The organism is Paenibacillus shenyangensis (assembly GCF_000346635.1).
Lineage (GTDB): Bacteria > Bacillota > Bacilli > Paenibacillales > Paenibacillaceae > Saccharibacillus > Saccharibacillus dauci.
In genome coordinates this window covers 1-56,173 of record NZ_AOIG01000034.1, presented here as the reverse complement: position 1 = coordinate 56,173, position 56,173 = coordinate 1, and the positions used below count along the sequence as shown (strand labels likewise).

Genomic DNA, 56,173 nt, shown 5'->3' with positions numbered 1-56,173 from the left:
CACTGGATAGCGTCTTTTTTGTTTGCTTTTGTAAGCTTATATAGACTTTTTGAAGTGTTAGCTATGTATAGAACGGATTTATATATACTAAAATTCTAATTTTATGCAGTATACATTTTACGTTTGAATTACGAGTTAATTGATATCGATCTTCAATCAGATTTTGGCAGCTTTATCGCAATGCTATAAGTTCTACTATTATAGATTTTGTTAGGATAGAAGGTTTAATAATAGAATATTTTATAGCCTCTTCTATAATAAATGACTTTATGACAAGGTATTATTTATTCTGAGATTTTAAAATAACGAAAAACCACGTACGGATTCTCTCTACATAAGAGATAAGAAGTACGTGGTTTTTATATAAGTAAAGGAAATGTCAGTATATTCGAACACATATAGCAACTACTTTTACCGTCGTTTTTTGTTTGTTAACTGATATAGTAGGAAACATCTTCTTTACTAAGTTTGAGCATACCATCTTTGCGCTGTCGTGTGAGTCTTAATAAGATCATCAGACGTGGAATGCACAGCCATAGATGCCATACAATCAGCGAGGCTGAGAAGGATACCGGCAACCACATAAACAACACGGCAGTAAAACAAAGACCGATCCATGTGGTATGTAGCAGTACACGCCGGAATATCATATATCCCATGTATTGATCAGGCAGATAGCCTATCCATGGATACTGGAATTGGAACCGCCATCTTTTACGCAAATGATTTACTGTCATAATAAGTACAGATCGAGATATAACAAATTGTACCCATAGTACGAGAGGGAAAGATAGTATCCAAAAGCCGATACTTTCCCAGGAAAAATAGAACAGTTCTATAATCAATGCGATGATAGGCAGAGATAGATAGCTCCAGAACCATAGCTTGGAGATTGTCCATTTTTTGATAAGTTTATATTGATAGAATGTTGCGTTTTGCTGAGGCTCTGCTGCCATAGGGGAGCAATCCACCTTTCTGCATGTGTTTGGATAGTATTCCATATGTATATCGGTTATCTGCCATTATTTCAATACAGAACTTTAGGCTCAATTCTTGCACAGTGAGTCCCACATGATTGGGATGGAAAATAGAGAAACCAACACAGTCTTAATTGATCAGTATCCAGTGGTAAATGATCAATTAGTATCGTATTCAGCATCACAGGACAATGCCTATTGTTATGATTATAATAAGAATACGCGGTAGCGTACAATAAATTTATGGGAATGACACGATGAATCATAAAAAAAATAAGCCATACCAAATAAAGAGCAAGAATAATACTGCTTTTAATGTAAATAACAGTACTGCGCCTTTGTATGAAAGACTGGTACAATATGCCTCTTCTGGGCAGCGCAGTTTTCATGTACCGGGTCACAAAAATGGCTCAATATATCAAACAGGTGGTATGTCTGAAGCATTAAAGCAAGATATCTGGGAAGCGATACTGAGGATAGATGTTACAGAAATTGAAGGAACCGATGATCTTCATCATCCGGAGGAAGTGATCCTCAAAGGACAGCAGCTGGCTTCAGCATGTTTTGGAGCAGATGAATCACACTGGCTGGTCGGTGGAAGTACATCGGGTAATCTGGCTTTATTACTCACTGTATGTACTCATCCTGGTGATATTGTGATTGTACAGAGAAATGTACACAAGTCTATTATTCATGGACTCATGATGGCAGGCGCAAAAGCTGTCTTTCTAACACCCGATGTAGAGCCACATAGTCAACTGGCCGTTATTCCTGACCTGCAAAGTGTAAAACAAGCACTTAATCAATATCCAGAAGCCAAGGCAGTTATGCTGACCTCCCCCAATTATTATGGAATAGGGATAGATCTGACCGCAATTGCAGCAGAATGCCATATGTATAGTATTCCTTTATTAATAGATGAAGCGCATGGAGCACATTACGGTCATCATTCTAGATTTCCCTCCAATGCGCTGAAGGCAGGAGCCGACGGTGTTGTACAGTCCACGCATAAAATGCTCGCAGCTATGACAATGGGTGCTATGCTGCATATACAAGGACCCTTAATTAATCGTACGCTTTTGAAGCAGCGTCTCACCATGCTGCAAAGCTCCAGCCCTTCTTATCCGATTATGGCTTCGCTTGATCTGAGTCGGTATCTGATTGATCAGTATGGAGAAGAGCTGTTTGCCAAGGGACTGGAAGCAAGAGATCACTTTGTACAAGGAGTAAAGAAGAGCACTCGTTTTGGAGTACTGGAGGTAAGTTACTCTAATACCGAACACATGAAAAGTGTAGAGTCGGCTGAACCCCTTAGTATGAATGGAGATAAACTGGAAGGAAGTAAGGATGAAGTGATCTCCTACTGGACACAGGACCCTTTTAAAGTCGTTATCTACGATCGTATGGATCGTCTTCCGGGAACTCAGCTGCAGAAGATGCTGGAGCAGTATGGATGCTTTCCTGAAATGAGTGATGACCGATACGTGGTACTGGTGTTCAGTCTCGGCTCACAGATGGAAGATACCTTGCAGGCATTACAGGCACTGGAACAAATCGAAGAGCAGCTTGTTAGAAAAGAGGCTCAAGAGCAAATACAGGAGAACCATCGGGATGAAGGCATAGCAGGAAAAGCACTTCTGTATTCACATGGGTATCATGAATCTGATAAGGAAAATCAGTATGAATTGTGCGAAGTGAATCCCCAGAATACCCGCATACCACTACTGTCTGAACCTGTTGAGTTTACGATGACCCCTGTATCCGAGGAACAGATTGAGACTATTCCTTTGGAGGAAGCGAATGGTAGACAAAGTGCGGAAATGATTATTCCATATCCTCCAGGTATCCCTGTACTATATCCAGGTGAATATATTGGTGAACTGGTGCATAGACAGTTAATGCTTGTGCGTAGCCACCCTATAAAAGTACAGGGAGCTGCGGACTCTTCATTACAAACTATTCGGGTCTATATCGCATCGTACGATCAATCAAAAGACTGAAAAACGCATATGATATAATACAAGTATATAAAACATGCATCAGCCTATATGCTGCTGTCATGTTATCAAAAGATGAGGCCAGTAATTGTGATCTGGACCGGTGAACATGGAAAGCAGGAATACAATGAAGCAAAATGGATTGTTTATTGCAATTGAGGGCATGGATGGTAGCGGCAAAACAAGCCAGCTAGAACGGATCAAACAGTATCTGACTGAACAAGATGTTTCTTTTTTATCTACAAGGGAGCCTGGCGGCATCCCGGTATCCGAGCAGATTCGCAATGTGATTCTGAATGTGGACAATCATATGAGCGGTCTCACAGAGTGCCTGCTGTACGCCAGCGCGCGTAGAGAGCATCTGATTCAGAAAGTGATTCCGGCTGTACAGTCAGGTCAGCTGGTCATCTGTGACCGGTATGTTATGTCGTCGCTCGCTTATCAAGGATACGGTCGCGAACTGGGTAAGGCTGTTCTGGATATTAACCGTCTGGCAATTCAGGTCGATCAGCGTGAATACTGGGCAGATGTGAATATTTACATTAATGTCCGTCCGGAAGTAGGACTGAAGCGGATCATGGCCAAGACAAGTGACCGAGAGATCAACCGACTGGATCTGGAAGCGATTGATTTCCACCATCGTGTATATCAGGGCTATACGGAACTGTCAAAACAATATGCCGACCAGTTCATTATGGTTAATGGTGAACAGACTGAAGAAGAGGTGTTTGAAGAGATTAGACAGGTGATCGATCGGCTGATTGCTTCTCAGGCTGGACAAGCAAGTGAGTTAGAATAGAAGAAAGTGGTTACAATATTGGAACCAGGGTTGAAAAAAAGGATTTTGTATAGGTTGTGTCAAATGAGTAATAGAGGAATAAGATGCTAGATTCTGATCGAGGAGGCCATGATAATGAAACTGATTATAGCGATCGTACAAGATAAAGACAGTAACCGTTTATCTGGAGAGCTGGTAAAGGCGAACTTCCGTGCAACCAAGCTGGCAAGTACTGGGGGATTTCTGCGAGCAGGAAATACGACTTTTCTGATCGGGGTAGATGACAGTCAGATTGAAGCAGTTATGGACGTTATCCGTAACAGCTGTAAGATTCGTGAACAACTGGTTACTCCGGTCACACCGATGAGCGGCACAACCGATTCGTATCTGCCACTTCCGGTAGAAGTCCAAGTGGGCGGAGCAACGGTATTTGTACTGCCAGTTGAGCGTTTCGAGCACTTCTAAACTCTTTTATTTCATATTATTCAGTAAAAGTGTAAATTTACGTAATTCCTATGTAACATAGCATGCAATAAATAGTATAATAAATAGAAGGTAAGGATCGGGGACAGTTACTGGCACCGGTCCATCTTCTTTATATGGACGTAAATAAACAGCAGGGATATAAGGTAGTGCTGTAGGATAAACCTGTATAGATGAAATATAAATTTCTTTTTTCCGTTTTGCTATTCTTAAATGGCTGCATTTGAACGATACTGATATATATATCAGTATTTGGCAGACCATTCACACAGGCAATGATTTAGCTTAGGCTAATTACGATAAAAGGATGGTTACGAGCCAGTGTATTCCTATTACAGGTGCAATGGAAAGGAAGAGATTTATGAAAATTAATCCCGGTTACCCGATGATGAAGAGTAACCCTATTATAGCGGATACACCCAACAAGGTTGTTCAACCAAAGAATTTCTCGGATGTGCTGCAGAATCATGGCACGCAGGCTACACATGATGAAGTACAGCGCCAATTCAGAGAGATTCAGATGCAGGGTGAACGTCTGGCCAAATCCATGACACTGCGTGAATTGAAATCCTATCAGATGCTGGTCAAGCGCTTTCTGGAAGATACGGTTCGCCGTGGTATCAAGTTAAAAGAAACGCACAGCTTTGATCGTCGTGGACGCAGCAAGAAATACAAGCTGCTTGATGAAGTAGATGCTGCCTTGATCAGTATGGCAGAAGAACTGCTGAACAGCGAGCAGGGGCGAATCGAGTTGCTGCAGCGAATGGGCGAAATTCGCGGCATGCTGGTTAATTTTCTATACTGATCCATTTCAATATTCGCTGATAAACATGCGTTCATTCTCTATGAAGAAGTGGATGATAGAAGCAAAGCTACCAGGATCAAATGTAATGGACCGCTCATTTGATCACAAAGATGAGCGTGATTCTGGATCTGACCGCATAGATGTAATATCAAGGCAGGACAGGAAGCCTGCAGTTATACGACATGTTAGCCGATACAGGCCATGTTGATGACTGCAGGCTTCGGGTACGGTAAGGAGGAAGTATGTCTTTTCAGGAGATTATTGGACAGGAAATGGCAAAGCGTGTGTTGCAGAACGGATTGCGAAGCCAGAAAATCTCACATGCCTATTTGTTTAACGGACCTGCAGGCAGTGGCCAGTTGAAAATGGCCCGCAGCTTTGCCCAGGCACTGGTATGCATACACCAGGGGGATGAAGGATGCGGAGAATGTATCGAATGCCGCAAAATGGAGCATGGCAATCATCCAGATTTTCATGTGGTGGTACCGGATGGCAACTCGATCAAAATTGAACAGATTCGCGAATTACAGCGAATTTTTTCTTATCGTTCCGAGGTGGGCAACCGCAAAATATATATTATCAAAGATGCCGATAAAATGACGGTACAGGCTTCCAACAGCCTGCTCAAATTTCTGGAAGAGCCGCCTGCGCCAGCGGTTGCGATTCTGCTGACCGAAAATGTACAGTCTATTCTGCCAACTATTCGTTCACGTACACAACCGGTTATGTTTACCGCGCTCGACCCGCAGCAAATGACGCAAATTCTGGCTGATGAGAACTTTCCGATGCCACTTATACGCTGTGCGGTACAGATCGCTTCCGACCCGGATGAATGTCGTGAACTTCTAAGTGAGAATTGGTTTGCAGAAATTAGAAACGTAGTGTTACAATTAGGGAAGGAATCCGCAGGTAGAGGGAGCATAAGCCTTATTACCGCACAGCAGAAGCTGTTCAAGGGCGGACTGGGAGATCATCTGGATCGAATATTTGATCTTTTCCATCTATGGTTCAAAGATATGATCCATATCCAGATCGGCAGAAATGAAAGTATCGTTTTTATAGATCAGTTAGAGTCTCTCTCCAAGGTGGCTCACACCCGCAGCATGCAGCATTGGGTATCCTGTATGGCGCTTGCTGCCGAAAGTAAGAAAATGCTCCGCTCCCATGTGAATGGGCAGCTGTGTATGGAGCAGTTTCTCATAGGGGTAAGTGGCTAAGGTATAGAAGAAACTTCTGTAACTGGACAGGCAGTGTACACATCATGCGCAACACATTACTGGAAGAGCAGCGACTTTTTCAAAACACGCCATGTCCGTGAGAACTAGAAGGGATCTTCTTATCGTTTTTGCAGCAAGTAGTAGGAACGGTATTGGCAAATGAGGAGGCTTATCTTTTGTATAACGTAGTAGGCGTCCGCTTCAAAAAGGCGGGTAAAATATATTACTTTGATCCGCTTGAATTTGCAGTGGATAGCGAACAGCATGTTATTGTCGAGACAGCAAGAGGGATCGAATATGGCAAGGTTGTGATTGGGCGCAAGCAGGTCAATGAGGATGATGTGGTTCTTCCTTTGAAGAAGGTCATTCGGATTGCCGGTAATGAAGATGCTCAGATCGTTGAAGAAAATCGGGTGGCGGCGAAGAATGCATTTGCGACCTGTCTGAAGAAAATCAAAGAACACCAGCTCAAAATGAAGCTGGTCGACGTTGAATATACATTCGACCGTAACAAGATCATCTTTTACTTTACTGCGGAAGGCCGAGTAGATTTTCGGGAATTGGTCAAAGATCTGGCTAGCATTTTCCGTACACGGATCGAGCTCCGGCAAATCGGGGTTCGGGATGAAGCGAAAATGCTGGGAGGGATTGGTCCCTGCGGACGAATCCTGTGTTGTTCTTCCTGGCTGGGTGATTTTGAACCCGTGTCGATCAAAATGGCCAAAGATCAGAGCTTGTCTCTGAACCCGACCAAAATCTCGGGATTGTGCGGCCGTCTGATGTGTTGTCTGAAGTTTGAACATGACAATTATGAAAGTATCAAAGAAGAACTTCCTGCTGTGGGAAAATTTGTCGTCACCTCTTTGGGGGATGGCAAAGTTGTGGGCATCAATGCGAATTCCAGAACTGTGCATGTCCAGATCTTCGATATCAGCAAGGTCAAGGAACTGCCGTTTGATGAGGTGGTTGTGAAGTAAACCGGTCAAAGGCTGCTTTTGAGGTGGAAACTTGGAAAAGAAAAATCTTTTTGAGCATATTCATGAACTGGAGACACAAATGAACCATATGCACGGAGATATGGGAAGATTAAAGCTCGCCGTCAAAGAATTACTGGAGGAAAACCAGCGTCTCACCATTGAGAACGAACAGCTGCGCCGTGTACTCAAAAAAGAAGTACCGCTTGAAGTGAAAGTGGCAGAACCTCAAATCGCCGAGATTTTCAAAGACACGCACAGTCATCCTTATCCGGAAGTAGTTGGAGAAGGATATGATAATCTGGCTCGTCTGTACCATGAAGGATTCCATATCTGTAATGTCTATTATGGACATCTGCGTACAGAAGGCGACTGTCTGTTCTGTCTATCGTTTTTGAATAAATCCGAATAAATTGATCCTATAAGCCGCGGAGTGCATCCGCGGTTTTTATGTAGCTGGAATAAGGAAAGGAATAACCATGAACCAGGAATTTACCGAACCCGGAGAACGGATCGATGATCTGTTAACCAATAATCTCAAAATTATTCAAAGCCGCGAAGTCTTCAGCTTCTCGATGGATGCTGTACTGCTCGCACGCTTCGCCAGCATACCGCCACAGGGACGAATCATGGATCTCTGTACCGGAAATGGGGTTATCCCCCTTTTGCTAAGTACACGAACCCGTGCAGCTATTGAAGGTGTGGAGATTCAGGAGCGTCTGGCCAGTATGGCACGCCGCAGTGTAGCGCTGAATCAGATGGAGGAACGGATTACGATCCGCGAACAGGACCTAAAGGAAATGCCTTTGGCAGGAGAGCATGGCAGTTATGATGCGGTTACCGTGAATCCTCCGTATGCCCAGATGACAGGCAGTGATATCAAGCTGAATATGCATCAGGCAATGGCGCGTCACGAGATTGGATGTACACTTGAAGATGTGGTTCGTACAGCATCCCAGCTGCTACGTACAGGCGGCAAGCTGGCTATGGTACACCGTCCGCATCGTCTGGTGGATATTCTGTCACTGATGCGTACGTATGGAGTAGAGCCAAAACGTGTACGTTATGTGCATCCTCGCGCTCATATGGAAGCCAACATGGTACTGGTCGAGGGACTGCGCGCCGGCAAACCAGAGCTGCGTATCCTACCGCCGCTGATTGTATATAACGAGAATAACGAATATGTACCTGAGATTATGGATATTTATTATGGACAAAAGGAGTCATTATGAGCATACAGATTCAGAAAAGCTTTGTCGCTGGGGATACAGAAAATAAAAATACAATAGAACCCGGTATTCTGTATCTGGTGGCGACGCCGATTGGTAATCTCGAAGATATGACATACCGGGCAGTACGAACCCTGCAGGAGTGCGATATCCTGGCTGCAGAGGATACCCGCCAGACACGCAAACTGCTAAACCACTTTGAGATTACACCGCGCAAGCTGGTCAGCTACCACGAGCATAATAAAAAGGCGAGCGGACCGGAACTGATTCGTCTAATCTGTGAAGGACAGAGCCTAGCTCTGGTTAGTGATGCTGGTCTGCCGGCTATATCGGATCCTGGTCAGGATCTTGTACAGCTGGCGCTGGAGCAGGGAGTACGTGTCGTGCCGATTCCAGGAGCCAATGCTGCACTGTCGGCATTGATTGCGTCCGGATTATCGACAGAACGATTTACGTTTATTGGCTTCCTGCCACGGGATGCCAAAGGACAAGAAGCTATTTTGCAAGGAGCACGTGCTGCGGAGGGAACGCTTTTATTTTATGAATCGCCTCACCGTGTGATCAAGACGCTTAGAGCCATGTTGGAGCATCTTGGCAATCGACCGGTTGTACTGGCCCGGGAATTGACCAAGCGTCATGAGGAATGGCTACGAGGGACGATCGAGGAAGCTCTGCTCTGGCTGGAGGAACATCCGCCGCTAGGAGAATACTGTATTGTACTGCAGGGACAGTCTGCCAGTGAAGCAGAGGCAGAAGCGAATGAGTGGTGGCAACAGATGACGATCGAAGAGCATGTAGAGCATTATGAACAGCGAGAGCAGCTTCCACGCAAGGATGCAATGAAAAAGGCAGCCAAAGATCGCGGCCTCTCCAAAAGAGACGTGTATCAGGCACTACTATAAACGGTATTTTTTATAGTAAAATGGGTAAAAACATTATAATAGTAGAAACTCGAAAAAAAGGGATATTGACGACGTCAAGGTCCCTTTTTCCTATGTAAGTTGGAAGTGGTCACAAAAAGAAAGTATAATGTAATTTAGGATATTCATAGGAGCGTATAAACAAAAAAATACCTTTACCCAGACAGTAACTGCCGGGTAAAGGCCCAAGGAGATATATAAAGGTTAGAATTAATAAGTGTATGGATCTATTATAACCTATTTTATTTATTTTGTCACAGGAACAGGAATTTCTGAAATACATTCGTTACAAACGATTTTACCTTTGAAGTAAGTTACATTTTCAGCATTGCCACAGAAGATACAAGCTGGCTCGTATTTTTTCAACATGATGCGCTCGCCATCTACGTAGATTTCCAGAGCGTCTTTTTCACCAATACCCAGTGTGCGGCGCAATTCGATAGGAATAACAACGCGTCCCAATTCGTCTACTTTTCTTACAATACCAGTTGATTTCATCATACTGATCAATCCTCTCAATTTTGGTTTTATTAGTTTAAGTTGTTTTATTAAGTGTCAGTGTTCGACAAATTTCTATCTTTTATGATATTCATAATACCAACGTTTCCCAAATCAGTCAACCTAAAAATTATATAAAAACGCCTTTTTTAGAGGAAAAACGCAATTTTTTTTTATATAAAGCAGGTTTTGGGCTATATTATTATTATAAAAAGCGTTTGTCGATTTGGAAAATGATTTATTGTATATAACGACACTGTTCGACAATAAAGGCATGATTCTATTTTAACGCATAGAAAATACTGGAATCAAGTTTCGGTGAAGGAGGGCTAAAATTGAAACCTATACAACCTTTGGAAGAAGAAAAAGTATTTAAAGATCCCGTTCATAATTATATTCATGTACAGGACCGTCTGATTTGGACATTGATCAACACGCCCGAATTTCAACGATTGCGGCGGATTCGTCAGCTGGGTACTTCCTATCTGACATTTCATGGTGCCGAGCACAGTCGATTCTCCCACTCTCTCGGTGTGTACGAGATTACAAGACGAATTATCTCTCAGTTCGAACGTGGAGGTTATGAAGACTGGCCAAGTGAAGAGCGGATGGTCGCGCTGTGTGCCGCGCTGCTGCATGATCTGGGACATGGCCCCTTCTCTCATTCCATCGAAGAAGCTTTTGATATGAATCACGAGGAATGGACCTGTCGAATTCTGCTTGGTAACACTGAGATCAACCGGATTCTGGAAGAAGTAGAACCAGGATTCGCCGAGAAGGTTGCAGCAGTCATTCGCAAAGACTACGAAAAAGCGATTGTGGTCAATCTGGTATCCAGTCCCCTGGATGCAGATCGCATGGATTACTTGCTCCGGGATGCCTATTTTACCGGCGTCAATTATGGAACGATTGATATGGATCGGATTATCCGAGTGCTGCGCCCGCATGATGGACGAATTGTCGTCAAGGAATCAGGTATGCATGCAATTGAAGATTATCTGATGTCGAGATACCAGATGTACTGGCAGGTATACTTCCACCCGGTTACCCGGAGCTCGGATATTGTACTGCGGCATATTTTCCAGCGGGCCAAAGAACTTTTTGATCAGGGATATGCTTTCAAATTCCTGCCGCATCCGCTGCCTTCCTTATTTGAAGGAACATTGAATGTAAATGAGTATCTTCTATTGGATGAAGCACTGGTACAAACTACATTTATGCAGTGGACACTGGAGCAGGACGAGATCCTCGCGGATGTATGTTCACGCTTTATGGAACGCAGACTTTATAAATATGTAGAAACAGAATTAATCGACCTTGATATGATCGATGAAATCCGTTCCGAATTTGAGCGAGCCGGGCTTCATCCCCACTACGATCTGGAGATCGATTTCCCGACTGATCTGCCTTATGATGTATTTCGTCCGGGAGATCCCAAAAAAGAGAAACAAATTCTGCTATTGAATCGTCAAAACAAGGTGCAGGAAATCTCGGAAGTGTCTGACGTGGTACGATCCATTAGCGGCATCCATCGTGGTCGTTATCATCTGTACTTTCCACAGGAAAAGCTGGAAAGGGTAAAAAATCAGCTGTCTAAGCAGGTAGCAGATATCTTTGAAGACAAACTTGGTCCTGCACAGATGGAATTCGAAATTTAAGTCTACGGATTAAAAATAGAGTATTAGGGAGTAAAGGAGAGTTAAACATATGTTATTTGATACACATACGCATCTGGATTCCAAAGATTTTGATGAAGATCGCAAAGAAGTCATCGAGCGTGCTTATGCAGAGGGTGTAACGCGGATGGTAAATGTAGGATTTGATCGTGAGACGATTCCGACTACCATGGAACTTGTCGAAGCCTATGATTTCATCTATGCAGCTGTCGGATGGCATCCAGTCGAAGCGATTACGATGCAGCCGGGAGATCTGGAATGGATTGAATCTTTATGCAAACATGAAAAAGTGGTCGCTATCGGCGAAATCGGACTGGATTATCACTGGGATAAATCGCCAAAAGATGTTCAACATCGTGTACTGCGCGAGCAAATTGGTCTGGCACGATCCATTAATATGCCGATCGTTATCCACAATCGTGAAGCCCATGAAGATATTGTACGTATCCTGAGAGAGGAAAAAGCATCTGAAGTCGGCGGCATTATGCACTCGTTTTCGGGCAGCTGGGAGACCGCCAAAATGTGCCTTGATATGGGCTTCCATTTATCGTTTGGCGGGCCGATTACTTTCAAGAATGCGAAGCAGCCCAAAGAGGTGCTTCAACAGGTGCCAATGGACCGGTTGTTACTCGAAACGGACTCCCCTTATTTGACACCTCATCCTTATCGTGGGAAACGAAATGAGTCGGCTCATGTGCGTCTTGTCGCCGAGGCAGCTGCCGAGCTAAAAGGGGTCTCGCTGGAAGAAATTAGTGAAATCACGACGAAAAACGCCCTTACATTATTTGGCATACGGTGAAAAAGGGAGAAAAACCACTGAAAAACCGAGCTATACCGATATATGAATGAATTTTAACGAATAAACGCTAAAATGTTACAAGATTTTAACTACTTTTTAAGAAAAACGGAGTTGCCTATCGCTTTACAGTGGGGTTGAGTTCAGGATATCATTTCATCAGTGATTTAATCTTGTTATTGATAAACGAGATTCCATGATTCGGTCTCGCTGAGTTTCCTACATAGGAGAACGGGGGAACCAACAGCTGCCTTCAGCATTTAAACCAGTAGTAACGGAAGGCAACTTGTCTGATTCCTGATACAGGGTCTATGGGGTGAATTGGGGATACTTGCGCCATGAGCGGAGGACTCTTCAAAGGGCATGAAATACAAGCAGTTCAAAATGTCCGAACCCGACAGCTAACCTCGTAAGCGATGCAGAGGCAACCTCGCATTTTCTAGTGTTTCCCGAATGTTGTAATCGTCGGAAGCCAGGAAGAGTTGCTCTTGCGCTTTTCCATAGGCTTCTTTTTGTTTTGGCCAAAAGGGAAAGCAAGAGTGTATTATTCTGAATTTTGCTGTTCAGAATCAGGAAGCCACTAAGACTGACCATGGCGCAGGTACCTATTACATCATGAAAGATTATCGCAATATGCGGATGATCTTACAGCTTTACAAACGGCCTGCGAAAATTCTTATATAGTCGCGTCATATTGTATTTACGTCACAGCTAGACGGCGAGACTATGAAGGAGGACGGAAGAAGTGGGAATGGCTCCTTTCGAAGAAACCCATGGTTCACGCTCATCCAGCATGTCTTACGCGCTGAGTTGGAAGCAGAAAAATCTACGCTTTGCCTCGTTAACTGCATTGGCGGTCATTGCGGTCATCGTTATGCTGCTCGCTATTCTGTATAATCAGGCAGGCAAAAATATTTATGTTGTCATTGACGGTAAAGCCCAGGAGATGGAAACACGCAAGCTGATGCTTTCCGACATGCTGACAGAACACCAGATTCAACTGGCCCCGCAGGATAAAGTATCCATGCCTCTAAACGGCGCGATCCAGGATGGAGATAAGGTCTATATCAACCATGCGGTAGCAGTAAACATTACGGCTGATGGAGGTACCAAAAAGGTATACACCACTGCCAAGACAGTAGGCAATACACTGGAGCAGGCCGGAATCGATTTGAAGGAACAGGACAAATTGAATCCACCAGTCGAAGCTTCGGTTAAGCAGGACATGGATATCAAAGTAATCCGAACAACTTCATTTGTTACGAAGCAGACAGTCAAGCTTCCGTATGATGTAGTGAAGAAGACCAGCAGTACCATGCTGGAAGGCAAAACCAAGCTGGTCCAATCCGGACAAACGGGTAAAGTGGTCCAGTACATCGAGAAAGTATACGAAGATGGAGAATTCGTCTCCAAACGTATGATTGACAAGAAGACAACAACCGAGGTTCAGGACAAGATTGTAATGGTGGGTACCAAGAAAGAACAACCCAAGCTGCTTGCAGCGAATACATCTGATAGTTCTTCCAAATCGGATAAAGGCTTCTCTTATGCTAAAGTCCTCAACAATGTAACTCTTACCGCCTATTCTTCAGGCGAACCGGGTCTGGGTACCACTACCGCTTCCGGTACAAGAGTAACCGAAGGACGTACGATTGCTGTAGATACCAGTGTAATCCCGATGGGATGGTGGGTATACATTGAAGGTATCGGTTACCGCCGTGCGGAAGATACCGGCAGTGCCATTAACGGCAATAAAATTGATGTGTATATAGACAGTCTGAGTCAGGCCAGAGCATTCGGACGCAAGACAGGTTATACCGTGTATGTGATTGGACCGGTAAAACCTTAGTATAGCGCCAGGATAGCTGTTGCCTGCATCAAAGCAGCTGTTGTATGATATAGTTATTATATTAACCATGAGCGTGAATAGAACCGACAAAAAGAAGAGGATGAATCCTCTTCTTTTTGTTTGTTATACTGGAGACAGATTCATAGATGAACGCAGAAAGGAAGCGTACGGCAAAAGTGATTAAAGAAGTGATTGTGGTAGAAGGCAGAGACGATACCGTAGCCATCAAGCGTGCAGTGGAGGCAGATACGATCGAGACAGGCGGATCAGCAATAGGTCCGGAAGTAATCAGACGCGTAAAGCTGGCACAAGAGCGCAGAGGAGTCATTATTCTGACCGATCCCGATCACGCCGGAGAACGTATACGCAAAATTGTGGCCCAGCAGGTGCCCGGCTGCAAACATGCCTTTATCCCGGAAAGCGAAGCTACACGCAAAGGAGATATCGGGGTCGAGAATGCTTCCCCCGATTCTATTCGTGCAGCTCTCGCGCGAGTGCACACGGAGATGCCATCGGCAGAAACTCTGATCGACTGGGATGATCTGCTTATGACAGGACTCGTCATGCACAAGGATGCATCCGAACGACGTATGAAAATGGGCAACCTGCTTGGAATCGGCTATTGCAACGGCAAACAATTTCATAAGCGACTGCGTATATTCGGCATCACCCGTGAAGAATTTGCCGCAGCACTTTCACAACTGGAATCGGAGGAACAATAAATCAATGAGTGACCAACACGATATCGCTACACCCAGACGAACCAAGGAAATTATTAGCAAGCACGGATTTTCGTTCAAGAAAAGTCTGGGACAGAACTTTCTGATCGATGCAAATATTCTAAATAAAATTGTAGAGGCAGCCGGTCTGACACCGGAACGCGGCGCTCTGGAGATCGGTCCAGGGATCGGAGCGCTCACAGAACGTCTTGCCCAGCAGGCCAAAGCAGTAACAGCTGTCGAGATCGATCAGCGTTTGATCCCGATTCTGAAAGATTCACTGCAGACGTATTCCAATGTGAATGTTCGTCACGGCGATATTCTTAAAGTAGATCTGCATGAGCTGTTCCGTGAAGACTTCGGTAATGTCGATAAAGTCAGTGTGGTGGCCAATCTGCCTTATTACGTGACGACACCAATCCTGATGAAGCTTCTGGAAGAGCGCCTGCCGCTGGATAACATCGTTGTAATGATTCAGAAGGAAGTAGCCCAGCGCATGGCTGCAAAGCCGGGAGGCAAGGAATACGGCAGTCTGAGCATTGCTGTCCAGTATTACTGTGAGCCGGAACTCGTCTGCATTGTGCCCAAAACAGTATTTATTCCCCAGCCCAATGTAGAATCGGCAGTTATTCGTCTCAAGCTGCGCGAACAGCCTGCCGTACAGGTAGAAGACGAACAGCATTTCTTCGAGATTGTGCAGTCTTCTTTTGTGCAGCGCCGCAAGACAATCGCCAATAATCTGAAAACACGCTATTTTGCAGGTGGAGACCGGGAGCAGTTGGAGCAGTTGTTGAACCGTGCAGGGATCGAGCCAACACGACGTGGCGAGACGCTCAGCCTGGAGGAATATGCGGTACTTAGCAGGGTATTTTTGGAAGCAGGCATCCGCTGAAAAAAATCGTTGACAAGATAAATTTCTGACTGCTATAATTTAATGTTCCTTTGACAACTCTTTCTTTTTCTGGTATACTGGAATAGGAAAAGAGGTGGTTGTAGGCATGGCTAACAATGCGCTTACGGAAATTAAACGCAATCTTGATGCTCACGTTGGGCACAAAATTACTTTGCGTGCAAATGGTGGTCGCAAGAAGACCATTGAACGGACTGGCGTTTTAGAAGAAACCTACCCTTCTGTTTTTACAGTAAAGCTTGATGATGATCATCAAACTTTTGAACGAGTGTCTTACAGCTACGCTGACGTGTTAACCGACTCTGTCGAGATCACGGTTTGCGATGAAGATTCCCAGACGCAGATCGAATACGCAGGGAATTGAATAACTGTTTTATCATAAAACAGTCTTTATCTCCTTTCGGGGTAGAGACTGTTTTGTTTTGTGAATGGACTTCATAATCTATTTTTTTTATAATATGGATTATTCATGCTGACTGGCAGAACGCCGGTCTGAATATAGATGTAGAACGGACGGACTGTTGAAGGTGGAGGAACCTCATGAAGTTATATGAAAAAGCGCCCGCTAAAATTAATCTGATGCTGGATGTATTACATAAGCGGCCGGATGGCTACCATGAAGTCGAGATGATTATGACGATGGTAGATCTGGCGGACCGGCTTACCATATCGGAACTGGCAGGGGATACGATCAAAATATCCAGCCAGGCCGGTTATATTCCGCTGGACGAGAAAAATCTCGCTTATCAGGCAGCCAGAAAAGTAAAAGAAAAGTATCATATTCGTCAAGGTGTACACATTCATATTGATAAGAAAATTCCGGTAGCTGCCGGATTGGCAGGAGGCAGCAGTGATGCGGCGGCAGCACTGCGCGGTTTGGATCGCCTCTGGAACCTTCATATCCCGCATGAGGACATGATGGAGCTGGGAGCTTCGATCGGCTCGGATGTGCCTTTCTGCATTACAGGTGGTACAGCGCTGGCTACAGGCCGCGGAGAGATCCTGACGCCGCTTCAGAGCCCACCAGACTGCTGGGTGATTCTGGCCAAGCCGCCGATCAATGTATCGACAGCGAACGTATATGGCCGTCTGCAGGCGGATCGTATAGCTTATCATCCATCAGCTACCAATATGCGTGCAGCATTGGAGCAGCACTCCTTTGAACAAATCTGCAGCGAACTGGGCAATGTATTGGAGGATGTGACACTGTCGCATTATCCAGAAGTACGCCAGCTCAAGCAGGCTATGATTCAACTGGGTGCAGATGGCGTGTTGATGTCGGGAAGTGGTCCTACGGTCTTTGGACTGGTGTCCAAAGAATCCAAGGTAGCCCGTATTTATAATGGGCTGCGAGGCTTCTGTCATGAGGTCTATGCCGTCAGAATGTTAACCTGAATGAATACAGGTCGCAATCTTGTTCATACCATTGTGCAGAATTTAGGCAGAATGGATGAAAAAGATTGCGATTTTCTTTTACAAACACGTACAAAAATGTTATATTCACTTTAATTATTCGGGTTTGGGTATATAATTGTAAATTTTTTGGAGATAGTGAGGAGTCAAAGTGAAAAAATTAAAAAGGAGTGCGCGTCTGGTTGAGCTGACCCAGTATTTGACATCCCGACCACACACGCTGATTCCATTAACCACGTTTGCTGACCGATATGGAGCGGCCAAGTCATCGATCAGTGAAGATTTGACCATTATCAAGGAAGTCTTTGAAGAAGAAGGTGTCGGAGAACTTTTGACACTGGCAGGGGCAGCCGGCGGAGTGAAATATATTCCAAGACTGTCGCGGGAAAAAGCTTTTTCTTTTATGAGCAATTTGTGTAATCAGCTGGAGCAGCCGGAGCGTCTATTGCCTGGCGATTATATTTACATGTCCGATCTATTGGGACAGCCGGCTATTCTGAATGAAGTTGGCAAAATTTTCGCGTCGGTATTTGCGGATACGCCGATCGATGTAATCATGACGGTAGAGACCAAAGGTATTCCTCTGGCGCATGCCACAGGTACGCAGCTGAATCTGCCGGTTGTACTGGTACGCCGGGATCATCAGATGACCGAGGGATCGGCAGTGAGTATTAATTATGTATCCGGTTCGCACAAGAGTCTGCATACGATGACGCTGTCCCGCCGTGCACTCAAGGAAAAATCGCGTGTATTGATTATCGACGATTTTATGAAAGCCGGAGGAACGATTCAGGGTATGGTCGATCTACTGGATGAATTCAATGCTACCGTCGCTGGTGTCGGCGTCCTGCTGGAATCAGGTGCAGTGGATACGGAAGACCGCCTCTGGGCAGATTATGTGTCGCTGGCAACATTGACCGAAGTTGATGCCAAAAGCAAGAAAATCATGGTCAAACCGGGCAATTACTTTGAAAATGAAAAGTAATACGCATCGTAGCCTATAGAACCCATTTTCATATTGAGAATGTCTATCAATCAAATTTTTCGCAATTCGTCGAAAAACGGCAAAAAAAGCAAAAAGACAAAAAAATGCGCAATAAATTTTCAGAAAAAAAGAGGGATTTCCCTGCCATGTGTGGAATTACACAACCAAGTCTTTATGGAAAAAGGTGGTGAACACATATGGAAATAACGGATGTACGACTCCGCCGGGTGAACTCCGAAGGCAGAATGAAAGCCATTGCATCTATCACAATCGACAGCGAATTTGTCGTTCACGACATTCGCGTTATCGACGGTAACAATGGCATGTTTGTCGCAATGCCAAGCAAACGGACACCGGATGGCGAGTTCCGCGATATCGCGCATCCTATTTCTTCAAGCACTCGCGAGAAGATTCAGACAGCCGTGCTGACTGAATACGAACGTGCCGGTGTAGAAGAAGAAGTTATTGAAGAAGGCGCATAATCAAGTACTTATTGGGGTTTAAAAGAAAAGGGAGTCACAGGGAGCAAGAGCTGTGGCTCCCTTTTCTTTTTGTCCGGAATAAGATATATTCAGTATGGAGTTTTTTTGACGGCTGTATAATTATGGGTGAACACAAAGATTACAAAGTCCCGCAAACAGGCTTATTTCCAAGCAAATCAGGGATTATATGTATAAATGGATTTAATTATAGAGGGGGCAATTTTTTTGAAAAGGATGGCAGTAGTACTGGCGGCAGGTAAAGGCAAACGGATGAAATCCAAGCTGTATAAAGTGCTTCATCCGGTATGCGGCAAGCCAATGGTAGGTCATGTACTGGACGCTGTGCAAAAGGTGAATTGTGAGCGCAGTGTAGTGGTAGTAGGACATGGAGCAGAAGCAGTACAATCCTTCCTGGGAGATCGCGCAGAGTATGCACTGCAAAGCGAGCAGCTGGGTACGGGGCATGCGGTTCGTCAGGCTGAACCGTTGATTGGATCGGAGCAGGGTACAACGATTGTAATCTGTGGAGATACACCGCTGGTTACACCGGAGACGCTGGAGAATCTGATCCATCAGCATGAATCCGAAGGCGCCGCTGTTACGATTTTGACAGCAGTAATGGAAGACCCTACAGGTTATGGCCGCATTATTCGCGATGCCGACGGCAGTGTAATCAAGATTGTAGAGCAAAAGGACGGTACACCGGAAGAACTGGCTGTACAGGAAATCAATACAGGCACGTACTGTTTTGACAATTCCCTGCTGTTCTCCGCACTATCCAAAGTAACCAACAACAATGCTCAACAAGAATATTATCTGCCAGATTGCATCACTATTTTGCGTGAACAGGGTAAACGTATCTCCGCTTACGTAACAGCTGACATTTCCGAATCGATCGGGGTTAATGATCGTGTGGCTCTGTCGGAAGCCGAGCAGTTCATGCGCAGACGCCTGGCTCGTTATCATATGCTGAACGGTGTTACTATTATTGATCCGGACTCTACCTATATCGGTGCAGACGTACAGATCGGTTCAGACACTGTACTGCACCCGGGCACAATCCTCAAGGGAAACACCGTGATTGGTGAAGACTGCGTGATCGGTCCAAATACGGAGATTGAAGATTCCAGAGTGGCGAGTGGCACAACAATTCGTCAATCCGTATTGTCGGAGACCGAAGTGGGCCAGGAAGGCATGATCGGACCGTTCGCATATTTGCGTCCGGGTACTGTACTGGGTGACCAGGTCAAGGTAGGCGATTTTGTTGAATTGAAAAATGCCAAAATCGGCAATGGTTCTAAAATACCTCATCTGAGCTATGTCGGCGATGCAGAAGTGGGTTCTGGCGTAAATATCGGCTGTGGCGCGATTACAGCCAACTATGACGGACTGAACAAGTTCCAAACGATCATCGAAGATGATGTATTTATCGGCAGCAACTCCAACCTGATCGCACCAGTGCGTGTAGGCAAAGGTGCTTATGTCGTAGCCGGCTCTACGATCACAAAGAATGTAGATGCGAATGATCTGGCGATCGCTCGTGCACGCCAGGAAAACAAGGCTGGGTACGCGGATAAAATCCGTGCCAAAGCCAAAGCAATCAAGGAACAAAAGTAAGAATTTGTGAATCATCGTGCCATTTGATTAAATTATTATCTATTTGCACTAACATAATGCCACTATTCGCTAGAAAATTATTATATAATGTTAAGTGTATGATGCTTGTTGAATGATCTGATCGACCATATAGAGAGAAATAAGACCGATATGATGAGCATTCCAATGAACCACCACGGAGGGTTTTAACCATTATGACTTATTGTGATTCCAAACTAAAGATTTTCACTTGTAATTCCAATCCCAAGTTGGCGGGTCAGATTGCCGACTACATCGGTATTCCCATGGGCGAATCCCGTACGACCAGCTTCAGTGATGGCGAAATTCAGGTGAAATTATCCGAAAGCGTCCGCGGTTGTCATGTGTATATCATCCAATCAACTTGCGCGCCGGTAAATGATAACCTGATGGAACTGCTTGTCATGGTAGATGCACTCAAACGTGCTTCGGCCAAGAGCATTAACGTCGTGATTCCTTATTACGGTTATGCACGTCAGGATCGCAAAGCACGTTCACGTGATCCAATCACAGCAAAACTGGTAGCGAACCTGATCGAAAAAGCAGGCGCTCACCGTGTTATCGCGATGGATTTGCACGCGATGCAGATTCAGGGCTTCTTCGATATTCCGGTAGATCATCTGCTCGGCGTACCAATTCTGGCTCAGTATTTCCGTTCCAAGCAAATCGAAAACCCGGTTGTCGTGTCCCCTGACCATGGTGGTGTAGTACGTGCACGCAAACTGGCTGATCTGCTCAGCGCACCGCTGGCAATCATCGACAAGCGCCGTCCGGAACCAAATGTCAGCGAAGTCATGAATATTATCGGTAATATCGAAGGCAAAACCGCGATCCTGGTCGATGATATCATCGATACGGCAGGTACGATTGTACTGGGCGCGAATGCACTGATCGAAGGCGGCGTCAAAGAAGTGTATGCATGTTGTACGCATCCGGTGCTGTCCGGTCCGGCGATGGATCGTCTGGAAAACTCTCCGCTTAAGGAAGTCATTGTAACGGATACGATTCCGATCACGCATCCGAATCCGACCAGCAAGCTGAAAGTATTGTCGGTTGCTCCTCTGATGGGTGAAGCAATCATCCGTGTACACGAAGAACTATCAATCAGCAAGCTGTTTGAAATCGAATAATCAGGTATATAAACAAAGGGTTACTTCCTCACTTGGAGGCAAGTAACCCTTATCGTTGTATCTATCGAAATAAGCTTTGCATCTAATAACCTGGCCTGGATACAAAGGTATGACGCTGTCGATGATACAGAATATGGTTCATCTCAATAAACTGATGATCATAGGCGGTAATCAGACCAATATCCACAGGAATACCATGACGGTAAATCTGCACAGGCATTTCCTGTCTGAAATGATCGTAGAAATGACGGTTTTTCAGCAGCTGCTGCCCAAAGGTATACATGCTGAGTGTCCTCCTTGTTAGACTTATCCGTGTGGTGTAACCCAATTTTAACAAAAAATGAAAATTACTGCACCGTAGACATATGCATATCGACATATACCGAAGAAATGAGGATTATGAAACAATGAAATGGATTGTAGGATTGGGTAACCCGGGGCCGGAATATGCCAAAACACGCCATAACGTAGGCTTTATGGCACTGGATCGACTGGCTGAACGGCACGGTATATCCATCAGTCAAAGCAAAAGCAAATCGCTGATTGGTGAAGGCCATATCGGCGGAGTCAAAGCCGTGCTGATCAAACCGATGACTTATATGAATCTGTCGGGTGAAGCCGTACGCGCCTATATGGATTATTACAAAGTCGCTCTGGAAGACCTGATCGTTGTCTATGACGATATGGATACAGAGACCGGCAAAATTCGTCTGCGCTTTCAGGGCAGTGCGGGCGGCCATAATGGAATCAAGTCTATTATCCAGCATACCGGTACTCAGAAGTTTGACCGGATTCGCATGGGCATCTCCCGGCCGGAGCCCGGGTATGCGATTGTAGATTATGTACTGGCTACTTTTCCCAAGAAGGAAAAGGAATTATTGGATCAAATGATCGAGAATACATGTGACGCACTCGAATTTAGTATGAAGCATACGTTTGAGCAGACCATGGCTAAGTTTAATGGATAATGGTATAATAAAGCTTAATAATTATATCTTTTAAATCGTATATATACCGCCTTCCGGACCCGCAATGAACAGGTTAAGAAGGCGGTTGTTTGTAGGCAAATCGGTATTTTATCCGGTTTGTCGTTTTACCGTTGTGTTATGTGTGTATAATCCTTTGTTTATATATTTTGATACTGATCCAAGAATAAGTGAGGTGCCGCTTTGTTACACAATCTGATACAAGCATTTGCCAAAGATAATGACTTTGGTTCTGTTCGCGATGGTATTGTGTCCGGAATGAAAGATCAACTCATTTCCGGATTGTCTGGCTCGGCTCGGCATTTACTGATTGCGGGCCTTTTTGCAGAGACGCAAAGACCAATGCTGGTCGTTACTCATAATATGTTCCATGCTCACAAAATAGCTGAAGATCTGCAAGAAGCACTCACGCCGGAGCAGGTACTGCTTTATCCAGCGAATGAGCTGGTAGCTGCAGAGTCTGCTATTTCCAGCCCGGAGACGCTGGCGCAGCGTATTGATGTATTGACGCAGTGTGCCGCCGGATTCCGCGGCGTTGTTGTTGTGCCATTTTCCGGTGTACGCCGTTATTTACCGGCGCGTGAAAATATTGCCGGCGCAGAAATTATTCTGAAGGATGGCGGCACACTGGAACTGGAAGCTTTCCTCAAACGCATGGTAGAACTGGGGTATGAGCGCGTAGAACGTGTAGAATCCCGCGGAGAGATGAGCGTTCGTGGAGGCATTATCGACTTTTACCCAGTGACGACGAGTCTCGCCTATCGGGTAGAGTTATTCGATGAAGAGATTGATTCGATCCGTACTTTTGATCCGGATGATCAGCGCTCGATTGATAAAGTGAAATCGGTCACCATTACGCCATGCCGCGAGATTATTGCGGATGAAGAGCGCATGCGCAAGGCTGCTGATCTGGTATCGGCCCGTCTGGATATGCAGCTGGAGAAAATGAGCGACCGTCAGGCCAAAGCACGATTGAAAGAAGAGATTGGCCGTGAAATCGAGCTGCTGCGTCAGCATGTCTATTTCCCGGAAATCTACAAATATATCGCTCTGCTGTATCCGGAGCAGGTGACTCTGTATGATTACCTGCCGGAAGATACGGTAGTTATTATGGAAGAACCGGCACGTCTGCAGGAAACAGCGCGCCAATTGGAACGCGACGAGAGCGAATGGGATATGCATCTCTTGCAAAATGGCAAAAGTCTGCCTTCTCTGGAGCTGGCTGCCCATACGGATGATGTAATGTATCGCAGTCCTTTCCAGAGCATCTGGATGTCGGTGTTCCTGCGTCAGGTACCGCATGTACAACCGGGCAATATCGTAAACTTTGTCAGCCGTACCATGCAGGATTTCCATGGACAGATGAATGTACTCAAGTCCGAGATGGAACGCTGGAAAAAAACCGGCATCCAGGTCGTGATGGTGGCCAGCGGCGAAGAACGGATGGAACGTGTCCGCCGTGTGCTGGATGACTATGATATTGAGACGCCTGTCATGATGGATGGTAATCTGCAGGCCGGCTTTGAACTGCCATCGATTCAGCTGGCAGTGATTACCGAAGGAGAAATGTTCTCCAAAAAACAGCGCAAAGTGCGCAAAGTCAGCAAAAACGTGGATAATGCAGAACGTATCCGCAGTTATACCGAGCTGAAGGTAGGCGACTATGTCGTTCACCAGAATCATGGTATCGGTAAATACATGGGAATTGGTACGCTTGAGGTAGGCGGTATCCATAAGGACTACATGCATATTATGTATGCCGGTGGAGACAAGCTGTCCGTACCGATCGAACAGATCGATCTGATTCAGAAATATGTGGGCTCCGAGGAAAAAGAGCCCAAAGTCTACAAGCTGGGCGGCAATGAATGGATTCGGGTCAAAAACAAAGTTCGTTCCTCGGTACAGGATATTGCCGATGATCTGATCAAGCTATATGCCGAGCGCCAGGCAGCACCAGGGTATGCTTTTGAAAAGGATACCAACGAGCAGAACGAATTCGAGAATACGTTCCCGTATGACGAGACTCGTGACCAGCTGCGTGCGATTGATGAGATCAAGGGCGATATGGAGAAAAACCGTCCGATGGATCGCCTGCTCTGCGGCGACGTGGGTTATGGCAAAACAGAAGTGGCGATTCGTGCAGCATTCAAAGCGGCGATCGAAGGCAAACAGGTAGCGATCCTGGTGCCGACGACGATCCTCGCCCAGCAGCACTATGAGACGTTCCGTGAGCGGTTTGCCGAGTATCCATTTAATATCGGGGTGCTGAGCCGCTTCCGTACACGCAAAGAGCAGAATGAGACGATCAAGGGAATCAAGCAAGGTACGATCGATGTCGTGATCGGTACGCATCGTCTGTTGTCCCAGGATCTGGTGTTTAAGGATCTGGGTCTGCTGATCGTCGATGAAGAGCAGCGGTTCGGCGTGTCGCACAAGGAGAAGCTGAAGCGTCTCAAAACCAATGTAGACGTACTGACTCTGACAGCAACGCCAATTCCGCGCACGCTGCATATGTCGATGCTCGGTGTGCGTGATCTGTCGGTTATCGAGACACCTCCGGAAAACCGCTTCCCGGTACAGACCTATGTAGTGGAACATAGCCCTACACTGGTGCGCGAAGCGGTCGAGCGTGAATTGAACCGCGGCGGACAAGTGTACTATTTGTACAACAAGGTACAGGGTATTCATGAGATGGCTGCCCATATCTCCGAACTGGTGCCCGATGCACGGGTAGCAGTAGGACACGGACAAATGTCCGAGCAGGAGCTGGAGAAGACGATTCTGGACTTCCTGGATGGTGAGTTTGATGTGCTGGTTAGTACCAGCATTATCGAGACCGGCGTCGATATCCCGAATGTAAATACGCTGATTGTACATGATGCAGACAAGATGGGGCTGTCCCAACTGTATCAGCTGCGTGGCCGGGTAGGACGTTCCAACCGGATCGCGTACGCCTACTTTACGTATCAGCGGGATAAAGTACTGACCGAGGTCGCCGAGAAGCGTCTCCAGTCAATCAAAGAATTCACAGAGCTCGGTTCCGGATTCAAAATCGCCATGCGTGACCTGTCGATCCGTGGTGCAGGTAATCTGCTTGGTGCAGAACAGTCGGGCTTTATTGCTTCGGTCGGTTTTGATCTGTATTCGCAGATGCTGGCAGAAGAAATTCAGAAGCGTAAAGTTACCATGCTGGGTGAGCAGGATCTCAAAGCCAATGACTGGAATACGACGATTGATCTGTCCATTGATGCGTATTTGCCTTCCGATTATATTTATGATAGTATCCAAAAAATAGAAATTTACAAGAAAGTGGCAGCTGTATCTTCCTTTGATGATATTGCAGAGCTGGAAGACGAATTGCTGGACCGCTTTGGCGAATTGCCGGAAGCCGTTATCCAGCTGATGCAGGTAGCCCGCCTGAAGCTGTACGGCAAACGTTATGGTATTGAGCATATTTCCCGTCAGGGCGATAATGTACAGCTCAAATTCCATGCTGGTCAGGAAAAAGCATTCGATATGACCCTTCTGTCCGAGATTGGCAATCGCTACGAAAGACGTGTACAATTTAATCAGGGTTCCAACATGATCATTCAGGTTAAAGGCAAAGGAATGACAGATGGCGAGCTGCTGGAGCTATTGCGCCAGTTTCTTGAGGCTGTCATGGAATCATTCAAATTAAAGGGGGAACTACAGAATGTGGCCAATTAAAAAAGCTGCTCGTAAAACAGCGGTATTGACAGCAGGAGCTGTACTTAGCATCAGTCTGTTGGCAGCTTGCAACAACGGCAATAACGCGGCAGCTCCACAACAGCCCAAAGCGGCAGAGCAAGCCAAGGATAGCAGCCCGGTTGTTGCTGAATATGAAGGTGGAACCATCACCGAAAATGAATTTAACAAAGAAGTCAGTATGCAGAAGTTTCTGACTCCTCAATATGCCCAAATGTTTGATATGCCTGAATATAGAGAACAAATCATGAATAAGTTGTTAGATCAGGAAGTTGCTTATAAATCGCTGGCGCAAAATGCTAGTGAAGCTGCCAAAACAGAGGGAGCTAAGCAAGCTGACGAACAAATAAAGCAATTTAAAGCTAGCATGGCTCCAGAACAATGGGAAGAAATGCTGAAAGCAGCGAGTTTGAAGGAGCAAGATGTAAAGGATTATATGACTCTTGTTCTTACAGGATCAGAAGTTATGAAAGAAAAAGTAACAGATGACAAAGTGCAGTCTTATTTTGATGCGAATAAAAAAGACTACACCACCGCTACAGTACGTCACGTGCTGATCGGTCTGCAAAGTGCAGATGGCAAAACAACCCGTACCGATGCACAGGCACTGAAACTGGCTAAAGAAGTCAAAGCCAAGCTGGACAAAGGCGCTGACTTTGCAACAATTGCCAAGAAATATACAGACGATACTGGTTCCAAGGAACAAGGTGGTCAGTACAAAGATCAAAAAGTCGGCAACTGGGTGGAAGGCTTCAAAAATGCAGTGCTGACGCAAAAAATCGGTGTAGTCGGCCCACCGGTTAAAACCGATTATGGCTATCATGTGATCAAGGTAGAATCCCGTACGGAAAAAGAATTCAAAGATCTGACTGCCGAGGAAAAGGATACCATCAAGTCCCAACTGGCTTCCCAGAACTTCAGCAACTATATGGCCAATGATGTTCCAAAAATGATCAAGAGCAAAAACCTGCCTAAAGCACCGGCACCTGCCGCTACTGAAGGAGCAGGCGATGCTACAGGTGGTGCTACCAGCACGCCGGGAACAACAGAAAGCCCGGGAACTGCCGGGGATGCTTCGACAGGCAAGAGCACGACTGAAAGTGGTGCAAAATCTACTGAAACTGCACCAGCAGAAAGCACAACCGAAAGCAGCAAGTAATCTTTCATGGAGAAGCCCTGAGGCCTTCTCATGCACTGTTATACTGAATAGCGCGGATTTCCGCGCTATTTTTGCGTGATACGGCTGAATTCTGTTATTCTTACTCGGAGATAAGTAGAAAATCAGGAAAGGAGATCCTCGTTATGAAAGAATCAGCGACCCCATCATCACGGATGCTGCAAGGAGCATTTATACTTATCGCGGCAGCTGTACTATCCAAGCTGATCGGGACCATACAGAAAATTCCTCTTCAGAATATGGGAGGTGATGGGGTATTTGGCATTTATAATGCTGTTTATCCATTTTATACGCTGGTTCTTCTGGTAGCGACAGCCGGATTTCCGGCAGCGGTCTCCAAGTTTGTCGCCGAAGAAATGGCTTCCGGCAATCCAGCCGGCGCCCGCCGGGTAATGCGTTTGTCGTCTTTGCTGCTGATGGTGCTGGGAATTGGCTGCGGTATCTGTATGTATGTATCTGCGCCGCTGCTGGCCAGCTGGATCGATAACAAGCATACCGAACTTGCCATCCGCAGTGCAGCGCTCGCGTTGCCGCTGGTGCCCATTATGGCAGGGCTGAGGGGGTATTTTCAGGGATTGCATGATATGGTCCCTACAGCAGTATCCCAGGTGACGGAGCAGACGATACGTGTAGCATCGATGGTGGTACTGTTGGTCATTCTGAATCAAGCAGGCCAATCCGATGACTGGATTGCTGCTGGAGCTACATTTGGCTCTGCTGCAGGCGGAGCTGCGGGGCTGATCGTGATGCTGATTTACTGGTGGATTCACAGGCGGCGTACCGGCAGTATAGCTACCGAGAGCGTTGTACTGCCCGCAGGCGAACGTGAGCCGGTCTGGCCGCTGTTCAAGGCATTGCTGCTGTACGCACTGCCTGTCTGTCTTGGTTCGCTCTCTGCGCCACTGATCAGCCTGGTCGATACCTTTACCATGCCTCGTCTGCTCAAAGGAACAGGCTGGAGCGAAGCCGAGGCGATGATCCAGTTCGGGATCTATAATCGCGGTATTCCGCTGGTACAGCTGCTGGCCATGCTGGCAACGTCCATGTCGGTGCTGTTTATCCCTGCACTGGCGGAAGCAAGGGTGCGGCAAAGAATGGATCTGATCCGCAGCCAGACGCAGCAGACGGTCAATTGGTTCTGGCTGCTAGGGCTCGCTTCATCTGTAGGCATAGCTTTGCTCGCGGTACCGGTCGATATTATGCTGTATCAGGATGATGCAGGCAGCGCGGCTATCCGCTGGCTCGCTTTTACAGGTATAGGAGCAACATTGTCGATTGTTACGGCAGCGATGCTGCAGGGAATGGGTTCAGTACGCGCACCGGCAGTTCATCTGCTGCTGTCTACTGTCGTCAAGGCCATACTGAATATTCTGCTGGTTCCACTGTATGGTATTAACGGAGCCGCTATTGCAGGCATTGTTGCTTATAGTCTGGGGGCTGTGCTAAACATCCTGCTGTTGGTTCGCGTGACCCGTTTCTCAATGTCCTGGCGGGATCTGCTTTGGAAGCCGCTGCTTGTTACGACGGTAATGGGTGTATGTGTGATCGGATGGATGTGGGCAGCAGGAATGATGATGGACATGATGCATATTCATCCGCGAATGGAAGCACTGGTAGTGACGCTGGGTGGAGTGGTCATTGGCGGATTGGTATTCCTGATCGGACTATTCCGTACACAGCTGATGACCGAGGAACAGGCATTGGCATTGCCAAAGATTGGCGGCAAGCTGGTGAAGCTGCTCAGAACGATGCGAATTACAGGCTAGACGAACATAGACAAGTATCAAATACAGATCAGGACAGGAGGAGAGCCAATGAGTGGAATATTAACGATTGTGGGGCTTGGATCGGGCGATGTGGATCAGCTGACTGTCGGCATTTTTCGCAGACTTCAGCAGGCGAGTCGTCTGTATGTACGAACCAAGGATCACCCCGCACTGGATTCAGTAACTGCCGAATTTATAACTTTTGATGATGTATATGAGACGAAAGAATCTTTTCCGGAAGTATATGCAGAGATTGCTGATCGGCTGCTGAATATTGCTGCAGAGGCGCAGGACAGCGAAGAGATTATCTACGCCGTACCGGGACATCCGATGGTTGCCGAGCGTACTGTACAGATTCTGCGCGAGCAGGGCGAAGCCAGAGGCATTACCGTTCGTATACTGGGCGGAGAAAGTTTCTTGGATGAGACGTTTACCCGTCTTGGATTTGATCCGATCGAAGGGTTCCAGCTGCTGGATGCTGCCCAGCTTAATGCCCAATTGCTTCAGCCGCAGATGCATACGGTAATTGGACAGGTATATGATACCTTTACCGCATCCGATGTAAAGCTGAGTCTGATGGAGCTGTATCCGGATGATTATGAAGTTCAAGTATGCCATTATCTCGGTGTAGAGGGCAAAGAAGTCATTGCTTCTGTACCTGTATACGAGCTGGATCATATCCAGGATTATGGCAATCTGTCTCTTATCTATGTGCCGCGTACCGACGATGAAATGATCCGCAACCGTACCTTTGCCCGTCTGCATGAGATTGTGGAGACGCTGCGCAGCCCGGGTGGCTGTCCATGGGACCGCGAGCAGACTCACCAGTCGCTGCGTCAGAACTTTATCGAAGAGACCTATGAGGTTCTGGAGACGATCGATGATGATGATCCGGAGCATATGCAGGAGGAGCTCGGCGATGTGTTGCTGCAGATTATGCTGCATGCCCAGATTGAGGAAGAGACCGGTACATTTAACGTGTATGACGTTATTGAAGGATTGAACCGCAAGCTGATCTTCCGTCACCCGCATGTATTTGGTGATAAGCATGCCGGTGATGCCCAGGCGGCTCTGCAGAACTGGGATGCCATGAAGGCCGAGGAAAAGCGTCTCAAGGGGATAGATACAGCAGCCGTTTCTGTACTGGACGGCGTACCACGTGATCTGCCTGCACTGCTCAGTGCCTACAAGATCCAGAAAAAAGCAGCCAAGGTGGGCTTTAACTGGGAAGATGTTGAAGGGGCTCTTGGCAAACTGGACGAAGAACTGGCCGAGCTCAAGGAAGCGATCCGCGAAGGCCATGATTCTCTGGATCAGCAGCTGGAATTGGGAGATCTGCTTTTCTGCGCGGTCAATATTGCCCGCTTTATCAAGGCGGATCCCGAACAAGCGCTCGCACTGGTCAATCGCAAGTTCAAGCAGCGTTTCCAGTATATCGAGCAGTCGCTTCAGGCTCAGGGTACCGCTATCGACCAGGCCAGCCTGGAAGAGATGGATCGGCTCTGGGACGAGGCCAAAAGCAAAAATCTGTGAATATTACACAGGAATTTGGGCTGAGAGCAAGAATGTACTATACTAGAGAAGCAGCTATATGTTAACATGCTGTTCATGGGACAGAACATGTTATCCAGTTGAATTTTTTTGAAAATTTGGGAGGCTTTTAATAATGAACAAAACAGATCTGATTAACAACATTTCCAACAATAGCGGTTTGACTAAAAGAGACGTAGAAACTGTCTTGAACGGTTTTCTTGATGAAATCACAAGCGCACTGTCCAGCGGTGACAAAGTTCAGTTGATCGGCTTCGGAACTTTCGAAACTCGCAAACGTGCTGCACGTACCGGACGCAACCCACAAACGGGTGCAGAAATTAACATTCCTGAGTCCAATGTTCCTGCATTTAAAGCGGGTAACAAACTCAAAGAAGCGGTTAACTAAAAATGCGTCTGGACAAATTCCTGAAAGTATCAAGACTGATCAAGCGCCGTACCGTGGCCAAAGATGTGTCTGAGCAGGGAAGAGTCCTGTTGAACGGGCGTGAAGCGAAGCCGAGCGCCACGGTAAAGGTAGGCGACGAGATCACTGTCCAGTTTGGACAGAAGCTGGTCACCGTCCGCGTCGAAAGACTTGCTGATACAACACGCAAAGAAGAAGCGGCAACCATGTATACTCTGACCAAAGAGGAACCGGTAGCCAAATCCGAAGATTTTCCGTTTTAATAGAAAGGCTGTTTTGTGGTCATTTGGACACAAAGCAGCCTTTTTGTCATTTTATTTGGTTACAAAGTGTTACATTTGATTATTTTGTGGTAATGTAAAGTTATACGGTATAGTTATGTCAATCAATTATAAAAATGGAAAGACTGAGCAAGGAGGAGACCTGATGATTCCAAAACCGGTGCCGATGCGAGGCGGCAGCCAACAACATAAAAAACAGACAGCTCCATCGTCAAATCATGGAGCACGTAGAAGGCTGCGGATTTGGATGGTAGTCATGGTATTGTTCCTTGGTTGGGCAATCTATACATTTGTGGTCCAATCCATTCATTTATCCGAGAAAAAGGCAGAGCTTGCCCAGCAGGAAGCCAAGAAAGTTCAGGCCGAGGCTGCGCTTGGTCAATCCCAGAATGAAGTTAAACGTTTGGAAGACCCAGAATATATCGGACAGGTAGCACGCAAGCAGTACGGCATGTATTTGCCGGGCGAGAAGCCAATCTGGGCTACCGATCCCGAAGAAAAAAATTGAATAATGCTGTGAAATGGGTCGGAATATACGCTATTCCTCAGTTGACCTAATTTTCGGCTTCCGTTATAATTTAATCACCGCAGGTCGTAATCCTATAGGATTTTACTGTATATTTTAAGGGAGGATCATTTTACTCTATGGCAATTGAAGTGGGCACCAAGTTAGAAGGCAAAGTGACGGGAATAACGCACTTTGGAGCATTTGTAGATCTGTCGGGAGGTGTCACTGGTCTTGTTCACATCTCGGAGATTGCCGACAATTATGTAAAAGACGTTAACGACCACCTCAAACTGGGCGATGTCGTTACTGTCAAAGTCATCAATGTCGACAAAGATGGTAAGATTGGTCTTTCGATTAAGCAGGCCGTAGACAAGCCGGCAGAAGCAACATCAGCACCATCTTCTAGACCACCTCGTCCTGAATCACGCGGCGGTGGAAGAGATGGAGGAGATCGTCCGGGTGGCGGTGGATTTAACCGTGGTGACCGTGGAGGACGTTCCTTCAATAAGCCTTCTGTTCCTAAAGCTACATTCGATGATAAAGTATCCCGTTTCCTCAAAGATAGCGAGGAGCGCATTTCATCATTGAAGAAAAATACGGAATCCAAACGTGGAGGCCGTGGTGCCAAGCGAAGCTAGTCCTCACCTGGCATACAGTATATAAATAACGACCGTAGATGCTCCGGCATCTACGGTTTTTTGCTGCTTGTCTGCCAGTTCATCCTGTGCAGCTGTTTGACCCGGGCATCCATCTGGATTCTGAATTTGTATAAAATGGTTATTTAATTGTGTTACACTGAGACCAGACCCAACTTGGAAGGGGAAGGAGAGACTCGCTTGTCGATGTCTTATCATTCTGAATTGCCAGCAGGAACTACGGTTACAGGAAGAACGAGAGGACAGCAGTACGTCATTCAGCGGACGCTGGGTAAGGGAACCAATGGAATTGTATACCTGGTAAATGGTCCGCAGGGTCAACCGTATGCTCTCAAGCTGGCAACGGAGAACCACGATCTGCAGCCGGAGATCAAACTCCTTGTCTCTTTACATAAGCACTGGAAACTGACGGGAAGAAATGATTCCAATCGTTACCTGTATGATGCTGATGATTACGAGGACGAAGGGAGACAGATCCCTTTTTATGTTATGAAATATGTAAAGGGCCAACCACTAAGTGCCTATCTGCGTTCACGTGGGATCGATAAAATCGGTATGGCCGGTCTCGGGATACTGGAAATCCTGCTGGAGCTGCATGAGTCCGGCTGGGTATTTGGTGACCTCAAGGCAGAGCATGTGATCATCACGGAAGAAGGCGAAGTCGAGCTGATTGATTACGGTGGAGCACGTCAGCAGGGCAAAAGCATACACCAGTTTACCGAGTGGTATGATCGTCACTACTGGAAAGCAGGGACGCGTACAGGCGACTTTGCCTATGACCTGTTTGCTTTTGCAGTAATCTGCCTCAAGCTGTTTAATGAGCCGGCTCTTCATAAAATGATATCCACGCGATTGCCCCAGATGCGCAGTGAAGCGGATCTGGTTGTCCTTATCGATGAGACCCCGGGATTAACCCTCTATAGCGGCTGGCTCAAAAAAGCGGTACGCGGAGAATTCAGAAATACCCGGGAAGCTTATAACAGCTGGAAAGCAATCAGCCGTTCCGGGCTTCCATCCAGTCGCAACAGCAGCGACATGATGACCCAGAAGCTCAAGCGGGCGTTTATCTGGTCACTGATTGCGCTGGCAGTCGTACTGTATATTACCATTTATATCAAAGGTTAAAGTTAGGAGAGAAGCATATGGAGCCGCAGACATGGAACAGGATACTCGATCATGTCCGCATGCTGGTACAGCAGGAGACATGGTGGAGACCTGGTAGCTGTATCGTCGCGGCAGTATCCGGTGGGCCGGATTCTATCGCTTTGCTGCATGTACTGCACCAGCTGTCCCCGGAATACGGATGGAGCGTCATCTGTGCCCATATGAATCATGGATTTCGGCCAGAGGAATCCGCAGCCGAAGCCGAGTTTGTCGAAGCCCAGGCGATGGCACTCGGCATCCCGTTCGAAGCGGAGCAGGTGGATGCGCCTGCTTATATGCAGCAGACCGGCAAAGGGGCACAGGAAGCTGCGCGCGAGCTCAGGTACCGGTTTTTGCACAGAGTCGCTGCCAAACACAGCGCAGATTCTATTGCGCTTGCCCATCATATGGATGATCAGGCAGAGACGGTAATGATGCGGATTATCCGTGGTACCGGACCTGACGGAATGGGCGGCATTAAAATGCATAGAATCGAAAAAAATGTGGAACTTGTGCGGCCTTTTCTGCGTATATACAAGGCAGACCTCATCCGTAGTTGCGAGGAATACCATTTTCAGTACATGAATGACAGCAGTAACGAGCTTCGCAAATATACGCGTAATCGCATCCGGCTGGATGTTTTGCCCTTTTTGCAACAGTATAACAGGCAGCTTGTTCCGACACTGTCCAGGCTTGCCGAGATTGCCGGACCGGAAAGTGAATATATTCAGCAGCAAACCGAGGCGTTATATGCGGAATTGGTTAAAGAAAAAGAAGGATCATTTTCATTTCCCGTGACTTCCTTTGTGGGCGCTCATGTCGCTTTACAACGGAGGTTGATTAAACTAATATTAAATTATCTGTCATCAACTGCTGAACAATTTGATTTTACCAAAATCGAATTAATCCGCCAGCAGATTGTAAACAGTCATCTCACAAGCTGGAATCTGGATGTTGGAGATCGGGTAATCTGCGTACGCGAGTATGAAGATATCCGGTTTATGCAGGATTACCGGGATGGAATAGAGCCATTTTGTATTCCTCTGCAGCGTGAAAATGCCACCATATCCATACCAGGGTCTTCGGATCAGGTAGAGATTCGCTTGCTGGAATGGAAAGAGTGTCATTCCGAAGCTTTACAGCTTTCTTCGGATGAAGCGTTATTTGATGCGGATTTAACGGATTTTCCGCTTTATTTGCGTTCCCGCCGTCCCGGCGATATGATCAAGCTGCTGGGCAGTGGAACGAAGAAAGTTAAGAATCTTTTTATCGATGCCAAAATACCATTATCTCAGCGTGATTGCCTGCCATTATTGACGGACGATCATGGCCGCGTACTGTGGATTCCGGGAGTCCGGCGCTCACAGGAAGCACTTTTGCATCCGGGCTCGATTCATTGTCTGTATATGAGACGGATAAAGTCTGCAAAATAATGTTTGATTTCCATCGATTTAGCTTGATAAGTATAATGTAGGAGGTTCATCCAAGTTGCACAACGATATCAAAGAAGTGCTCATCAGCGAGGAAGAAATTCAGCAGAAAATTCTGGAACTGGGCGCGAAGCTCGGTGAAGATTACAAGGATCGCAATCCGCTTGTAATCTGTGTCTTGAAAGGCGCATTTGTATTTATGGCCGATCTGGTAAAACGGATCGAAGTACCACTGGAAATCGATTTTATGGCAGTGTCCAGTTATGGTGCTTCCACCAAATCATCCGGTGTCGTTAAGATTATCAAAGATCTGGACGTATCTGTAGAAGGCCGTGATGTACTGATTGTTGAAGATATTATTGATAGTGGTCTTACGCTCAGCTACCTCATGGAGATTCTGCGTGGTCGCAGTGCCAAGAGTGTGCGTGTAGTCACCCTTTTCGATAAGCCGACAGGCAGAACAGTCGAGCTGGAGGCAGATTATACAGGATTCATTATCCCGGATGCCTTTATTGTTGGTTACGGTCTGGACTATGCCGAGCATTACCGGAATCTCCCCTACATCGGGATTTTAAAACCGGAAATTTATTCGAACTAATTACCGGCTCTGCGGGCAATAATGGAAATGGTTATGAATGGGCATTTTGCTCATTAATAACAATATCTGTTATTGCACTCTGACATCTATTGAGAAGGTCAGACGGGCTATGGTAAAATAATTTAAGTGTCTTGAGAGGAGGTAGGGGATGAATCGGTTCATCCGGAATTCTGGGTTCTATTTAATACTATTTTTAGTCGTGGTGGGCATTGTCCGTTACGTAAGTGACGGAAGTGAAGCTGCCGATAATCCAAGATATGACCAGCTCAAAGCCGCACTCAACAGCGGTAATGTAGCATCGGTAACGATTCAATATGATAACTATGCTTATCTGGTTACCGGTATGTACAAAGAGCAACCTGAAGGTGCAAAGACCAAGCAGTTTTCATCCTACATCCCTGCCACCGACGCAGCGTTGGATTTAATTAACACTGCCAGTGAAACCAAGGGGACGCAGGTAACCGTTAAGCCTAAGGAAGGCGACAGTATCTGGTTGTCTTTTATAACATCCATGATCCCGCTCGTGATTATGTTTATTCTCTTCTTCTTCCTCTTCAATCAGGCTCAGGGTGGCGGCGGCAAAGTGATGAACTTTGGCAAAAGCCGTGCGCGTCTGTATAACGAAGAGAAGAAAAAGATTACTTTTGAGGATGTAGCCGGCGCAGACGAAGAGAAACAGGAACTCGTCGAAGTGGTTGATTTCCTCAAAGATCCGCGTAAGTTCAATACCGTTGGTGCCCGTATCCCTAAAGGGGTACTGCTCGTGGGTCCTCCGGGTACAGGTAAAACACTCCTTGCCCGTGCAGTAGCCGGTGAAGCAGGAGTACCATTCTTCAGCATCTCGGGTTCTGACTTCGTCGAAATGTTCGTCGGTGTCGGTGCATCCCGTGTACGTGACCTTTTCGAGAATGCGAAGAAAAATGCGCCATGTATCATCTTTATCGATGAGATTGACGCAGTAGGACGTCAGCGTGGTGCTGGCCTGGGCGGTGGTCACGATGAACGTGAACAAACGCTCAACCAGTTGCTCGTTGAAATGGATGGTTTTGGAGCCAACGAAGGTATCATTATCGTAGCGGCAACCAACCGTCCGGATATTCTGGACCCTGCGCTTCTGCGTCCAGGTCGTTTTGACCGTCAGATTACGGTTGATCGTCCGGATGTTAAAGGCCGCGAAGCGGTACTGAAAGTCCATGCACGCAACAAACCGCTGACCAAAGATGTCAAACTGGATATTATTGCGAAGCGTACAACCGGCTTTACCGGAGCGGATCTGGAGAACCTGCTGAACGAAGCAGCGCTTCTGGCAGCACGCCGCAACCGTCGTGATATTTCCATGCGCGAGGTAGACGAAGCGATTGACCGCGTTATCGTAGGTACAGAGAAACGCAGCCGCGTAATCAGTGACCGCGAGAAACGTATCGTCGCCTACCACGAAGCAGGACATACCATCGTTGGTTATTTCCTGGAACATGCCGATATGGTACACAAAGTAACGATCGTGCCGCGCGGACGCGCTGGCGGTTATGTAATCATGATGCCAAAAGAAGATCGTACACTTGTAACCAAGCAGGAACTGCTGGATAAAGTAACCGGTCTCCTGGGCGGACGTGTAGCGGAAGAATTGTATATCGGTGAGATTGGTACCGGCGCATACAGTGACTTCCAACAGGCGACCAGCATCGTGCGCAGCATGATCGTTGAATACGGTATGAGTGAGAAGCTCGGCCCTATGCAGTTTGGTAATTCGCAGGGTCAAGTATTCCTGGGACGCGATTTTGGACATGAGCAGAACTACAGTGATGCGATTGCTTACGAAATCGATCAGGAAATGAATCGCTTCATCACCGAGTCTTACGAGCGTTGTCGTGAGCTGCTGCAAAAACACTCTCGCGAAATGCATCTGGTGGCACAAACATTGCTTGAAGTAGAGACACTGGACTTTGAACAAATCAAGTACCTGATCGAAAATGGATCATTGGAAGGTTTGGGTGAAGGCACAACTGGCGGTAACGACAGTGGTCCTTCCGAAGGTGGAGAACCTACTTTTGACAGCATTGGCGACTCCCAGGTACGTCTTGAAAAAGACAATAATCCATCATCAGCTCCAGGAGCGGGCGGAACCATTCCGAACAATCCAACTGACGGTTCTGATGATAATCGTGGCTCTGGTGGCGGTACGCCGACCATCTAAGTTCATAAAATGCAATCTTATCAAAAGCCTGAAGATCTCTAAGATCTTCAGGCTTTTTTTGTATGGGTTATAAAACGATAAAAATGACATGAACGTTAATGATTCTCCTAATACCTCCTAATACAATGACCTCTCTATAATTCCATAAAAAGAATGTTAACTTCGTGCCCAATAATGGATTGACAATCCTATAGAGGATTGTGTACATTATTGGAGATGTTGATCACAATTTTGACACATTTCGCAGTCGACTACGAGATTTTTTTCACAAAGTCAATAAGATCATCCATTTAATGATGAACCTATAAACGTTCAAGATTGTGAAAACTGTCTCAAACTATTACAGGGAGATGAATTCATGGAAGCTCTGGCATTGGAGAAAAAGGCAGAACGTGATGCAGAATTAAGGAAGCGTCTGCTTCAGTTGAAAAAGGAACGAAATGCTATTATTCTGGCGCACTATTACCAGCGGGATGAGATTCAGGAAGTGGCTGATTTTCGGGGAGATTCTTTTTTGCTGGCTCAAAAGGCAGCACAGACAGACGCAGATACGATTGTATTTTGCGGAGTTCATTTTATGGGAGAAAGCGCCAAAATACTAGCACCCAACAAAACGGTCATTATACCGGATGAACGGGCAGGCTGCCCAATGGCCGATATGGTCAATGTGGATGGACTGCGTCGTCTCAAGGAAAAGCATCCGAATGCCAAAGTGGTTACCTATATCAACTCCTCTGCCGATGTCAAAGCAGAAACCGATATCTGCTGTACATCCGCCAATGCGGTAAAAGTGATCCAGTCGGTCGATTCTGACGAGATTATCTGGGTGCCGGATAAAAACCTCGGTCATTATGTACAACAGCATACGGACAAGAAGATGATCATCTGGGAAGGATACTGCAATACCCATGATATGCTCACCGTCAAAGACGTGGTCGAGATGAGAGCCAAGCACCCCAACGCACAGTTTGTCGTTCATCCGGAGTGCCGTCCTGAAGTCGTAGCACTGGGTGACTTTGTAGGTAGTACGACTGCGATTATTAAATATTGCCGGGAATCGGATTGTCAGGAATTTATTGTAGGCACGGAAGATGGCACTGGTTATCAGCTGCGCAAGGATAGTCCAGACAAGGCATTTCATTTTGCCAGCAAATATCTGGTATGTCCCAATATGAAAGTAAACAATCTCAAAAAGCTCGTTAACTGCCTGGAGACGATGAAACCGCAAATTTATGTACCGCCAGCTGTTGCTGACCGTGCACGGATCTCGCTGGAACGAATGTTGGAAGTTTCTTCTTCCTAGAATCGGTCAATAGAAAGGCAGGCGTATGGGATGAATGCGGAATATAAGCAACCGGATAAAAAGGCGCATCAACACCTGGAGCAGAAGACAACAGATGTGCTGATTATCGGTTCCGGGATAGCGGGTCTGTATACGGCTATCCTCGCAAGTGAACATAAGAACGTGCTATTAATCACAAAGAAAGCATTACTGGAAAGCAACACTCGTTATGCCCAGGGCGGTATTGCAGCGGTAATCAGTAATGACGATTCGCCCGTTTATCATCGTGAGGATACTCTGCTCGCCGGAGCCGGACTTTGTTCATCCCCGGCTGTAGATATACTGGTACATGAAGGCCCGTCAGGTGTTCAGGAGCTGATACGGCTGGGGACTGCTTTTGATACAGCGAATGGACAACTGGAACTGACCCGTGAGGGCGCACATAGTCATCGCCGTATTTTGCATGCCAATGGAGACTCAACAGGCTACGAGATTGTCAGAGCATTGGCTCGTCAGGTAGCGGAAAATAAACGGATTACGATCTGGGAGCATCATTTTACGGTAGATCTGGTGCATGATAAAAAAGAATGCAGTGGTGCGATCGTACAGCGGCCGGATGGAAGCAGAGTATATGTGGAGGCAGAAGCAACTGTGCTTTGTACAGGTGGAACCGGCCAGCTGTATGAGCAGACGACTAATCCGGATGTAGCGACAGGAGACGGCCTGGCGATAGCCTACCGGGCTGGCGCAGTACTTCGGGATATGGAATTTGTGCAATTTCATCCGACCGCTCTTTGTTATCCGGGTGCTCCGCGGTTTCTGATCTCGGAAGCTGTGAGGGGAGAAGGCGCTATTCTGCGGAATCGGCAGGGAGAAGCTTTTATGGAGCGATATCATCCTTTACGTGATCTGGCTCCGCGTGATATTGTGGCCCGTGCTATCGTGAACGAGATGCAGCAGGATGGCAGCCCGAATGTGTATCTGGATATTACTCATGAGACGGCAGAGAAGCTTCAGCAGCGCTTTCCGACCATTTATGAGACCTGTATGAATTATGGACTGGATCTGGCATTGGACTGGATACCGGTTGCGCCGGCAGCTCACTACATGATGGGCGGCATCCGTACAGATCAATATGGAGAAAGCAGCATTCACAGGCTGTTTGCTTGCGGTGAAGTATCATCCACCGGAGTACATGGAGCGAATCGTCTGGCGAGTAACTCCTTGTCCGAAGCGATTGTATTTGGTAAAAGGATTGTCGAGCGCATTATCGATCCTTCATGGTCAGCTGTAGAAGCAGATAAACAGCGGTTCTACCATGATCGGCACACTCAATCGGTAGCAAGAATCGAATTTGATTATGGCGCAGCTGCCGCAGCTTGCGGAAATAAAATAGTCGAACCGAGTATACATCTGGCTACGCAGCTTTCTCGGATCAGCCGGCACTCTGAGCCACTGGCGTCTTCATCTTCTTTTGGCGACCGGAGAAATGTAAATAAATTCACAAGCGAAGCATCCAATCTAATGCTTGCTGTAGATGAACATGAAATACGGAAGCAGCTCCAGCAGATCATGACTGGATATGCAGGGATCAGCCGTAGTAGCGATGGGTTGCAGGAAGGTATGATGCTTCTCGCACGACTGCCAGATTTGCCTTATGAAGATTGTACCTTTGAGCAACTGGAGCTTCGCAATATGCATCTGTGTGCAGCTTTGATCTTGCAGGCAGCCTGGTATCGCCAGGAAAGCCGTGGTGGCCATTACCGTGAAGATTTCCCTGAACGAAATGATCTGGATTGGCAAAAGCATACACTACAGCATATTACACACGGACTCATGGAGGAGAATAGAGATGATGTTTAACGGATATCAGGAGAATCTTACGAATTGGATCAAACTGTGGCTGCAGGAGGATGTAGGATCAGGCGATATCACGACCGCTGCTACAGTTCCGCCAGGTCATCATAGTGTGGCTGTTATCCATGCCAAACAGGATGGTATTCTGGCCGGATTGCCTGTGGCCGAGCATGTATTTCATACGGTTGACCCTGAACTTCTATTTACCGCTGTTGCGACAGAAGGACAGCCTCTTGCCCAAGGGGATATTATCGCCAGAGTGGAGGGCAGCACCCATTCTCTGCTCACCGGAGAACGACTTGCTCTGAATCTGCTGCAGCGCATGTCCGGCATTGCTACACGCACGCGCCAATATGTAGATATCATTGATGAGCTGCCGGTGCGGCTTGTCGATACGCGCAAGACTACACCAGGCCACCGGATGCTGGAAAAGTATGCTGTCCGCGTCGGTGGTGGCAGCAATCACCGATTCGGTCTGTATGATGCAGTCATGATCAAGGATAATCATATCAAAGCGGCTGGTGGAATTCTGCCTGCTGTTCAGTCGGCCCGAGCACAGATTCCGCATACGATGACAATCGAAGTAGAGACCGAGACCCTGGAGCAGGTAAAGGAAGCCCTGCAAAGTGGTGCAGATATCATTATGCTGGATAATATGAATCATGAGCTGATGCGCGAAGCGGTCGCTTTGATTCGCAGGCAGAGCCCTCATGTCCGTATTGAGGCTTCGGGAAATGTATCGCTCACGACGATTCGCGGATTAGCCGAGACGGGGATCGATATTATCTCGGTTGGACGACTGACCTATTCTTTTGATAATCTGGATATCAGTCTGGATCTGGGAAACAAGAAGAGGGAGTGACACGTATTGGTATTGGTGATTGATATTGGAAATACGAATATTGCGTTTGGCGTATATCGAGGCGAGAAGCTGCTGCATCATTTTCGTATCAGTACCAATCGGCAGGCAACACCGGATGAGTATGGAGTGACGGTTCATCAATTATTTCAGATGTCGGGCATTATTATTGCCGATATCAAAGGCATTATCATTTCTTCCGTAGTGCCGCCGATTATGCATACTTTGGAAGAAATGTGCGAGAAATATCTGCATCATACGCCCATGATTATCGGTCCTGGCATACGTACCGGACTGAATCTGCGCTACGAGAATCCGCGCGAAGTGGGAGCCGACCGGATTGTGAATGCTGTAGCTGCTATTTCCCTGTATGGCAGTCCGGTCATTGTCGTAGATTTTGGAACCGCAACCACATTTGACTGTATTGATGACCAGGGCAATTATCTGGGCGGTGCGATTGTACCGGGCATCGGTATTTCCACAGAAGCACTGTATCAGCGTGCTTCCAAGCTGCCCAATATCGAACTGGAGAAGCCTCGTAAAGTGATTGGTCGCAATACAGTGCATGCGATGCAGTCTGGTATTATTTTCGGCTATGCGGGTCAGGTCGATGGCATTGTCAAAAGAATTCGCGCCGAAATGGGCGTATCTGCCCGAGTCATTGCAACCGGTGGATTGGCAGAGCTGATCTCCAGCGAGACCGAGACGGTAACCGAGGTGAATCCCATGCTGACGCTGGAGGGACTTCGTCTGATTTATGAACGGAACATCAGTACGAACCGTCCTGTACCACGCAGTGGTGAATAACCGCCATTTCTCTCCTTTGCAAAACTTTTGACGTGATGATCGCGTCTAATTAAAATAGATATAGCTTGGATACATTTGGTAATCAGATGCTTATGATAGGTAATATACGCATTTTTGCACAGCAGCTATCGAATTAAGCTGCAATGTACCCTATAATAGACTATATGTGCTTTGTATGACATCACGATCAAGCAGGCAGAACGAGAGGAGTTCATTTATATATGGAACAACATAACAGCAATACACAACCGGATCGTCTGATCCGTGGAATAGCAATGGGTGGCAAAGTACGTGCATTTGCTATCCGCTCTACCCATCTGGTGGAGGAGCTGCGTCGTCGGCATGATACATGGCCAACAGCGACTGCAGCAATGGGACGTACGCTGACTGCAGCAGCCATGATGGGGGCTATGCTCAAAGGCGAAGAAAAACTGACTCTTCAGGTCAAAGGTAACGGACCAATCGGACAGATTGTTGCCGATGCCAATGCCAAAGGTGAAGTGCGCGGTTACGTGGACAATCCGCATGTTCATTTTCCGAGCAATGCGATGGGCAAACTGGACGTGGCTGGAGCCGTCGGAACCGAAGGTTTTATTTATGTTATCAAAGATCTGGGACTCAAAGATCCTTACCGCGGGAGTGTACCGATCGTATCGGGAGAGCTGGGCGAAGATTTCACGTACTATTTTGCAACTTCCGAACAGACTCCGTCTGCAGTAGGCGTAGGTGTACTGGTGGATACGGATAATTCGGTCATCGTGGCAGGCGGATTCATTATCCAGCTGCTGCCGGGTCTGAACGATGCCGAGATTGATCAGCTCGAAAAAGGGCTGGGTAGCCTGCCGCCGGTAACTTCGCTGCTCAACGAAGGACTGGAACTGGAAGAGTTGCTGGGACGTGTTCTGCCAGATGTGGAAGTTATGGACGGTATGGATATCGTATTTAACTGTTCCTGTTCCCGTGAACGTGTTGAACAGACGCTGGTGAGTCTGGGTGAGCACGAGCTGGTACAACTGATCGAAGAAGACGGACAAGCAGAAGTGGTATGCCATTTCTGTAATGAGAAATACCAGTTCGATCGTCAGGACCTGGAACGCATTCTGGCTGAAGCCAGAAATTAAGGGATACTAAGACATATGACGAAGGTTAAATCACCGGTATGGACAGCCGTCATGGTCTTATTCATAGTCATCATTATGCTGCTCGGAGCCTTTTGGGTGATCCGGGCAGTTCAGCATTCTGGGGATCAATCGGATGTAGCAGTGGTGGGTAATGAATCTATTAGTGAGCAAGCATGGATAAGTGAATTGAAAAAGCGGTATGGTCAGGAAACACTGACACAGATGATGAATCGGCGGGTCGTGCAGTTGGAAGCAGATGCTCGCCATATTACAGTCAGTGATACGGAGATTCAGGATGATCTGGCAGAGCGGATGAGCGGGTACGCATCGCCGCAGGCTTTTTACAAGGAAATGCAGACGCAATTCGGTCTGACTCCCGAAGATCTGCAGCAGGAATCCAAGTATCAGATCCAACTGGAAAAGATAGCGACTGAGCGTATTGAGGTCAGTGATGCCCAGGTAGATAACTATTTGCAGCAGCACGCACAGGAGACGAAGCAGCACCAGTATGATCTGGCATGGATTGAGGCAGATACCGAGCAGGCTGCCGAAGAAGCGGTGCAGCGTATAGAGAGCGGTGAGGATTTTGCAGCAGTAGCACAGGCGATGTCTGTGGATTCTTTTTCCTCCGGCAAAGGAGGAGCGCTGGGCTGGATCGATGGGGATGATCCCTTTCAGCCGCCTGAAGTGATCAAGGTTCTTCCACAGATGCAGGCGGGAGACATTATGGGTCCGCTGGCCCTGAGTACCGGTCATTATGCTGTAGTACAGGTTAAGGATATTCGTACCCCTTCCTCTTCCAAACTGCAAATTAGTCGCGAGACTGCGAGACGCAAAGTGGCGCTAAATCAGGCAGAGCCGCTGACAGAGATTGAGCAGCAGCTGCGCAGCAAGTATGATGCCCATATTTTATCCGCTGCACCCTAGGATTCTGAGCCGGTAACATTGACATTGTACGGCGGGATTGATAATATTAAAGCATACTAATACCAACTATTTTACTCGGAATAACGTAGTTTGAAGACATAGATAGGTAGTGAACTGAACACAGCTACGTTCCATTATCTGAAGGAGGGCAACAGCATGGCAAAAGTCGTAAATAACGTGACCGAATTGATCGGAGGTACTCCGCTCGTTCGTCTGAATCGTCTAGTACCGGAAGATAGCGCAGAGATCTACCTGAAACTGGAATACCAGAATCCGGGTTCCAGCGTCAAGGACCGTATCGCACTGAGTATCGTGGAAGAAGCGGAAAAGCAGGGCTTACTCAAGCCTGGCGGTACGATTGTTGAGGCAACAAGCGGTAACACTGGTATCGGTCTGGCTATGGTCGCAGCAGCCAAAGGTTACAAATGCGTGATCGTAATGCCGGAGACGATGAGTATAGAGCGACGCAATCTGCTGCGTGCTTACGGTGCCGAGCTGGTGCTGACTCCAGGATCGGAAGGCATGAACGGAGCAGTCAAAAAAGCCGAAAGTATCCTCAATGAGAATCCGGATTACTTTATTGCCGAGCAGTTCAAGAATAAAGCCAATGTCAAAATGCACCGTGAGACCACAGGCCCGGAGATCGTCGAGGCGATTGAATCGATCGGTGGAACCCTGGATGCCTTTATTGCGGGTATCGGTACAGGTGGTACCATTACAGGAGCAGGCGAAGTTCTGAAAAGCCGTTTCCCGGATATCAAGATCTACGCGGTAGAGCCTGCTGCTTCTCCAATTCTGGCAGGCGGTCAACCAGGTCCTCACAAAATTCAGGGGATCGGTGCCAACTTTGTACCGGAGATTCTGAATCAGGATATCTACGATGAGATTATTCATGTAGAGAATGATGAAGCTTTTGAAGTAGCCCGTCGTGTAGCCAAAGAAGAAGGCGTGCTGTCCGGCATTTCTTCCGGTGCTGCTGTACATGCTGCGCTCAAGGTTGCCAAGCAGCTGGGCAAAGGCAAGCGCATTGTGGTTATCATTCCAAGTAATGGTGAACGTTACCTGAGCACACCACTGTACAATTTCGAAGCATAATTTATGTTAGTCAGCCGTTACGAATCTGCGGCTGACTTTGCGCCTCTGATTCTTTCTGTCCACAGATATGCGGATAGAGAGTCGGAGGCGTTTTGCTTAGCTGCTATAACCCGGAGTATCTTCAAAGGGATATAGTTTAAACATATAGGGCGTATTTCACAGCAGACCTTCTCAATTGCCAACCGCTTTAGTATACTAACGACAAACTACAGTTGATCAGGTTGGAGGAAGCAGATTGACCAGAGTATGTATATCCTTACAAGATTGGCAGCATTGGCTGAAGCAGGGATTCAACCAGCTGCCTTATATGATAGAAATACCACTGGAAGGCCATTTGCTGCCGGACAGCTGGGAATCGGTATGGAAAGAGCAATACCCCCATTCTTTTTTGTTGGAAAATGGTAAAAACGGACGGTATACCTATCTGGGACTGCATCCGGTGGCCCTATTGAGCGGTCAAGGCAATCGCTCAGTCATTCAGGAATATGCGCCAGGTAATGTTTTCGGGCAGTCACCACAGTTGGTGACTATTGCCAAAAAAACGGGCAAACCGCTGGACATACTGCGTGAGTGGATGTCAGCTCACCGGGCACCACGTGCGGCAGAGTTCCCGCCTTTTACAGGGGGCTGTGTCGGATTCCTCGGTTATGATGTGGCTCGTTCTCTGGAGAAGCTGCCTCATCAGCTGCAGGATGATTTGGATCTACCGGATTATGTATGGATGAAATTTGACCAGGTCTGGGTGATTGATCATCATGATCGCAAGCTCTACTGCTGTGTGCATAGGTCCGCTTCGGAAGAATGGTCAGCATTATTGCAAGAGACCGATTTGAATAATACTGCCTCTATGCCGGACAGTATTAAGCAAGCCTATTACCAAGCAGATCATCAGACAGCTGGAATGCTGGAACAGTGGAACAGGTGGCATCAGGCAGCGGACGTAGACTCGTACTCCCTGCACCATCGCCAGCAATTTCTGCTTCATCATCCCTTGTCTTCTACCGATTCGAGAGCAGACCATGGCCAGTTCCAGACCGGATTCCAGCAGGAATCGTTTGAGAAGGCCGTGCTTGCCGTACAGGAATATATTCGTCAGGGTGATGTATTTCAGGTGAATCTGTCTCTACGCAGTGAGCGTAAGATTTCAACAGCACCGGAATCTATTTATGAATGGCTGCGGGTAACGAATCCTTCGCCTTATATGGGGCTGCTGCGTCTGCCTGGTTTCCAGCTGGTATCTGCTTCGCCGGAGCTGCTCGTCTCCGTGATAGGCGATTCAGTCTCCGCTCGGCCGATTGCAGGTACACGCCGCCGCGGAATGAACGAGCAGGAAGATCAGGCCATGGAAGCCGAACTTACGGGTAATGACAAAGAGCGAGCCGAACATATCATGCTGGTGGATCTACAGCGCAATGACCTGGGGCGTATTGCCCGTTATGGAACAGTCCGTGTACCGGAGCTGATGACCATCGAACGATACTCCCATGTGATGCATCTGGTCTCCGGTGTCGAAGCGGAACTTGCAGCAGACCGGGATGTGTATGATGTGATCGCAGCTGTTTTTCCGGGCGGAACGATCACTGGTGCACCCAAGATTCGCACCATGGAGATTATAGAAGAGCTGGAGCAGACCCGCCGGGGAGCCTATACCGGTTCGATGGGCTGGATTGACTATAACGGCAATATGGAATTAAATATTATTATTCGAACATTAACCGTCAAGGAAGACATCGCCTATATGCAGGCTGGAGCCGGCGTCGTGATCGATTCCAATCCTTACCGTGAATACAGAGAGTGCTTTAACAAATCCAGAGCGTTAGCCAGAGCCGTGCTGCTTAGTGAACAGTACGATGCGGCCCTGCAGAAAAGGGAGGATTAACCATGATTCTTGTAATTGATAACTACGACTCGTTTACGTATAACCTTGTGCAGTACCTGGGAGAGCTTGGAGAAGAGGTTGTTGTACGCCGTAATGACGAGATTGATATGAATGGTATTCGTGAACTCGCACCGGATCATATTCTGTTGTCGCCAGGGCCTTGTACACCGACAGAAGCTGGCATTACGATTGATGTGATTCAGCAGTTCAAAGGCGAGATTCCGATTTTTGGTGTATGTCTGGGCCATCAGGCGATCGGTCAGGCATTTGGCGGTAATGTTATCCGTGCGGAGCGTCTGATGCATGGTAAGACTTCTCCGATTTTGCATCAGAGCAGTTCGGTATTTGAGAGTCTGCCGTCTCCATTTACAGCAACCCGTTATCATTCTCTGATTGTAGAACGCAGCAGTCTGCCGGATTGTCTGGAAATCACAGCAGAAACCGAAGAAGGCGAAATCATGGGACTTCGTCACAAAGAATATGCGATCGAGGGTGTACAGTTTCATCCGGAATCTATCGTAACGGATCATGGACATACGATTCTGCGTAACTTCCTGAGCCGCAAAGTAGACAAAGCTACCGTATGATGAAGTACGTTAGTATAAATGGTGTGATTACACCTATAGATCAGGCCGTGGTCTCCGTCATGGATCACGGCTTCTTGTATGGAATGGGATTGTTCGAGACATTTCGTACGTATAACGGGCAGCCTTTTTTGCTGAATCGTCATCTGGAGCGATTACAGGCCGGCTGTGAATCCCTTCATATCCGCTGGCAGGCGGATGAAGAGCAGGTCCGAGCGCACATTTATTCATTAATGCATGCGAATGATCTTAAGGAAGCTTATATCCGCTATACGCTGTCTGCCGGAACAGATATTTTGGGACTGCCTTCCGGTGCTTATGAACAGCCAACCGTGGTCATTTATGCCAAGGAGCTACCGGATACCAGTCGCAGAGTCCAGCTTCAGCAAGAACATTCGAATATACTTTCTTCATCGGAGCTTGAGAGTCTGCAGCAGCATTTATCGAGACGGAGCAAATCCTTACGCAAACTGCATACGCTGCGCAATACTCCGGAGGGTGATATTCGTCTAAAGTCGCTTCATTACATGAACAGCATTCTTGGTAAACAGGAGCTGCTCCAGTATGAAGATCAGCCTGCTACAGCTGTAGAGGGGCTTATGCTTACTTCGCGGGGAGAGATTGCGGAGGGAATCGTCAGCAATCTATTTTTTGTGAAAGATAACCGTCTTCATACCCCTTCGCTGGATACAGGTATTTTGCCGGGTATTACCCGCGCACATGTTATGGAGCTGGCTGGTCGTATCGGCGTACCTGTTGAAGAAGGATTGTACAGCTGGGAGAATCTGCTTGCCGCTGATGAAATCTTTCTTACAAATTCGATCCAGGAGATTGTGCCGGTAACCCGTCTTTTGGCGGAAGACCATAGTTACGCTGTACAGCAACAAGAGGTCGGTATTATAACCGCCCGTTTATATGCAGCTTATGAAAAGGAGGCTTATCATTTATGAGACAGCCTGTACACTATACACGACAATACACATGGGGTCCGGCAACACTGGAGCTGGGCCAATCAACACTAATTATGGGCATTTTAAATATTACCCCCGATTCCTTTTCGGATGGCGGAAGTTATACGTCGGTCGAACACGCACTGCAGCAAGCGCGCCTTATGATCGAAGAAGGAGCGGATATTATCGACATCGGCGGGGAATCTACACGTCCCGGTCATGATCCGGTATCCGAGCAGGAGGAACTCAGCAGAGTCATTCCGGTTATTGAAGCGCTCCGTCAGCATCTGTCCCACATTCCACTCTCTATTGATACGTACAAGGCAGAAGTAGCCAGACAAGCTCTTGCAGCCGGTGCCCATATAATCAATGATGTCTGGGGAGGCATGGCAGATGAGAGGATGTTTGCTGTAGCAGCAGAAGCAGGTTGCCCTTATATTCTGATGCATAACCGGTATGATATGAACTACACCGATCTGGTAACAGATGTGAAAAAGGATCTGCAGCAGCGAATTACCCTTGCTCTGCAAGCCGGCATTCAGCCGGACCACCTTATTTTGGACCCCGGCATCGGCTTCGCCAAACATGCCGATCACAATTTGGAGCTGATGAGCAGACTCGATGAGCTTACGGAACTGGGTTATCCCATGCTGCTGGGCACCTCACGCAAGCGGTTTATACGTACGGTACTTGATCTGCCTGCAGATGATGTAGTGGAAGGTACGGCTGCTACTACAGCATTTGGGATTGCCCAGGGCTGTCAGATTATCCGTGTACATGATGTGAAACCCAATAAACGAATAGCGACTATGTGCGATGCGATGCTGCAGGCAGCCGAATCGCCAGGTAAATACAGCAACTGATATCAGAAACGAGGAGGAACAGGCAGTGGATAAGATGATCATTAACCGCATGGAGTATTACGGTTATCACGGTGTATTTGAAGAGGAGCGCAAGTTGGGTCAGCGCTTTTATGTGGATTTGGAACTGGAGATGGATCTGTCCGAGGCTGGTCAAACCGATAACCTGGAGACTACGATCAACTACGCCGAGATTCACGAAAAGGTCAAAGACGTCGTCGAAAAAAAATCATTTAAATTAATAGAAGCCCTTGCTGAATGTATTGCGTCGACTCTGCTGGAAGCTTATACTGGGGTACATGTATTGACCGTTAGAGTCACCAAGCCGCATCCGCCTTTTGATATTCATTTTCAGGGCGTTACTGTTGAATTGCGGCGTACACGAAAGTGAGTGCAGGTTATGAATTCATCCGTTCCCTCTGAATTTTCAGAGGCTTATATTGCTTTGGGCGCCAATCTGGGCAATCGGGAGCAGACTTTGACCGAAGCCATACAGATGCTGGAGGCATATTCCGATATTTCGGTAATTCGTTGTTCCGGCTTTTATAAGACGGCACCGGTTGGTTATGTGGATCAGCCTTCTTTTCTGAATATGGCAGTCAGACTGCATACAACGCAGAGCCCGCATGAATTGCTATCCACCCTGCTTCATATCGAGAATCGTCTCGGACGCGTTCGGGATATACGCTGGGGACCGCGCACAGTAGATCTTGATCTATTGTGGATGGATGATCTTCATCTGAACTCCGAGACACTGGAGCTGCCGCATCCGCGTATGCATGAGCGGGCATTTGTACTGGCGCCGCTGCAGGAGATTGTGACGACAGAGACGCCTGCCTTATTTTCCCTTGTCGACAAATCACTTGTTCAGGTTGCTGACCAGCAGCAGGATGTTCATTATGTCAGTGCCTTTCCATTGTCCTTTAGTTCAAAATTGAAATAATTAATGGCGATTAGCCGCAATTGTGTATAGTCTGTCTCTCTATCAGCCATGGCGAGAAAATATTCTTCGCAGCATGGTACAACAAATGTATAAACTGTGTTTGCTTATCCGAATGATAAGAGCAGCAGTAACAAAGGAGTCAATCATCAGATGTTCAAAATCGGTGATATTGAAATGAAAAATCGGGTGGTACTCGCCCCGATGGCCGGCGTATGTAATCCGGCATTCCGTCTGATTGCCAAAGAATTTGGTACCGGTCTGGTCTGCGCAGAGATGGTCAGCGACAAAGCCATCCTGGCTGGTAACAAGCGTACTCATAAAATGCTGTTTGTCGATGAGCGTGAGAAGCCGATCAGTTTGCAGATTTTCGGCGGTGATCGTTCTTCTCTGGTAGAAGCAGCCAAAGTAGTAGACCAGGATACCAATGCAGATATTATTGATATCAATATGGGTTGCCCTGCTCCCAAAATCAATAAAATCGATGCAGGTGCCCGCTGGCTGCTTGACCCTAACAAGATTAATGAAATGGTTGCTGCCGTTGTCGCCAATGTCAGCAAACCGGTAACTGTCAAAATGCGTATTGGCTGGGATCATGATCATATCTATGTGATTGATAATGCCAAGGCAGTCGAGGCAGCCGGAGGCAAAGCGATCAGTGTACATGGACGTACCCGCGAACAGCTCTATACCGGTCAAGCCGACTGGTCTTATATCAAGCAGGCCAAAGAAGCAGTATCTATCCCTGTGATCGGCAACGGTGATGTTGTTACACCGGAAGATGCCAGACGCATGCTAGATACGACTGGCTGCGATGGTGTAATGATCGGGCGTGGTGCACTAGGCAATCCATGGATGCTTTATCGTACGGTAGAGTATCTCAAGACAGGCGAACTGCTGCCTGATCCATCGGCTGAAGAGAAGATCCGCATCGCTATTTTGCATATGGATCGTCTGATTGATCTCAAGGGTGAAGTCGTCGCGGTTCGGGAAATGCGCAAGCATCTGTCCTGGTACCTCAAAGGTCTCAAAGGATCGGCCAAAATCAAAGATTCTATTATGGAAGAAACCAGACGCGATGAAATGGTGCGAATCCTGCAGGACTTCCTGGAAAACCAGCCCAATCATGTCGCTTCGGCAGCTGATCATGAAGCAGCTCCGTTTGTACAGGTACAATGTGCTGCGCCGGCGACAGTCTGATCTTCTGGTCCGCCTTTCTAACAAGCAATCAAGCAAGCAAGCAGAAGACTTCTGTTTAACAGTCTGTACTTCAATAGCTACTGTATATGTAGATTCTGCTTATCTAGATCCTATCTATATAAATCATCTACTTGAAATCATGCTGATCTGAATATAGTAAAAACCGAGGCACTCTCCCATGAGCAGCTTCGGTTTTTTCGTTGTTTTTATCATTCCGCAGCCGATCCGGCCTTTTGGTTGACATTTCACATTCATTCCCATATACTTTTGCAGTATAAATTTGCCTGAGTCCATGATTAGATATCATATATCCTCTGGGGAATTTCCCTGCGTCACTATCGTTTTGATAATCTTGCATGAGTCTTCGCTGTTTCTGAATCACTGGCTATTATCATGCTGGGAGACCCCAAAGCGAATTTTCGAAAATTATTCACATGACAGGAGAATTGGTTGAGATGAGCGATAAGGAATTCATTTTAACACAGGACGGTCTACGCAAGCTGGAAGATGAATTGGAAAACCTCAAGTCCGTCAAAAGACGTGAGATAGCGGAACGTATCAAAGTTGCCATTGGATACGGTGATATCAGTGAAAACTCTGAGTACGAAGATGCCAAAAATGAGCAAGCCTTCATCGAAGGACGCGTTATTACACTGGAGAAAATGCTGCGTAATGCTCGCATTATCAACAGTAATGAGATTGATACAGATTCGGTTAGCATTGGTGCAACCGTTATCGTTGAAGATCTGGAGTTTGGTGACACGATGGAGTACACGATCGTTGGTACAGCCGAATCCGATCCTTCCCAGAACAAGATTTCCAATGAGAGCCCGGTAGGCAAAGCGATCCTGGGCAAACAAAAAGGTACCGTTGTTGATGTAAACGTACCTGCTGGTGTAATCCAGTACAAAATCCTGGAAATCAAAAGATAAGATGGATGTGTCCGAATAACGTGCATATACGCTTTATAGCGAACTGCAGCGGTTATGTATACTTACAGTTTGACCAAAAAGCTTCCCTAGGGGAGCTTTTTTCTTGAAATAAGCAGTGTTTTTGCGAAATAAACGCTAATATTGGTTTTAAAGATTTCAGATTGTCCTCAAATCAAGTACACTATAATTATGTGGCTTGTTGACTGAATATAGCGGCTTATACAGAGATTCTGTATTGGATTGGCTGCAGGCGAGATGACGCAGATATTGCAGTACAGGAGAAGGCTTCTGCCAGATCGTGCAGGCATTCGGATGATTCGCGTGGAACAGCCGTATGCATCCTATATCCGTATCTGCATTCTTTTGTCGTCATGAGAGAGCCGGCAAGTTATTACCTTCAAAGGAGTGAGACCCAGCGATGTCTGATGAAACATTGAATCCTGGTCAAGAAGAACAGGAACACATAAGTGAAAGTGAACTGAACGAACTACTGCAGGTACGCCGTGACAAACTGGACGAACTGCGTGGACTGGGTATTGACCCATTCGGTAAAAAGTTCGTACGTACGTCTAGTGCAGCAGATTTGCTTCACACGTACGAGACCATGACCAAAGAAGAGCTCGAAGAAAAAGAAGTAACCGTAAGTCTGGCTGGTCGTATCATGACCAAGCGTGGCATGGGTAAAGCAAGCTTTGCGCATATCCAGGATCTGAGTGGTCGTATCCAGATTTACGTTCGCAAAGACACTGTGCCTGAAGCCAAATATGAGGCTTTTACCATTCTGGATCTTGGAGATATCGTCGGTGTGACCGGTACGGTCTTCAAAACCAAAACAGGTGAGACATCCATCAAAGTAAAAGATCTGGAAGTGCTGACTAAGTCCTTGCTGCCACTGCCGGATAAATATCATGGCATGAAAGATGTAGAGCTGCGTTATCGCCAGCGCTATGTCGATCTGATCGTGAACCCAGAAGTGCAGAAAACATTTATCACCCGTTCCCGCATTATCCAATCCATGCGTCGCTATCTGGATTCTCTTGGCTATCTGGAAGTAGAAACACCGACACTGCATGCAATCGCCGGTGGCGCTGCAGCCAAACCATTTATCACGCATCATAATGCGCTGGATATGGAACTGTATATGCGTATCGCTCTGGAGCTGCACCTCAAACGTCTGATCGTCGGTGGCTTGGAAAAAGTATACGAGATTGGCCGTGCTTATCGTAATGAAGGTACATCTACTCGTCATAATCCGGAATTCACCATGATTGAGCTGTATGAAGCTTATGCCGATTACGAGGATATCATGAACCTGACCGAGAGTATGGTAGCCCATATCGCTCAGGAAGTACTGGGTACAACACGTATTCATTACCAGGGACAAGAAGTAGATCTGACACCTAACTGGCGCCGCGTATCCATGGTCGATGCAGTCAAAGAAGTCAAAGGTGTAGACTTCAGCGTGCATATGACCGATGCCGAAGCACAGGCACTTGCCAAAGAACACAACGTTAAAGTAGAGCCGCATATGACTTTCGGCCATATCGTTAATGCTTTCTTCGAAGAGTTTGTAGAAGAGACGCTGATTCAGCCTACATTTATTACAGGCCACCCGGTAGATATTTCTCCACTGGCTAAAAAGAGCGAAGCCGATCCTCGCTTCACCGATCGCTTCGAGCTGTTTATCGTAGCGCGTGAACATGCGAATGCCTTTACTGAGCTGAATGATCCTATCGACCAGCGTCAGCGCTTCGAAGCACAGCTTGTTGAAAAAGAAAAAGGCAATGATGAAGCCTTCGAAATGGATGAAGACTTTATCCGTGCGCTGGAATACGGTATGCCACCAACAGGTGGACTGGGTATTGGTATCGACCGTCTGGTTATGTTGCTCACAGATGCAGCATCTATCCGCGATGTCCTGCTGTTCCCGCATATGCGTAATCAGGCACACGAATAAGAAACCATTAACTTCTATAAGATAATGTCCTGGTATGCCAGTTAATAAGTCAGCCATATACTTCTCTGCATCAGCTATAGTCATGCAGCAATAGCATTTATATAAATGAAGTTATACTCCTTTTATATAAAAAAGTCTGACTGAAGCACAGAATATAGGTGGATTATTCTCTTCTATAGAAGGTTGTTGTATATAGCTATAGGAGATAATCTACTTGTAACTGTAACTGTAACTGTAACTGTAACTGTAACTGTAACTGTATACACATCTGCATTGATAAAAGACCCGCTCTTTCTAAAGAGTGGGTCTTTTATCATATTACTGCTTAGCAAAAACTGAATTAATGTCTTTTTAGCTAAATACGAATCTACATATAATCCATATATAGTCCATACTCATAGCTCATATGCTAAATTGAGACTCAGCGGCGGACGGGTGATGCAGTAATAAGCTTCCAACTCATTTGTATAGAAAAGAAATCCGAATTCATTTTCTGTAAATCTATTCCAATGTCTCTTACAATAATTCAATATGCTATCAGTCTTGCAAGATATAATGTATGCTTCATAATCACATATACTATTACCCTCATAGTAGTCGGCCAGATAACGGCCGTGTTTAAAATAGAATGTGGCAGACCTAGTAAAGAGTATCTACTTACATCATCAGAGGCAAAACAAGTATTAGACCTTAAAACATAACTATTATCATAAATTGGATCGATAATTTTTCTTTAATATCCGACTACATGCTATCAGCAAAAACATGGCTATTCTCTATACAAAACGTTATAGATAGCAAGTTAGCAGAACTATTGATCATTTTAATTTATAGAGGCATAAAAAGATTTTATAAAATGCTTGCAAGGTAGCATCATTCATGGTATTCTATAAATCTAGTCGCGATACGGTGTCATGCCGGTGACTACTTATTACATTTCTAATTGAATTAGCTGTCAAAAACTTATTAAAAAAAGTTGTTGACACGAAATTGAAAAGGTGATAAGATATAAGAGTTGCTGCGAGAGA

Annotated in this window: 52 protein-coding genes and 1 riboswitch; of the genes, 49 read left to right on the top strand and 3 right to left on the bottom strand. The window is 46.7% G+C overall.

Annotated features, from left to right (window positions below):
- Nucleotides 1–431: 431 nt before the first annotated feature.
- On the bottom strand, nucleotides 432–737 hold the full coding sequence (locus tag H065_RS28405; RefSeq protein ID WP_238558019.1) for a hypothetical protein: 306 nt from the start codon (nucleotides 735–737) through the stop codon (nucleotides 432–434).
- 497 nt (nucleotides 738–1,234) lie between these two features.
- Between H065_RS28405 and H065_RS0123485 the strand changes: the two genes are divergently transcribed.
- From H065_RS0123485 to rsmI, 9 genes are all read left to right on the top strand, one after another.
- The gene (locus H065_RS0123485; RefSeq protein ID WP_017815554.1) at nucleotides 1,235–2,977 is read left to right on the top strand and encodes an aminotransferase class I/II-fold pyridoxal phosphate-dependent enzyme; all 1,743 of its coding nucleotides are present in this window, start codon (nucleotides 1,235–1,237) and stop codon (nucleotides 2,975–2,977) included.
- A gap of 106 nt (nucleotides 2,978–3,083) precedes the next feature.
- Nucleotides 3,084–3,773 (top strand): dTMP kinase, encoded by a 690-nt coding sequence (gene tmk, locus H065_RS0123480; RefSeq protein WP_238558018.1) that lies wholly within the window; start codon nucleotides 3,084–3,086, stop codon nucleotides 3,771–3,773.
- A 114-nt stretch (nucleotides 3,774–3,887) separates the two neighbouring features.
- Complete coding sequence (gene darA / locus H065_RS0123475; protein WP_017815552.1) at nucleotides 3,888–4,217, top strand: cyclic di-AMP receptor DarA; 330 nt, start codon at nucleotides 3,888–3,890, stop codon at nucleotides 4,215–4,217.
- A 379-nt stretch (nucleotides 4,218–4,596) separates the two neighbouring features.
- Nucleotides 4,597–5,040 (top strand): YaaR family protein, encoded by a 444-nt coding sequence (locus H065_RS0123470; RefSeq protein WP_017815551.1) that lies wholly within the window; start codon nucleotides 4,597–4,599, stop codon nucleotides 5,038–5,040.
- A gap of 242 nt (nucleotides 5,041–5,282) precedes the next feature.
- On the top strand, nucleotides 5,283–6,257 hold the full coding sequence (gene holB, locus H065_RS0123465) for a DNA polymerase III subunit delta' (protein ID WP_017815550.1): 975 nt from the start codon (nucleotides 5,283–5,285) through the stop codon (nucleotides 6,255–6,257).
- A 176-nt stretch (nucleotides 6,258–6,433) separates the two neighbouring features.
- Nucleotides 6,434–7,234, top strand: coding sequence for a PSP1 domain-containing protein (locus H065_RS0123460; RefSeq protein WP_017815549.1), 801 nt, complete (start codon nucleotides 6,434–6,436; stop codon nucleotides 7,232–7,234).
- Nucleotides 7,235–7,265: 31 nt separating this feature from the next.
- Nucleotides 7,266–7,643 carry a DNA replication initiation control protein YabA gene (gene yabA, locus H065_RS0123455; RefSeq protein ID WP_017815548.1) on the top strand — a complete coding sequence of 126 codons (378 nt, stop codon included), beginning with the start codon at nucleotides 7,266–7,268 and terminating at the stop codon, nucleotides 7,641–7,643.
- Nucleotides 7,644–7,710: 67 nt separating this feature from the next.
- The gene (locus H065_RS0123450; RefSeq protein ID WP_017815547.1) at nucleotides 7,711–8,463 is read left to right on the top strand and encodes a tRNA1(Val) (adenine(37)-N6)-methyltransferase; all 753 of its coding nucleotides are present in this window, start codon (nucleotides 7,711–7,713) and stop codon (nucleotides 8,461–8,463) included.
- Entirely contained in the window at nucleotides 8,460–9,362 is a 903-nt protein-coding gene (gene rsmI, locus H065_RS0123445; protein WP_017815546.1) for a 16S rRNA (cytidine(1402)-2'-O)-methyltransferase, read from the top strand. The genes H065_RS0123450 and rsmI overlap by 4 nt, the downstream gene beginning before the upstream one ends.
- Nucleotides 9,363–9,626: 264 nt before the next feature.
- Here the strand turns inward: rsmI and H065_RS0123440 are convergent, their stop codons facing one another.
- A complete protein-coding gene (locus H065_RS0123440) occupies nucleotides 9,627–9,881 on the bottom strand; it encodes an AbrB/MazE/SpoVT family DNA-binding domain-containing protein (protein ID WP_017815545.1) in 255 nt (84 codons plus the stop codon).
- A gap of 332 nt (nucleotides 9,882–10,213) precedes the next feature.
- On the opposite strand from H065_RS0123440, the gene H065_RS0123435 reads away from it, so the two are divergent.
- The 11 genes from H065_RS0123435 (at nucleotide 10,214) to H065_RS0123385 (ending at nucleotide 21,473) form a co-directional block, all read left to right on the top strand.
- A complete protein-coding gene (locus tag H065_RS0123435) occupies nucleotides 10,214–11,536 on the top strand; it encodes an HD domain-containing protein (RefSeq protein WP_017815544.1) in 1,323 nt (440 codons plus the stop codon).
- A 49-nt stretch (nucleotides 11,537–11,585) separates the two neighbouring features.
- Nucleotides 11,586–12,353, top strand: a complete 768-nt coding sequence (locus tag H065_RS0123430) for a TatD family hydrolase (protein WP_017815543.1) — start codon at nucleotides 11,586–11,588, stop codon at nucleotides 12,351–12,353.
- Nucleotides 12,354–12,548: 195 nt separating this feature from the next.
- Nucleotides 12,549–12,781, top strand: a riboswitch (cyclic di-AMP (ydaO/yuaA leader).
- Nucleotides 12,782–13,095: 314 nt separating this feature from the next.
- The gene (locus tag H065_RS0123425; RefSeq protein WP_017815542.1) at nucleotides 13,096–14,199 is read left to right on the top strand and encodes a resuscitation-promoting factor; all 1,104 of its coding nucleotides are present in this window, start codon (nucleotides 13,096–13,098) and stop codon (nucleotides 14,197–14,199) included.
- Between the two features lie 176 nt (nucleotides 14,200–14,375).
- Nucleotides 14,376–14,921 carry a ribonuclease M5 gene (rnmV, locus tag H065_RS0123420; RefSeq protein WP_026136410.1) on the top strand — a complete coding sequence of 182 codons (546 nt, stop codon included), beginning with the start codon at nucleotides 14,376–14,378 and terminating at the stop codon, nucleotides 14,919–14,921.
- A 4-nt stretch (nucleotides 14,922–14,925) separates the two neighbouring features.
- On the top strand, nucleotides 14,926–15,810 hold the full coding sequence (gene rsmA / locus H065_RS0123415) for a 16S rRNA (adenine(1518)-N(6)/adenine(1519)-N(6))-dimethyltransferase RsmA (RefSeq protein WP_017815540.1): 885 nt from the start codon (nucleotides 14,926–14,928) through the stop codon (nucleotides 15,808–15,810).
- A 106-nt stretch (nucleotides 15,811–15,916) separates the two neighbouring features.
- Complete coding sequence (veg, locus tag H065_RS0123410) at nucleotides 15,917–16,192, top strand: biofilm formation stimulator Veg (protein ID WP_017815539.1); 276 nt, start codon at nucleotides 15,917–15,919, stop codon at nucleotides 16,190–16,192.
- A gap of 176 nt (nucleotides 16,193–16,368) precedes the next feature.
- The gene (gene ispE, locus H065_RS0123405; protein ID WP_017815538.1) at nucleotides 16,369–17,223 is read left to right on the top strand and encodes a 4-(cytidine 5'-diphospho)-2-C-methyl-D-erythritol kinase; all 855 of its coding nucleotides are present in this window, start codon (nucleotides 16,369–16,371) and stop codon (nucleotides 17,221–17,223) included.
- 169 nt (nucleotides 17,224–17,392) lie between these two features.
- Nucleotides 17,393–18,226, top strand: a complete 834-nt coding sequence (gene purR / locus H065_RS0123400; protein ID WP_017815537.1) for a pur operon repressor — start codon at nucleotides 17,393–17,395, stop codon at nucleotides 18,224–18,226.
- A gap of 197 nt (nucleotides 18,227–18,423) precedes the next feature.
- Nucleotides 18,424–18,708 carry a septation regulator SpoVG gene (gene spoVG / locus H065_RS0123395; RefSeq protein ID WP_017815536.1) on the top strand — a complete coding sequence of 95 codons (285 nt, stop codon included), beginning with the start codon at nucleotides 18,424–18,426 and terminating at the stop codon, nucleotides 18,706–18,708.
- A gap of 225 nt (nucleotides 18,709–18,933) precedes the next feature.
- A complete protein-coding gene (gene glmU, locus H065_RS0123390; protein ID WP_017815535.1) occupies nucleotides 18,934–20,325 on the top strand; it encodes a bifunctional UDP-N-acetylglucosamine diphosphorylase/glucosamine-1-phosphate N-acetyltransferase GlmU in 1,392 nt (463 codons plus the stop codon).
- A gap of 194 nt (nucleotides 20,326–20,519) precedes the next feature.
- Nucleotides 20,520–21,473: a ribose-phosphate diphosphokinase gene (locus H065_RS0123385; protein ID WP_017815534.1), complete on the top strand. Its 954-nt coding sequence runs from the start codon at nucleotides 20,520–20,522 to the stop codon at nucleotides 21,471–21,473.
- Nucleotides 21,474–21,555: 82 nt separating this feature from the next.
- Here the strand turns inward: H065_RS0123385 and H065_RS0123380 are convergent, their stop codons facing one another.
- Nucleotides 21,556–21,756 (bottom strand): hypothetical protein, encoded by a 201-nt coding sequence (locus H065_RS0123380; protein WP_017815533.1) that lies wholly within the window; start codon nucleotides 21,754–21,756, stop codon nucleotides 21,556–21,558.
- 124 nt (nucleotides 21,757–21,880) lie between these two features.
- On the opposite strand from H065_RS0123380, the gene pth reads away from it, so the two are divergent.
- The 29 genes from pth to lysS all read left to right on the top strand — a co-directional run bounded on the left by pth (nucleotide 21,881) and on the right by lysS (nucleotide 55,145).
- Complete coding sequence (gene pth / locus H065_RS0123375) at nucleotides 21,881–22,441, top strand: aminoacyl-tRNA hydrolase (RefSeq protein ID WP_017815532.1); 561 nt, start codon at nucleotides 21,881–21,883, stop codon at nucleotides 22,439–22,441.
- Between the two features lie 201 nt (nucleotides 22,442–22,642).
- The gene (gene mfd, locus H065_RS0123370; protein WP_017815531.1) at nucleotides 22,643–26,167 is read left to right on the top strand and encodes a transcription-repair coupling factor; all 3,525 of its coding nucleotides are present in this window, start codon (nucleotides 22,643–22,645) and stop codon (nucleotides 26,165–26,167) included.
- On the top strand, nucleotides 26,154–27,344 hold the full coding sequence (locus H065_RS26655; protein ID WP_017815530.1) for a peptidylprolyl isomerase: 1,191 nt from the start codon (nucleotides 26,154–26,156) through the stop codon (nucleotides 27,342–27,344). The genes mfd and H065_RS26655 overlap by 14 nt, the downstream gene beginning before the upstream one ends.
- 143 nt (nucleotides 27,345–27,487) lie before the next feature.
- Complete coding sequence (locus H065_RS0123360) at nucleotides 27,488–29,128, top strand: putative polysaccharide biosynthesis protein (RefSeq protein ID WP_017815529.1); 1,641 nt, start codon at nucleotides 27,488–27,490, stop codon at nucleotides 29,126–29,128.
- Nucleotides 29,129–29,176: 48 nt separating this feature from the next.
- Entirely contained in the window at nucleotides 29,177–30,661 is a 1,485-nt protein-coding gene (gene yabN / locus H065_RS0123355; protein ID WP_017815528.1) for a bifunctional methyltransferase/pyrophosphohydrolase YabN, read from the top strand.
- Nucleotides 30,662–30,794: 133 nt separating this feature from the next.
- The gene (gene hbs, locus H065_RS0123350; protein WP_017815527.1) at nucleotides 30,795–31,067 is read left to right on the top strand and encodes a non-specific DNA-binding protein Hbs; all 273 of its coding nucleotides are present in this window, start codon (nucleotides 30,795–30,797) and stop codon (nucleotides 31,065–31,067) included.
- Between the two features lie 2 nt (nucleotides 31,068–31,069).
- The gene (locus tag H065_RS0123345; RefSeq protein ID WP_017815526.1) at nucleotides 31,070–31,348 is read left to right on the top strand and encodes an RNA-binding S4 domain-containing protein; all 279 of its coding nucleotides are present in this window, start codon (nucleotides 31,070–31,072) and stop codon (nucleotides 31,346–31,348) included.
- Nucleotides 31,349–31,511: 163 nt separating this feature from the next.
- Complete coding sequence (locus tag H065_RS0123340; protein WP_017815525.1) at nucleotides 31,512–31,874, top strand: FtsB family cell division protein; 363 nt, start codon at nucleotides 31,512–31,514, stop codon at nucleotides 31,872–31,874.
- A 137-nt stretch (nucleotides 31,875–32,011) separates the two neighbouring features.
- Nucleotides 32,012–32,512, top strand: coding sequence for a S1 domain-containing RNA-binding protein (locus tag H065_RS0123335; RefSeq protein WP_017815524.1), 501 nt, complete (start codon nucleotides 32,012–32,014; stop codon nucleotides 32,510–32,512).
- A 204-nt stretch (nucleotides 32,513–32,716) separates the two neighbouring features.
- Complete coding sequence (locus tag H065_RS0123330; protein ID WP_036630695.1) at nucleotides 32,717–33,655, top strand: protein kinase domain-containing protein; 939 nt, start codon at nucleotides 32,717–32,719, stop codon at nucleotides 33,653–33,655.
- Between the two features lie 17 nt (nucleotides 33,656–33,672).
- Nucleotides 33,673–35,106, top strand: coding sequence for a tRNA lysidine(34) synthetase TilS (tilS, locus tag H065_RS0123325; RefSeq protein WP_017815522.1), 1,434 nt, complete (start codon nucleotides 33,673–33,675; stop codon nucleotides 35,104–35,106).
- 55 nt (nucleotides 35,107–35,161) lie between these two features.
- A complete protein-coding gene (gene hpt, locus H065_RS0123320; protein ID WP_017815521.1) occupies nucleotides 35,162–35,701 on the top strand; it encodes a hypoxanthine phosphoribosyltransferase in 540 nt (179 codons plus the stop codon).
- Nucleotides 35,702–35,849: 148 nt separating this feature from the next.
- Nucleotides 35,850–37,895: an ATP-dependent zinc metalloprotease FtsH gene (gene ftsH / locus H065_RS0123315; RefSeq protein WP_017815520.1), complete on the top strand. Its 2,046-nt coding sequence runs from the start codon at nucleotides 35,850–35,852 to the stop codon at nucleotides 37,893–37,895.
- A gap of 358 nt (nucleotides 37,896–38,253) precedes the next feature.
- Nucleotides 38,254–39,198 carry a quinolinate synthase NadA gene (gene nadA, locus H065_RS0123310; protein WP_017815519.1) on the top strand — a complete coding sequence of 315 codons (945 nt, stop codon included), beginning with the start codon at nucleotides 38,254–38,256 and terminating at the stop codon, nucleotides 39,196–39,198.
- A gap of 30 nt (nucleotides 39,199–39,228) precedes the next feature.
- Entirely contained in the window at nucleotides 39,229–41,040 is a 1,812-nt protein-coding gene (gene nadB, locus H065_RS26650) for an L-aspartate oxidase (protein ID WP_017815518.1), read from the top strand.
- Nucleotides 41,030–41,896: a carboxylating nicotinate-nucleotide diphosphorylase gene (nadC, locus tag H065_RS0123300; RefSeq protein WP_017815517.1), complete on the top strand. Its 867-nt coding sequence runs from the start codon at nucleotides 41,030–41,032 to the stop codon at nucleotides 41,894–41,896. The genes nadB and nadC overlap by 11 nt, the downstream gene beginning before the upstream one ends.
- 6 nt (nucleotides 41,897–41,902) lie before the next feature.
- Nucleotides 41,903–42,700 carry a type III pantothenate kinase gene (locus H065_RS0123295; protein ID WP_017815516.1) on the top strand — a complete coding sequence of 266 codons (798 nt, stop codon included), beginning with the start codon at nucleotides 41,903–41,905 and terminating at the stop codon, nucleotides 42,698–42,700.
- 221 nt (nucleotides 42,701–42,921) lie between these two features.
- Nucleotides 42,922–43,821: an Hsp33 family molecular chaperone HslO gene (gene hslO, locus H065_RS0123290; protein ID WP_017815515.1), complete on the top strand. Its 900-nt coding sequence runs from the start codon at nucleotides 42,922–42,924 to the stop codon at nucleotides 43,819–43,821.
- 15 nt (nucleotides 43,822–43,836) lie between these two features.
- Nucleotides 43,837–44,748 (top strand): peptidylprolyl isomerase, encoded by a 912-nt coding sequence (locus tag H065_RS0123285; protein ID WP_017815514.1) that lies wholly within the window; start codon nucleotides 43,837–43,839, stop codon nucleotides 44,746–44,748.
- 156 nt (nucleotides 44,749–44,904) lie between these two features.
- Nucleotides 44,905–45,843 carry a cysteine synthase A gene (gene cysK / locus H065_RS0123280; protein ID WP_017815513.1) on the top strand — a complete coding sequence of 313 codons (939 nt, stop codon included), beginning with the start codon at nucleotides 44,905–44,907 and terminating at the stop codon, nucleotides 45,841–45,843.
- Nucleotides 45,844–46,078: 235 nt separating this feature from the next.
- Nucleotides 46,079–47,722, top strand: coding sequence for an anthranilate synthase component I family protein (locus H065_RS0123275; protein ID WP_017815512.1), 1,644 nt, complete (start codon nucleotides 46,079–46,081; stop codon nucleotides 47,720–47,722).
- 2 nt (nucleotides 47,723–47,724) lie between these two features.
- Nucleotides 47,725–48,309 (top strand): aminodeoxychorismate/anthranilate synthase component II, encoded by a 585-nt coding sequence (gene pabA, locus H065_RS0123270; RefSeq protein ID WP_017815511.1) that lies wholly within the window; start codon nucleotides 47,725–47,727, stop codon nucleotides 48,307–48,309.
- Nucleotides 48,309–49,256 carry an aminotransferase class IV gene (locus tag H065_RS0123265; RefSeq protein WP_026136408.1) on the top strand — a complete coding sequence of 316 codons (948 nt, stop codon included), beginning with the start codon at nucleotides 48,309–48,311 and terminating at the stop codon, nucleotides 49,254–49,256. Before pabA ends, H065_RS0123265 begins: the two co-directional genes overlap by 1 nt.
- Complete coding sequence (gene folP, locus H065_RS0123260) at nucleotides 49,253–50,119, top strand: dihydropteroate synthase (RefSeq protein ID WP_017815509.1); 867 nt, start codon at nucleotides 49,253–49,255, stop codon at nucleotides 50,117–50,119. Before H065_RS0123265 ends, folP begins: the two co-directional genes overlap by 4 nt.
- 25 nt (nucleotides 50,120–50,144) lie before the next feature.
- Complete coding sequence (gene folB / locus H065_RS0123255) at nucleotides 50,145–50,507, top strand: dihydroneopterin aldolase (protein ID WP_017815508.1); 363 nt, start codon at nucleotides 50,145–50,147, stop codon at nucleotides 50,505–50,507.
- Nucleotides 50,508–50,516: 9 nt separating this feature from the next.
- A complete protein-coding gene (gene folK / locus H065_RS0123250; RefSeq protein WP_017815507.1) occupies nucleotides 50,517–51,059 on the top strand; it encodes a 2-amino-4-hydroxy-6-hydroxymethyldihydropteridine diphosphokinase in 543 nt (180 codons plus the stop codon).
- 150 nt (nucleotides 51,060–51,209) lie between these two features.
- The gene (gene dusB, locus H065_RS0123245) at nucleotides 51,210–52,256 is read left to right on the top strand and encodes a tRNA dihydrouridine synthase DusB (RefSeq protein ID WP_017815506.1); all 1,047 of its coding nucleotides are present in this window, start codon (nucleotides 51,210–51,212) and stop codon (nucleotides 52,254–52,256) included.
- Nucleotides 52,257–52,711: 455 nt separating this feature from the next.
- The gene (gene greA / locus H065_RS0123235; protein WP_017815504.1) at nucleotides 52,712–53,188 is read left to right on the top strand and encodes a transcription elongation factor GreA; all 477 of its coding nucleotides are present in this window, start codon (nucleotides 52,712–52,714) and stop codon (nucleotides 53,186–53,188) included.
- Between the two features lie 418 nt (nucleotides 53,189–53,606).
- Nucleotides 53,607–55,145, top strand: coding sequence for a lysine--tRNA ligase (gene lysS / locus H065_RS0123230; protein WP_017815503.1), 1,539 nt, complete (start codon nucleotides 53,607–53,609; stop codon nucleotides 55,143–55,145).
- Nucleotides 55,146–56,173 lie beyond the last annotated feature (1,028 nt).

What these genes read in the sequence shown, in the direction of transcription:
- H065_RS0123330 (WP_036630695.1), top strand. Translation starts at nt 32,717, where the DNA reads ATGTCTTATCATTCTGAATTGCCAGCAGGAACTACGGTTACAGGAAGA.
- tilS (WP_017815522.1), top strand. Translation starts at nt 33,673, where the DNA reads ATGGAGCCGCAGACATGGAACAGGATACTCGATCATGTCCGCATGCTG.
- cysK (WP_017815513.1), top strand. Translation starts at nt 44,905, where the DNA reads ATGGCAAAAGTCGTAAATAACGTGACCGAATTGATCGGAGGTACTCCG.
- H065_RS0123385 (WP_017815534.1), top strand. Translation starts at nt 20,520, where the DNA reads ATGACTTATTGTGATTCCAAACTAAAGATTTTCACTTGTAATTCCAAT.
- nadB (WP_017815518.1), top strand. Translation starts at nt 39,229, where the DNA reads ATGAATGCGGAATATAAGCAACCGGATAAAAAGGCGCATCAACACCTG.
- rsmI (WP_017815546.1), top strand. Translation starts at nt 8,460, where the DNA reads ATGAGCATACAGATTCAGAAAAGCTTTGTCGCTGGGGATACAGAAAAT.
- ispE (WP_017815538.1), top strand. Translation starts at nt 16,369, where the DNA reads ATGAAGTTATATGAAAAAGCGCCCGCTAAAATTAATCTGATGCTGGAT.
- H065_RS0123440 (WP_017815545.1), bottom strand. Translation starts at nt 9,881, where the DNA reads ATGATGAAATCAACTGGTATTGTAAGAAAAGTAGACGAATTGGGACGC.
- veg (WP_017815539.1), top strand. Translation starts at nt 15,917, where the DNA reads ATGGCTAACAATGCGCTTACGGAAATTAAACGCAATCTTGATGCTCAC.
- H065_RS28405 (WP_238558019.1), bottom strand. Translation starts at nt 737, where the DNA reads ATGACAGTAAATCATTTGCGTAAAAGATGGCGGTTCCAATTCCAGTAT.
- H065_RS26655 (WP_017815530.1), top strand. Translation starts at nt 26,154, where the DNA reads ATGTGGCCAATTAAAAAAGCTGCTCGTAAAACAGCGGTATTGACAGCA.
- folK (WP_017815507.1), top strand. Translation starts at nt 50,517, where the DNA reads ATGAATTCATCCGTTCCCTCTGAATTTTCAGAGGCTTATATTGCTTTG.
- hbs (WP_017815527.1), top strand. Translation starts at nt 30,795, where the DNA reads ATGAACAAAACAGATCTGATTAACAACATTTCCAACAATAGCGGTTTG.
- greA (WP_017815504.1), top strand. Translation starts at nt 52,712, where the DNA reads ATGAGCGATAAGGAATTCATTTTAACACAGGACGGTCTACGCAAGCTG.
- spoVG (WP_017815536.1), top strand. Translation starts at nt 18,424, where the DNA reads ATGGAAATAACGGATGTACGACTCCGCCGGGTGAACTCCGAAGGCAGA.
- H065_RS0123265 (WP_026136408.1), top strand. Translation starts at nt 48,309, where the DNA reads ATGAAGTACGTTAGTATAAATGGTGTGATTACACCTATAGATCAGGCC.
- pth (WP_017815532.1), top strand. Translation starts at nt 21,881, where the DNA reads ATGAAATGGATTGTAGGATTGGGTAACCCGGGGCCGGAATATGCCAAA.
- H065_RS0123335 (WP_017815524.1), top strand. Translation starts at nt 32,012, where the DNA reads ATGGCAATTGAAGTGGGCACCAAGTTAGAAGGCAAAGTGACGGGAATA.
- ftsH (WP_017815520.1), top strand. Translation starts at nt 35,850, where the DNA reads ATGAATCGGTTCATCCGGAATTCTGGGTTCTATTTAATACTATTTTTA.
- hslO (WP_017815515.1), top strand. Translation starts at nt 42,922, where the DNA reads ATGGAACAACATAACAGCAATACACAACCGGATCGTCTGATCCGTGGA.
- rsmA (WP_017815540.1), top strand. Translation starts at nt 14,926, where the DNA reads ATGAGTGACCAACACGATATCGCTACACCCAGACGAACCAAGGAAATT.
- pabA (WP_017815511.1), top strand. Translation starts at nt 47,725, where the DNA reads ATGATTCTTGTAATTGATAACTACGACTCGTTTACGTATAACCTTGTG.
- H065_RS0123360 (WP_017815529.1), top strand. Translation starts at nt 27,488, where the DNA reads ATGAAAGAATCAGCGACCCCATCATCACGGATGCTGCAAGGAGCATTT.
- H065_RS0123345 (WP_017815526.1), top strand. Translation starts at nt 31,070, where the DNA reads ATGCGTCTGGACAAATTCCTGAAAGTATCAAGACTGATCAAGCGCCGT.
- lysS (WP_017815503.1), top strand. Translation starts at nt 53,607, where the DNA reads ATGTCTGATGAAACATTGAATCCTGGTCAAGAAGAACAGGAACACATA.
- darA (WP_017815552.1), top strand. Translation starts at nt 3,888, where the DNA reads ATGAAACTGATTATAGCGATCGTACAAGATAAAGACAGTAACCGTTTA.
- H065_RS0123340 (WP_017815525.1), top strand. Translation starts at nt 31,512, where the DNA reads ATGATTCCAAAACCGGTGCCGATGCGAGGCGGCAGCCAACAACATAAA.
- H065_RS0123485 (WP_017815554.1), top strand. Translation starts at nt 1,235, where the DNA reads ATGAATCATAAAAAAAATAAGCCATACCAAATAAAGAGCAAGAATAAT.
- H065_RS0123470 (WP_017815551.1), top strand. Translation starts at nt 4,597, where the DNA reads ATGAAAATTAATCCCGGTTACCCGATGATGAAGAGTAACCCTATTATA.
- H065_RS0123285 (WP_017815514.1), top strand. Translation starts at nt 43,837, where the DNA reads ATGACGAAGGTTAAATCACCGGTATGGACAGCCGTCATGGTCTTATTC.
- nadA (WP_017815519.1), top strand. Translation starts at nt 38,254, where the DNA reads ATGGAAGCTCTGGCATTGGAGAAAAAGGCAGAACGTGATGCAGAATTA.
- holB (WP_017815550.1), top strand. Translation starts at nt 5,283, where the DNA reads ATGTCTTTTCAGGAGATTATTGGACAGGAAATGGCAAAGCGTGTGTTG.
- yabN (WP_017815528.1), top strand. Translation starts at nt 29,177, where the DNA reads ATGAGTGGAATATTAACGATTGTGGGGCTTGGATCGGGCGATGTGGAT.
- folP (WP_017815509.1), top strand. Translation starts at nt 49,253, where the DNA reads ATGAGACAGCCTGTACACTATACACGACAATACACATGGGGTCCGGCA.
- tmk (WP_238558018.1), top strand. Translation starts at nt 3,084, where the DNA reads ATGGAAAGCAGGAATACAATGAAGCAAAATGGATTGTTTATTGCAATT.
- H065_RS0123380 (WP_017815533.1), bottom strand. Translation starts at nt 21,756, where the DNA reads ATGTATACCTTTGGGCAGCAGCTGCTGAAAAACCGTCATTTCTACGAT.
- H065_RS0123450 (WP_017815547.1), top strand. Translation starts at nt 7,711, where the DNA reads ATGAACCAGGAATTTACCGAACCCGGAGAACGGATCGATGATCTGTTA.
- nadC (WP_017815517.1), top strand. Translation starts at nt 41,030, where the DNA reads ATGATGTTTAACGGATATCAGGAGAATCTTACGAATTGGATCAAACTG.
- dusB (WP_017815506.1), top strand. Translation starts at nt 51,210, where the DNA reads ATGTTCAAAATCGGTGATATTGAAATGAAAAATCGGGTGGTACTCGCC.
- H065_RS0123430 (WP_017815543.1), top strand. Translation starts at nt 11,586, where the DNA reads ATGTTATTTGATACACATACGCATCTGGATTCCAAAGATTTTGATGAA.